Origin of the sequence: Pseudomonas sp. CFBP13508 (genome assembly GCF_005233515.1) — a bacterium.
GTDB lineage: Bacteria > Pseudomonadota > Gammaproteobacteria > Pseudomonadales > Pseudomonadaceae > Aquipseudomonas > Aquipseudomonas mercuritolerans.
Window position 1 is genome coordinate 1 of sequence record NZ_QFZZ01000012.1, and the last position, 56,399, is coordinate 56,399.

The 56,399-nt window shown below is 60.6% G+C and carries 50 protein-coding genes; 16 read left to right on the plus strand and 34 right to left on the minus strand.

The genetic code is table 11. From position 1 onward, the window contains the following. Positions 1–592: 592 nt before the first annotated feature. The 4 genes from PspCFBP13508_RS25180 (at position 593) to ycaC (ending at position 4,196) form a co-directional block, all read left to right on the plus strand. Entirely contained in the window at positions 593–1,006 is a 414-nt protein-coding gene (locus PspCFBP13508_RS25180; protein ID WP_024012430.1) for a DoxX family protein, read from the plus strand. Then, on the plus strand, positions 999–1,625 hold the full coding sequence (locus PspCFBP13508_RS25185; RefSeq protein WP_041478579.1) for an antibiotic biosynthesis monooxygenase: 627 nt from the start codon (positions 999–1,001) through the stop codon (positions 1,623–1,625). The genes PspCFBP13508_RS25180 and PspCFBP13508_RS25185 overlap by 8 nt, the downstream gene beginning before the upstream one ends. Before the next feature lie 40 nt (positions 1,626–1,665). Beyond that, positions 1,666–3,504 (plus strand): amidohydrolase, encoded by a 1,839-nt coding sequence (locus PspCFBP13508_RS25190; protein ID WP_042609477.1) that lies wholly within the window; start codon positions 1,666–1,668, stop codon positions 3,502–3,504. Positions 3,505–3,572: 68 nt separating this feature from the next. Continuing rightward, the gene (gene ycaC, locus PspCFBP13508_RS25195) at positions 3,573–4,196 is read left to right on the plus strand and encodes an isochorismate family cysteine hydrolase YcaC (protein ID WP_016774080.1); all 624 of its coding nucleotides are present in this window, start codon (positions 3,573–3,575) and stop codon (positions 4,194–4,196) included. Positions 4,197–4,404: 208 nt separating this feature from the next. Here ycaC and PspCFBP13508_RS25200 read toward each other — a convergent pair whose 3' ends face one another. Together PspCFBP13508_RS25200 and PspCFBP13508_RS25205 are read right to left on the minus strand one after the other, a co-directional pair. Then, complete coding sequence (locus PspCFBP13508_RS25200) at positions 4,405–5,832, minus strand: mechanosensitive ion channel family protein (RefSeq protein ID WP_137216064.1); 1,428 nt, start codon at positions 5,830–5,832, stop codon at positions 4,405–4,407. A gap of 108 nt (positions 5,833–5,940) precedes the next feature. Then, positions 5,941–6,960 (minus strand): alpha/beta hydrolase, encoded by a 1,020-nt coding sequence (locus tag PspCFBP13508_RS25205; RefSeq protein WP_137216066.1) that lies wholly within the window; start codon positions 6,958–6,960, stop codon positions 5,941–5,943. A 233-nt stretch (positions 6,961–7,193) separates the two neighbouring features. Between PspCFBP13508_RS25205 and PspCFBP13508_RS25210 the strand changes: the two genes are divergently transcribed. Continuing rightward, entirely contained in the window at positions 7,194–8,093 is a 900-nt protein-coding gene (locus PspCFBP13508_RS25210; RefSeq protein WP_024012435.1) for a LysR family transcriptional regulator, read from the plus strand. Positions 8,094–8,165: 72 nt separating this feature from the next. Here PspCFBP13508_RS25210 and PspCFBP13508_RS25215 read toward each other — a convergent pair whose 3' ends face one another. Next, positions 8,166–8,435, minus strand: a complete 270-nt coding sequence (locus PspCFBP13508_RS25215; protein ID WP_082228561.1) for a type II toxin-antitoxin system mRNA interferase toxin, RelE/StbE family — start codon at positions 8,433–8,435, stop codon at positions 8,166–8,168. Continuing rightward, on the minus strand, positions 8,425–8,616 hold the full coding sequence (locus tag PspCFBP13508_RS25220) for a hypothetical protein (RefSeq protein ID WP_038862015.1): 192 nt from the start codon (positions 8,614–8,616) through the stop codon (positions 8,425–8,427). Before PspCFBP13508_RS25220 ends, PspCFBP13508_RS25215 begins: the two co-directional genes overlap by 11 nt. A 308-nt stretch (positions 8,617–8,924) precedes the next feature. Between PspCFBP13508_RS25220 and PspCFBP13508_RS25225 the strand changes: the two genes are divergently transcribed. Continuing rightward, positions 8,925–9,722 carry a class I SAM-dependent methyltransferase gene (locus PspCFBP13508_RS25225; protein ID WP_137216068.1) on the plus strand — a complete coding sequence of 266 codons (798 nt, stop codon included), beginning with the start codon at positions 8,925–8,927 and terminating at the stop codon, positions 9,720–9,722. 116 nt (positions 9,723–9,838) lie between these two features. On the opposite strand, the gene PspCFBP13508_RS25230 is transcribed toward PspCFBP13508_RS25225, so the two are convergent. The 17 genes from PspCFBP13508_RS25230 to PspCFBP13508_RS25315 form a co-directional block, all read right to left on the minus strand. Continuing rightward, a complete protein-coding gene (locus PspCFBP13508_RS25230) occupies positions 9,839–10,147 on the minus strand; it encodes an addiction module antidote protein (RefSeq protein WP_137216070.1) in 309 nt (102 codons plus the stop codon). 304 nt (positions 10,148–10,451) lie between these two features. After that, positions 10,452–11,144, minus strand: a complete 693-nt coding sequence (locus PspCFBP13508_RS25240) for an N-acetyltransferase (RefSeq protein WP_137216073.1) — start codon at positions 11,142–11,144, stop codon at positions 10,452–10,454. Next, positions 11,141–12,331 carry a GNAT family N-acetyltransferase gene (locus tag PspCFBP13508_RS25245; RefSeq protein WP_137216074.1) on the minus strand — a complete coding sequence of 397 codons (1,191 nt, stop codon included), beginning with the start codon at positions 12,329–12,331 and terminating at the stop codon, positions 11,141–11,143. The genes PspCFBP13508_RS25240 and PspCFBP13508_RS25245 overlap by 4 nt, the downstream gene beginning before the upstream one ends. Before the next feature lie 4 nt (positions 12,332–12,335). Further along, positions 12,336–13,025, minus strand: coding sequence for an N-acetyltransferase (locus PspCFBP13508_RS25250; RefSeq protein WP_137216076.1), 690 nt, complete (start codon positions 13,023–13,025; stop codon positions 12,336–12,338). Between the two features lie 61 nt (positions 13,026–13,086). Continuing rightward, positions 13,087–15,006 (minus strand): hypothetical protein, encoded by a 1,920-nt coding sequence (locus tag PspCFBP13508_RS25255; RefSeq protein ID WP_137216077.1) that lies wholly within the window; start codon positions 15,004–15,006, stop codon positions 13,087–13,089. Further along, a complete protein-coding gene (locus PspCFBP13508_RS25260) occupies positions 15,003–16,310 on the minus strand; it encodes an oligosaccharide flippase family protein (RefSeq protein ID WP_137216079.1) in 1,308 nt (435 codons plus the stop codon). Before PspCFBP13508_RS25260 ends, PspCFBP13508_RS25255 begins: the two co-directional genes overlap by 4 nt. Then, positions 16,307–17,308: a polysaccharide deacetylase family protein gene (locus PspCFBP13508_RS25265; RefSeq protein ID WP_137216081.1), complete on the minus strand. Its 1,002-nt coding sequence runs from the start codon at positions 17,306–17,308 to the stop codon at positions 16,307–16,309. Before PspCFBP13508_RS25265 ends, PspCFBP13508_RS25260 begins: the two co-directional genes overlap by 4 nt. Before the next feature lie 13 nt (positions 17,309–17,321). Next, the gene (locus PspCFBP13508_RS25270; RefSeq protein WP_130909496.1) at positions 17,322–18,458 is read right to left on the minus strand and encodes a glycosyltransferase; all 1,137 of its coding nucleotides are present in this window, start codon (positions 18,456–18,458) and stop codon (positions 17,322–17,324) included. Further along, the gene (locus PspCFBP13508_RS25275) at positions 18,451–19,419 is read right to left on the minus strand and encodes a glycosyltransferase (RefSeq protein WP_137216083.1); all 969 of its coding nucleotides are present in this window, start codon (positions 19,417–19,419) and stop codon (positions 18,451–18,453) included. The genes PspCFBP13508_RS25270 and PspCFBP13508_RS25275 overlap by 8 nt, the downstream gene beginning before the upstream one ends. Then, positions 19,416–20,783: an O-antigen ligase family protein gene (locus PspCFBP13508_RS25280; RefSeq protein ID WP_137216085.1), complete on the minus strand. Its 1,368-nt coding sequence runs from the start codon at positions 20,781–20,783 to the stop codon at positions 19,416–19,418. The genes PspCFBP13508_RS25275 and PspCFBP13508_RS25280 overlap by 4 nt, the downstream gene beginning before the upstream one ends. Beyond that, positions 20,780–21,871 (minus strand): glycosyltransferase family 4 protein, encoded by a 1,092-nt coding sequence (locus PspCFBP13508_RS25285; RefSeq protein WP_130909493.1) that lies wholly within the window; start codon positions 21,869–21,871, stop codon positions 20,780–20,782. Before PspCFBP13508_RS25285 ends, PspCFBP13508_RS25280 begins: the two co-directional genes overlap by 4 nt. Continuing rightward, a complete protein-coding gene (locus tag PspCFBP13508_RS25290) occupies positions 21,868–23,460 on the minus strand; it encodes a Wzz/FepE/Etk N-terminal domain-containing protein (protein WP_137216086.1) in 1,593 nt (530 codons plus the stop codon). The genes PspCFBP13508_RS25285 and PspCFBP13508_RS25290 overlap by 4 nt, the downstream gene beginning before the upstream one ends. A 16-nt stretch (positions 23,461–23,476) precedes the next feature. Next, positions 23,477–24,499: a polysaccharide biosynthesis/export family protein gene (locus tag PspCFBP13508_RS25295; protein WP_130909491.1), complete on the minus strand. Its 1,023-nt coding sequence runs from the start codon at positions 24,497–24,499 to the stop codon at positions 23,477–23,479. A gap of 21 nt (positions 24,500–24,520) precedes the next feature. Then, complete coding sequence (locus tag PspCFBP13508_RS25300) at positions 24,521–25,168, minus strand: CpsD/CapB family tyrosine-protein kinase (protein ID WP_130909490.1); 648 nt, start codon at positions 25,166–25,168, stop codon at positions 24,521–24,523. After that, positions 25,168–25,914 (minus strand): sugar transferase, encoded by a 747-nt coding sequence (locus PspCFBP13508_RS25305; RefSeq protein ID WP_137216088.1) that lies wholly within the window; start codon positions 25,912–25,914, stop codon positions 25,168–25,170. Before PspCFBP13508_RS25305 ends, PspCFBP13508_RS25300 begins: the two co-directional genes overlap by 1 nt. A gap of 14 nt (positions 25,915–25,928) precedes the next feature. Next, the gene (locus tag PspCFBP13508_RS25310; protein WP_137216090.1) at positions 25,929–26,963 is read right to left on the minus strand and encodes an NAD-dependent epimerase; all 1,035 of its coding nucleotides are present in this window, start codon (positions 26,961–26,963) and stop codon (positions 25,929–25,931) included. Further along, positions 26,960–28,312, minus strand: coding sequence for a UDP-glucose/GDP-mannose dehydrogenase family protein (locus PspCFBP13508_RS25315; RefSeq protein WP_137216092.1), 1,353 nt, complete (start codon positions 28,310–28,312; stop codon positions 26,960–26,962). Before PspCFBP13508_RS25315 ends, PspCFBP13508_RS25310 begins: the two co-directional genes overlap by 4 nt. Before the next feature lie 388 nt (positions 28,313–28,700). Between PspCFBP13508_RS25315 and PspCFBP13508_RS25320 the strand changes: the two genes are divergently transcribed. Next, positions 28,701–30,398 carry a sulfatase-like hydrolase/transferase gene (locus PspCFBP13508_RS25320; RefSeq protein WP_137216093.1) on the plus strand — a complete coding sequence of 566 codons (1,698 nt, stop codon included), beginning with the start codon at positions 28,701–28,703 and terminating at the stop codon, positions 30,396–30,398. 114 nt (positions 30,399–30,512) lie between these two features. On the opposite strand, the gene PspCFBP13508_RS25325 is transcribed toward PspCFBP13508_RS25320, so the two are convergent. Further along, positions 30,513–31,532, minus strand: coding sequence for an AraC family transcriptional regulator (locus tag PspCFBP13508_RS25325; RefSeq protein ID WP_137216095.1), 1,020 nt, complete (start codon positions 31,530–31,532; stop codon positions 30,513–30,515). Further along, positions 31,529–32,473, minus strand: a complete 945-nt coding sequence (locus PspCFBP13508_RS25330; RefSeq protein ID WP_137216096.1) for a LysR family transcriptional regulator — start codon at positions 32,471–32,473, stop codon at positions 31,529–31,531. Before PspCFBP13508_RS25330 ends, PspCFBP13508_RS25325 begins: the two co-directional genes overlap by 4 nt. Before the next feature lie 97 nt (positions 32,474–32,570). Between PspCFBP13508_RS25330 and PspCFBP13508_RS25335 the strand changes: the two genes are divergently transcribed. Further along, entirely contained in the window at positions 32,571–33,422 is an 852-nt protein-coding gene (locus PspCFBP13508_RS25335) for an AraC family transcriptional regulator (protein WP_137216097.1), read from the plus strand. 349 nt (positions 33,423–33,771) lie between these two features. Here the strand turns inward: PspCFBP13508_RS25335 and PspCFBP13508_RS25340 are convergent, their stop codons facing one another. Continuing rightward, positions 33,772–35,745 (minus strand): alkyl sulfatase dimerization domain-containing protein, encoded by a 1,974-nt coding sequence (locus PspCFBP13508_RS25340; protein ID WP_137216098.1) that lies wholly within the window; start codon positions 35,743–35,745, stop codon positions 33,772–33,774. A gap of 138 nt (positions 35,746–35,883) precedes the next feature. Here PspCFBP13508_RS25340 and PspCFBP13508_RS25345 point away from each other — a divergent pair, with 138 nt between their 5' ends. The 6 genes from PspCFBP13508_RS25345 (at position 35,884) to PspCFBP13508_RS25370 (ending at position 41,835) form a co-directional block, all read left to right on the plus strand. Beyond that, complete coding sequence (locus PspCFBP13508_RS25345; RefSeq protein WP_016774109.1) at positions 35,884–36,537, plus strand: ABC transporter ATP-binding protein; 654 nt, start codon at positions 35,884–35,886, stop codon at positions 36,535–36,537. Then, positions 36,534–39,005, plus strand: a complete 2,472-nt coding sequence (locus PspCFBP13508_RS25350) for an ABC transporter permease (RefSeq protein ID WP_137216099.1) — start codon at positions 36,534–36,536, stop codon at positions 39,003–39,005. Before PspCFBP13508_RS25345 ends, PspCFBP13508_RS25350 begins: the two co-directional genes overlap by 4 nt. Further along, on the plus strand, positions 38,995–40,062 hold the full coding sequence (locus tag PspCFBP13508_RS25355) for a lipocalin-like domain-containing protein (RefSeq protein ID WP_137216100.1): 1,068 nt from the start codon (positions 38,995–38,997) through the stop codon (positions 40,060–40,062). The genes PspCFBP13508_RS25350 and PspCFBP13508_RS25355 overlap by 11 nt, the downstream gene beginning before the upstream one ends. Positions 40,063–40,709: 647 nt before the next feature. Then, complete coding sequence (locus PspCFBP13508_RS25360; protein ID WP_130909480.1) at positions 40,710–40,952, plus strand: hypothetical protein; 243 nt, start codon at positions 40,710–40,712, stop codon at positions 40,950–40,952. Positions 40,953–40,963: 11 nt separating this feature from the next. Further along, positions 40,964–41,164 carry a hypothetical protein gene (locus tag PspCFBP13508_RS25365; RefSeq protein ID WP_042609509.1) on the plus strand — a complete coding sequence of 67 codons (201 nt, stop codon included), beginning with the start codon at positions 40,964–40,966 and terminating at the stop codon, positions 41,162–41,164. A gap of 86 nt (positions 41,165–41,250) precedes the next feature. After that, positions 41,251–41,835, plus strand: a complete 585-nt coding sequence (locus tag PspCFBP13508_RS25370; protein WP_130909479.1) for a hypothetical protein — start codon at positions 41,251–41,253, stop codon at positions 41,833–41,835. 323 nt (positions 41,836–42,158) lie between these two features. On the opposite strand, the gene PspCFBP13508_RS25375 is transcribed toward PspCFBP13508_RS25370, so the two are convergent. The 10 genes from PspCFBP13508_RS25375 to PspCFBP13508_RS25420 all read right to left on the minus strand — a co-directional run bounded on the left by PspCFBP13508_RS25375 (position 42,159) and on the right by PspCFBP13508_RS25420 (position 53,303). Further along, positions 42,159–42,986 (minus strand): glycosyltransferase, encoded by an 828-nt coding sequence (locus PspCFBP13508_RS25375; protein ID WP_137216138.1) that lies wholly within the window; start codon positions 42,984–42,986, stop codon positions 42,159–42,161. 157 nt (positions 42,987–43,143) lie between these two features. Next, on the minus strand, positions 43,144–43,641 hold the full coding sequence (locus PspCFBP13508_RS25380) for a hypothetical protein (protein ID WP_130911649.1): 498 nt from the start codon (positions 43,639–43,641) through the stop codon (positions 43,144–43,146). 118 nt (positions 43,642–43,759) lie between these two features. Further along, positions 43,760–44,770, minus strand: a complete 1,011-nt coding sequence (locus PspCFBP13508_RS25385) for a DUF6708 domain-containing protein (protein WP_241669550.1) — start codon at positions 44,768–44,770, stop codon at positions 43,760–43,762. 175 nt (positions 44,771–44,945) lie between these two features. Continuing rightward, positions 44,946–45,488: a hypothetical protein gene (locus tag PspCFBP13508_RS25390; RefSeq protein ID WP_137216101.1), complete on the minus strand. Its 543-nt coding sequence runs from the start codon at positions 45,486–45,488 to the stop codon at positions 44,946–44,948. A gap of 176 nt (positions 45,489–45,664) precedes the next feature. After that, entirely contained in the window at positions 45,665–47,044 is a 1,380-nt protein-coding gene (locus PspCFBP13508_RS25395; RefSeq protein WP_137216102.1) for a VOC family protein, read from the minus strand. Between the two features lie 88 nt (positions 47,045–47,132). Beyond that, positions 47,133–48,353 carry a glycolate oxidase subunit GlcF gene (gene glcF / locus PspCFBP13508_RS25400; protein ID WP_137216103.1) on the minus strand — a complete coding sequence of 407 codons (1,221 nt, stop codon included), beginning with the start codon at positions 48,351–48,353 and terminating at the stop codon, positions 47,133–47,135. A 2-nt stretch (positions 48,354–48,355) separates the two neighbouring features. Continuing rightward, positions 48,356–49,405 (minus strand): glycolate oxidase subunit GlcE, encoded by a 1,050-nt coding sequence (gene glcE, locus PspCFBP13508_RS25405; protein WP_137216104.1) that lies wholly within the window; start codon positions 49,403–49,405, stop codon positions 48,356–48,358. Continuing rightward, a complete protein-coding gene (glcD, locus tag PspCFBP13508_RS25410) occupies positions 49,405–50,904 on the minus strand; it encodes a glycolate oxidase subunit GlcD (protein WP_137216105.1) in 1,500 nt (499 codons plus the stop codon). The genes glcE and glcD overlap by 1 nt, the downstream gene beginning before the upstream one ends. Continuing rightward, the gene (locus tag PspCFBP13508_RS25415; protein ID WP_137216106.1) at positions 50,901–51,827 is read right to left on the minus strand and encodes an alpha/beta fold hydrolase; all 927 of its coding nucleotides are present in this window, start codon (positions 51,825–51,827) and stop codon (positions 50,901–50,903) included. The genes glcD and PspCFBP13508_RS25415 overlap by 4 nt, the downstream gene beginning before the upstream one ends. Positions 51,828–51,848: 21 nt before the next feature. Continuing rightward, positions 51,849–53,303: an NAD(P)/FAD-dependent oxidoreductase gene (locus PspCFBP13508_RS25420; RefSeq protein WP_137216107.1), complete on the minus strand. Its 1,455-nt coding sequence runs from the start codon at positions 53,301–53,303 to the stop codon at positions 51,849–51,851. 190 nt (positions 53,304–53,493) lie between these two features. Here PspCFBP13508_RS25420 and PspCFBP13508_RS25425 point away from each other — a divergent pair, with 190 nt between their 5' ends. Then, positions 53,494–54,567, plus strand: coding sequence for a diguanylate cyclase (locus tag PspCFBP13508_RS25425; RefSeq protein WP_137216108.1), 1,074 nt, complete (start codon positions 53,494–53,496; stop codon positions 54,565–54,567). A 237-nt stretch (positions 54,568–54,804) separates the two neighbouring features. Further along, entirely contained in the window at positions 54,805–56,040 is a 1,236-nt protein-coding gene (locus PspCFBP13508_RS25430) for a M20/M25/M40 family metallo-hydrolase (RefSeq protein WP_130911643.1), read from the plus strand. The last annotated feature ends 359 nt before the right edge of the window (positions 56,041–56,399 follow it).

Below are 56,399 nucleotides of genomic sequence, written 5' to 3' on the forward strand. Positions count from 1 at the left end.
TGTGTCAGTTAGTGTGGATCTGACTGACCCGACGCCTTCGCGAGCAAGCTCGCTCCCACACTGTTTTTGTGGCGGTCTGCATATTGGGCGCACGCCGCCAAACCCTGTGGGAGCGAGCCTGCTCGCGAATGCGGTGTGTCAGTTAGTGTGGATCTGACTGACCCGACGCCTTCGCGAGCAAGCTCGCTCCCACACTGTTTTTGTGGCGGTCTGCATATTGAGCGCACGCCGCCAATCCCTGTGGGAGCGAGCCTGCTCGCGAATGCGGTGTGTCAGTCAACGTGGATGTGACTGACCCGACGCCTTCGCGAGCTGGCTCACTCCCACACTGTGTTTGTGGCGGTCTGCATATTGAGCGCACGCCGTCAATCCCTGTGGGAGCGAGCCTGCTCGCGAATACGGTGTGTCAGTGAGTGTGGATGTGAGTGTGGATGTGACTGGCCTGACGCCTTCGCGAGCAGGCTCACTCTCACATTGTTTGTGGCTGGCAGCAGAACGTCAGTGACCTGAAAAGCAACTAAGCACACCCATCCAATTTCTTCCGCCCCGGCCTTGGCATGATTCCCGTCAATGACATTCAAAGGGTCGGGTCATGATTGCTACGAGGGATGAACAGGCGCGCGACATCGGGTTGCTGTTCCTGCGGGTCAGCGGCGGGTTGTTTCTGTTGTGGGTGCACGGCTTGCCCAAGCTGCTGGACTTCACCGCGCAGCTGCAACTGATCGAAGACCCGTTCCACCTCGGCGCCCACCTGACGCTGATCCTGGCGATCTTCGCCGAAGTCCTCTGCCCGTTGCTGATCGTCGCCGGTGTGCTGGCGCGTTTGGCCTGCCTGCCTATTCTCTTTGTACTGCTCGTGGCGCTGCTGGTCGTGCACCCGCAATGGAGTGTGGCCGAAGGGCAGTTCGGCTGGTTGCTGTTGATTCTTTTCACCACCGTATTGATCGCCGGGCCCGGACGGCTGGCGATTCCTGTTCGTTTGCCCGGAGTGCTGCGTTATGCCTGAAGTCCTCAATTCACAAGCACCGGGGGCCGATGAGACCGTCACGTTGATCATCAAACACTCGGTCAAGGCCGGTTTCGAATCGGCGTATGAAGCATGGCTGCGCAACATCGTGCGCGTTGCCGGGCAGCGCGAAGGGCATCTGGGGGTGGACGTGGTGCGCGGCAAGCGCGGGCGTCTGGATTTTTACACGTGCGTATTGCGCTTCAGCTCCACCGAAGCGATGCAGGGCTGGCTGGAATCCTCCGAGCGTCAGGCGCTGGTGGCTGAAGCCGCACCGATGCTGGCTGACGGTGATCAGACCGAAGTCGCGCCGGTCAATGAATTCTGGTTCACACCGCTGGCCGAAGCCGGCTCGCCACCGCCGCGCTGGAAGCAGGCGGTCGTCACGCTGTTGGTGATTCTGCCGCACACCCTGCTGGTGCCGCTGATCTGGGGCCCGTTGCTGGCGCTGCATCCGCTTCTGTCCAACTACGTGGTCGCCACGTTCCTGATCACCCTGACCATCGTCCTTTCTGTGGTCTACGTGGTGATGCCACCGGTCACCCGTTTGTTCACCCCGTGGCTGGAAGCCAGTCAGGCCCATGAACACCTCGATTCCCAAGAGACCTCGCCGCGTTGAGCGGGGTTTGCTTCTTTTCACTTTTGCTTGAGGAACTGCGATGAGCGCCGATCTGATTTTATTCAATGGCCAATTTCATACCGTCGACCGGGAAAAACCACTGGCCAGTGCGGTGGCGATCAAGGACGGCCGCTTCGTTGCCGTCGGTAACGATGCCGAGGCCATGGCCCTCAAGGGCAGCGCCACACAAGTGGTCGACATGAAGGGCCGCTGCGTCATCCCTGGCCTCAACGACTCGCACTTGCACCTGATTCGTGGCGGTTTGAACTACAACCTCGAACTGCGCTGGGAGGGCGTGCCATCGCTCGCCGACGCGCTGCGCATGCTCAAGGATCAGGCCGATCGCACTCCAACCCCGCAGTGGGTGCGCGTGGTGGGTGGCTGGAACGAATTCCAGTTCGCCGAAAAACGCATGCCGACCCTGGAAGAAATCAACCAGGCCGCGCCGGATACTCCGGTGTTCATCCTGCACCTCTACGACCGTGCGCTGCTCAACCGCGCCGCCCTGCGCGTGGCCGGTTACACCCGCGACACGCCGAACCCGCCGGGCGGCGAGATCGTGCGCGACAGCAACGGCAACCCGACCGGCATGCTGGTCGCGCGGCCGAACGCGATGATTCTCTACTCGACCCTGGCCAAAGGGCCGAAGCTGCCGCTGGAATATCAGGTCAACTCGACCCGCCAGTTCATGCGCGAACTCAATCGCCTGGGCCTGACCAGTGCAATCGACGCCGGCGGTGGTTTCCAGAACTATCCGGACGATTACCAGGTGATCGAGCAACTGGCCAAAGACGACCAGTTGACCGTACGCATCGCCTACAACCTGTTCACCCAGAAGCCGAAAGAAGAACTGACCGATTTCCAGAACTGGACCGGCAGCGTCAAGCTGCATCAGGGCGACGATTACCTGCGCCACAACGGCGCCGGCGAAATGCTGGTGTTCTCCGCCGCCGACTTCGAAGACTTCCTCGAACCGCGTCCGGACCTGCCGCAGACCATGGAACAGGAGCTGGAACCGGTGGTGCGCCACCTCGTTGAGCAGCGCTGGCCGTTCCGTCTGCACGCCACGTACAACGAATCGATCAGCCGCATGCTCGACGTGTTCGAGAAGGTCAACCGCGACATTCCGTTCAACGGTCTGCCGTGGTTCTTCGACCACGCTGAAACCATCACCCCGCAAAACATCGAGCGTGTGAAAGCGCTGGGCGGCGGCATCGCGATTCAGGATCGCATGGCGTTCCAGGGTGAATACTTCGTCGATCGCTACGGCAAACAAGCTGCCGAAGCCACGCCACCGATCAAGCGCATGCTCGCTGAAGGCGTGCCGGTCGGCGCCGGCACCGATGCCACTCGCGTGTCCAGCTACAACCCGTGGACTTCGTTGTACTGGATGGTCAGCGGCCGCACCGTTGGCGGTCTGGCGTTGTACGAAGAAGGTTTGCCACGCAGCACTGCGCTGGAACTGTTCACCCACGGCAGCGCCTGGTTCTCTTCGGAGCAGGGCAAGAAGGGCCAGATCCGCGTCGGCCAACTGGCAGACCTCGCTGCACTGAGCGCGGATTTCTTCAGCGTTGAAGAAGAAGCGATCAAGTGGATCGAGTCGGTCATGACCGTGGTCGGCGGCAAGATTGTCTACGCCGCCGGCGACTTCGAAGACCTCGGCCCGCGCTCGATTCCGGTGCTGCCGGACTGGTCGCCGGTAGTCAAAGTCCCGGGCCACTGGCGCCCGAACTCGCCGTTGCAAGCGCAGGTTCACCAGTGCAGCGGGCCATGCGCCGTGCACACCCACAGCCATGAAAAAGCGCGGATGTCGAATGCGCCGGTCAGCGATTTCGCCGGTTTCTGGGGCGCGTTCGGCTGTTCCTGCTTCGCGTTCTGAGTTTGAAAAAAGCGCCGGTCATCAGGGCCGGCGCTTCCCGCAACAACCATCCATCCAGGAGTTTTGCCATGAGCGTTCCTTACAAGCGTCTGAACAAAGATGATGCCGTCGTCCTGCTGGTCGACCACCAGACCGGTCTGATCTCGCTGGTGCAGGATTTCTCGCCGAACGAGTTCAAGAACAACGTGCTGGCGCTGGGCGACATCGCCAAGTTCTTCAAGCTGCCGACCATTCTGACCACCAGCTTCGACGCAGGCCCCAACGGCCCGATCGTGCCGGAACTGCTCGAGCAATTCCCTGACGCGCCGTTCATTCAGCGTCCTGGCCAGATCAACGCCTGGGACAACGAAGACTTCGTTAAAGCGATCAAGGCCACCGGCCGCAAGCAACTGATCATCGCCGGTGTAGTGACCGACGTTTGCGTGGCATTCCCGACCCTGTCGGCGATTGCTGAAGGCTTTGAAGTGTTCGTCGTCACCGACTCGTCGGGCACCTTCAACACCACCGTGCAACAAGCGGCCTGGGCGCGGATGTCCGCCGCCGGTGCACACCTGATGAACTGGTTCGCAGTGGCCTGCGAGCTGCAGGGCGACTGGCGCAACGACATGGAAGGCCTGGCGCATCTGCTGTCCGAGCGTCTGCCTAACTATCGCAACCTGATCAACAGCTACACCAAGTTCACTGCCAAGTAATCTGGTCGAAAGTCAAAAGCCCCTCACCCTAGCCCTCTCCCGGAGGGAGAGGGGACTGAACCGAGGGGCTTGTTCGGGATACGCCGACCTGCAATACCGAGCCGAGCTTCGGTCTTGAAAGGCCCGGAGATCGGCTCCCTTTCCCCCTCGCCCCCTAGGGGGAGAGGGTTGGGGTGAGGGGAAGGCTTTTGATCTTGAATTTGGCGCTTCAACGCTTCTGCAACCACCCCAGAAATCCACCTTTTTTCACCGCCACCGGTTTGGCCATCAACGCGAGGCGACTGTTCTGTTGACGCACCGCCTGCAACTTGTTCAAGGCCTGGCCGACTTCGCTGCGCTTGTCCATGCACTCACGGGTCAACTGTTTGTCGAGACGATAGATGATGCTCGACGTCAGCGCCGTAAACGTCGCTTGCGACGGTGTATCGGCAAGAATGCTCTGCTCACCCATGACTTCGCTCGGCCCCATGCGCCCGGCCTCGGTCTGGCCATTGCCGTCCGGCACCGTCGCGCTGACCACGCCCGTGGCAATCACGAACAGGCTGTCCGGCACTTCCTCCAGATCCAGCACCACCTGACCGGCCGTGTACTGCTGCGCGACCATCGACTCAGCGAGGCGATCGCGTTCTTCACTGCTCAGCGAGCGGAAAATCTTCACTTCATCCAGCAACGCACGGGCACGGCTCGACGGTTCGATCACGCCGTCGGGATGCCGGGAAATACCCGCCGCTTCGAGATGGCGGTGGGCGAGGTCGAAAAGTTGATTGCGCACTTCGCTCTTCTTGCCCAGCTCAGCGATGAAACCGCTGGCGACATACTCGGACATGGTTTCGCCAGCCTCTTTGAGCACGGCTTTCGGCGCCGGGCTGAGCAACAGCGAGCTGCTGCCCTGCAAGGTGCGATCAAGGGCATCGAGTACCCGCCGCGGACGAATGTGATTGGGCACCTGGATGCTGATCGATACGCCGTGCATGTTGCTCGGCCGGCTGAGGTTGACGATCTTCGCCTTGGCCGCCACCGAGTTCGGCACCACAGCCATGGTGCCGGCGCTGGTCAGCAGGTGCGTGGCGCGCCAGTCGATATCGAACACCTTGCCTTCGACGCCGTCGATCATCACCAGATCGTCCACCTGATACGGCTTGGTAGTGTTGAGGACGATGCCGGAAAACACGTCGGCGAGGGTGCTTTGCAGCGCCAGACCGACCACGATGGCGACCACCCCGGAAGTGGCCAGCAGACCTTTGACCGGCAGCTCCAGCACGTAGCCGGCCGCCGCGACAATGGCGACCAGAAACACCAGCGCGCCGATGACGTCCTGCAGCAAGCGACCGCTGTGGCCGATGCGGCGCATCAGCGCCAGGCCGATCACTTCGGTCAGCACCCGTGCTGCGTACAACCACCAGAGAATCCCCAGCGCCGTCGCCCCCAGCTGCGCCACGCGATCATCGGCGAACAGCGGCGCCTGCAACGGGCTGACACCGGCGTTGATCACCAGCGCGCTGAATGCCAGAAACAGTGCCAGACGTACGCCGACTCGCGGTGCACGGTGGCTGAAGGGCGAGAAGTGCCAGAGTGCGGCGTCGAGCAGCAACAGCACAGTGCTCCAGGACAGCAGGTGGGCGTAGAAAAGAGTCATGACCGGTACTCCGCGACGCTGGTGAGAAAAAAGATCGCAGCCTGCGGCAGCTCCTACTTTGGAATGCGTTTTCCTGTAGGAGCCGCCGAAGGCTGCGATCTTTTGCGGTTAAGGCTGCAAATGAGTTTTCAGTTCTGCAGCCGCTTGACGCACCGCAGCTTTCACCTCGGGAATCTGGCTCAGCGGATTGAGCAGGCCGAAGTCATGAATCATCCCGTTGTAGCGCACCGAGGTCACCGGCACGCCAGCCGCATCCAAGTGCCGCGCATAACCTTCACCTTCATCACGCAGCACGTCGAACTCGGCGGTCTGCACCAGCGCAGCGGGCAGGCCCTTGAGCTGTTCGCTGCTGGCGTTGAGCGGCGAGGCATGGATCTGCGCACGCTCGGCCGGGTTGGTGGTGTAGTTGTCCCAGAACCACTGCATCATGCCCTTGGTGAGGAAATGGCCCTCGGCGAATTGCTGGTACGAACCGTCCTCGAACTGCGCATTGGTTACCGGCCACATCAACAGCTGGAAGCGCAGGGCAGGGGTTTTCTGCTGCTTGGCCATCAACGCCACGACCGCCGCCATGTTGCCGCCGACGCTGTTGCCGGCCACCGCCAGACGCTTGCCATCGACACCGATGTCCTTGCCGTGCTCGGCCACCCATTTCGTCGCAGCGTAAGCCTGATTGATCGCCGTCGGGTACTGCGCTTCCGGCGACGGCGTGTAATCGACATACACTGCAACGGCGCCCGAGCCGACTACCAGATCACGGATCAGGCGCTGGTGCGTCGGGAAGTCACCCAGCACCCAGCCGCCACCGTGGAAGAACATGAACACCGGCAACTCGCCCTTGACCTTGGCCGGGCGCACCACTTTCAGGTTGAGGGTCCGGCCATCGACCTTGATCGCCTTGTCGCTGACTTCCACACCGGACAGATCAACCTTCACAGAAGCTTGGGCACCGGTCAGCACCGCACGGGCGTCCTTCGGGCTCAGTTGCTCCAGCGGACGACCACCGCCAGCGGCGAGGGCATCGAGGAACGCTTGGGTGTTGTGTTCGACGCCAGGGCTGCCAGCGGCAAAAGCGCTGCTGACGGACAGGGCGAGGAGGGACGCGGCGAGGGTTTTCTTGATGCTCATGTTCAATTCCATTTTTGAGTATTTATACGTTCGTGTAGGAGCTGCCGAAGGCTGCGATCTTTTGATCCTGTTTTGCCATTTCCAGCGTCACTGCAGATCAAGATCAAAAGATCGCAGCCTGCGACAGCTCCTACCTGTTCAGGGTTGTTTTCAAACCGTGAGCACAGATTAATGGGCTGCTGAAAAGCGAAAAAGCGGCTATAAAGCGTTTAACTGTCCACCAGAGAGTGACAATGAACCCGTTCGAAGACATGCGTATTTTTTGCCAGGTCATGGACTCCGGCAGCTTTACCGCCGCGGCCGATCAGTTGGGCCTGTCCAAGCAGTTCGTCAGCCGCCGTTTGATGCAACTGGAAGAGCGCCTCGGTGTGCGCTTGTTGAATCGCTCGACCCGCCGCCTCGACGTCACGCCGCTGGGGCAGAGCTATTACGAATCGGCGTTGCGTTTGCTCGGCGAGGTAGAGCAGGTCGAGCAGGGCATCGCCGGCGAAACCGCCGAGCCGCGCGGCACGATTCGCCTCAGCGCGCCGCTGTCGTTCGCGGTGGCGCATCTGGGTTGTCTGTTGCCGTTATTCTTGCAGCGTTACCGCGAGGTCACCGTGGAGGTCGACTTGAGCGATCGCCCGGTCGACCTGCTCGGCGAGGGCTACGACCTGGCCCTGCGCATCGGCGTGCTGGAAGACTCGACACTGATCGCCCGGCGCATCGCCAGCATCGAACGGGTCTACTGCGCCAGCCCGGCCTACCTCGCCGAACGCGGCACACCACTCAAACCCGAAGACCTGCACAGCCATGACTGCCTGCCTTACGGCCACGGGCGCTCGGTGCAATGGCGCTTCAACGAAGCACCGGGCAAACCGCTGCTGATCAACGTCACCGGGCGCATGCGCGTCAACAACGGCGAACTGCTGCGAGACGCGGCGGTGCAGGGGATGGGGATCACCTATCTGCCGACCTTCATCGTCGGTGCGGCGTTGAAGGATGGGCGGCTGGTGCCGGTGCTGGATGATTTACGCCCGGAGCCACTGACCTTGTCGGCGGTGTATCCGCAGCATCGCCAGGCTTCGCGGCCGGTGCAGGCGCTGGTGGAGTTTTTGCGTGAGCGGCTTAACCAGAGTCATGTGAATCTTTGATAGTGGTGCCTACTGGGCAAACGGCGTGTTATCGATCGGGCGAACATCACACCGTTTTTTCCTGCGATGTCTTTATGGATATTCCTGTCGGGTATGCAAAACGCTAAGTATCTCGATTCGATCCGTCACCTCATAAATCACTACGTAGTTAGGATGTACAACGATTTCCCGGGTGCCGGGAGATCGACCTTTACGGTAGAGATGGGGATGAACGGAGAGTGAGGTTGTGGATTCTTCGATGGATTTCGAGAGACTCACTGCGGCTGCAAAGTTTCTCTCGCCAATGTATCTGAGGATGTTCGAAAGATCGGCCTTGGCTTCGGGCCGCCACTCAATCTGCATCAGCCTTTTTTCGCATGGATTCGATCAAGGCATGCATGTCCGCCATCACGTCCTCATGGGGGAGACTCGGATGGGGATCATCTCTGGACGCCTGCACCTTGGCTCGCAACCAGCGATCATGACTGGCAGCCTGCTCGTCGTTTTCAAACCCTGAATCGTCGGGAAAGATTTTGCCGTCCATTGTGCCTCCGGGATCAATGCCTGGCAGTCTATTCGGTACAGGGATTGCTGTCGTCGTTGTCTGGATGAACTGCATCTGGGTCGAGCTCCATGAGTACTTGTAGTTCGACAAATCCTAGACTGAGCGCTTCCGACGGCCAACCGACGGAAGATGTAGGAAAACGGTTGGGGTATCCCGAGTTCCTTCCTTTTTCTGTAGGACTCGCTGAAGAGGACTGCGCAGTGTGATTACAACATTGGAACAACCGCCACCCCGGGTCTGTTCTAGACTCACGCCGCTCAATCACGAGCCTCACCCGGAGTAGTGCCATGGAAGTGCCCAACCCCAAAACCGTTATCGAAAGCAATCGCCAAGCGTGGAACGATTCCGCTCGCCATCATCAGGATTCGCCGGACTGGCAGGCATTGCTCAGCGATGTCGCGCAGGCGGAGTTTTGCTGCCTTGATGACACCTTGCGGGGCTTGCTGGAAGTCGACGGCAAAGACGTGATTCAACTGGGCTGCAATAACGGTCGGGAGAGCCTCTCGCTGTTTGCGCTGGGTGCGCGCAGTGTCGTCGGCGTCGATCAATCCGCAGCGTTTCTTGAGCAGGCCCGCGAGCTCAACAGCCGCTCGCCGCATACTGCCGAATTCGTCGAGAGCGACATCCACCATCTGCCCGCATCGCTGCATAACCGCTTCGACGTAGCCCTGATTACCATTGGTGTACTTAACTGGATGCCTGACATCGGCGAATTCTTCCATCATGTCGCGCAGGTGCTGAAGCCGGGTGGCAAGCTGGTGATCTACGAAACCCATCCGTTTCTGGAAATGGTTGATCCGCAGGCTGAAAATCCCTACCGCCTCGCCAGCTCGTATTTCCGTGCCGAGCCGTTTGTGCAGCAAGAGCCGATCGTTTACGTAGGTAAAGTCGAGCAGCCGGCGGCAAAGTCGTACTGGTTCGTGCATACGCTGGGCGCGATCTTCAGCGGCGCCATTGGAGCGGGGCTGCGCATTGTGGATTTTCAGGAATATGCGCATTCGAACCGGGAAGAGGTGTATGACTGCTACCTGAACCAGCAGGCGCAGTTGCCGATGTGCTTTAGCCTGGTGGCGAGCAAGGCCTGAGATCCTTTATTGCGACGGCTGGCCTCTTCGCGAGCAGGCTCGCTCCCACAGGGAAACGCATTCCATTGTGGGAGCGAGCCTGCTCGCGATGGGCGGCATTGCGACCGCTACAAAATTCACGGAACGGCGTGATTGACTACGTGCCCCGGCTGCGCATAGAGATCAATGCCTAGTGCATGAATTACCTTCAACACTGTGTCAAATCGCGGCTTCGCTCCGGGAGCAAAAGCTTTGTACAAACTTTCACGACCCATGCCTGAATTCTTGGCGATCTGCGTCATTCCTCGCGCCCTTAACACGTAACCGATTGCGCGAAGGAATTCTTCGCTGTCTCCGTCTGCAAGCACCTGTGACAGGTACTCACTGATGGCTTCATCACTGTCGAGCAGCGCGACCATGTCGAAATTCGTCAAAGTCTGGCTCATGGTTAAACCTCCTTTGCCATTTTTTGTGCGCGTCGGATGTCTGCGCTTTGTGAGGATTTGTCGCCTCCGATGTCGTGCTCGACTGTATCCAAGTGGATACGGATAAACAGTCGGCCAAGTCTTTTCCGAATGTTGGAAGTGTCGTCACAGTTTGTAGGCAACCAGCCAATCGATTGTGAGAGCTGCGGTGCAGCTACTGACCTCTTCGCGAGCAGGCTCGCTCCCACAGGGAAACGCATTCCAGTGTGGGAGCGAGCCTGCTCGCGATGGCGGTATCAAAACCGCCGCAAATATTCAGCCTGAATCAAGCCTGCGCGGGCGTACTTACTACTGGTCTTTCCGGCTTGCGCAGCGCCTCCAGCCTTGACTCGCTGTAGCGCGTTTCGCGGAAGAAGCGCCAGTGGCCGAACAGGTCGTAAACATGGGTGATACGCCCTTGTTCCTTGTAGCCCAGACGCACATGCATCTTCAGGGCCTGGATATTGGCGTTGTCGCAGATATCCACCACTTTTTTGTACCCACCGGCGTCCATGACTTGCCAAAGTGCGGTCTGTGCGTCGACGGTCAAGGTGCTGCCGAAATAGGGCCGGGCAATTTCGGCACCGAACTGGAAGTACTCACCGGGCTGGATCGTGAACGTGTAGCGGTAGAAGTGCCGATCGTTATAGTCGCGGGTACTGGCCCAGACGAACCCGACGGTGTGACCTTCCTGGTCCAGGTACATGTGCCCCGTGTGCCCTTCAGCGGCCAATTCGGCCATGGTCTGCACACGGTCACCAAAGTACTTGCCGAAAGCCTTGGCGTTGTCCTCGGTGATGTCGACTCTATGTAAACCTTCACAGGGGCGCAGTTTGTTTGGCGCGATCGGCGTGACCAGATCGCGCTCCATCCACAGCAATTCACGGTGAGCGAAGACATAACGTTTGCCGAACGCGCCAAGGGTGCGGCGCAGGCCTTTTTGTTTGATGCGCAGAAGCAGTTTGTCGATGACGTTCATGATGCTCTCCGAGGCGCTAGCCCAGGTGTGGTGGATGAAGTTGCAGGTTGTGTTGCGGATGTATTTGCCGCTTTCGGTTTGCCGGCACGCTGTGCGCGCCATTTTTGCAGGGCCGGTTTGACGCAGTACCAAAGACGCAGCCCCAGGCCCAGCAGCAAGCCACTGGGGCGCCATGAGTAGAAGCTCCAGCGCCAGTGTTCCAGTTGCCCGGTCATGCGCTCGTGCAGTTGATGACTGGAGTTTTCCAGGCTGACCCGCGAGGCATCGATCCAGTGCCATTGCTCGTCCAGGCCCCAGCGAATCCATTCCTCCAGCAGCACCCGACCGCTGCCCAGATCGGCATGTTGCGGCAGGAACGCCAGGTTGTAGTCGTAGAGTCGGCCCTGCTCGAGCAGGCCCAGCCGATAACTGATGCAGCGGCCGTCCAGCTCCAGCGTCACCACTCGCACCAGCCCTTGAGCGGCGAGGGCGGTGAAGGCGTTCTGTATCCATTGACGACTGTGGTCAGTTGCGAAAATGCCGACGCCCTCGTCACCTTTCCAACTGACCGACTCGACTTCTTCCAACGCCTGTAAAACCGTAGGCATCGACAGCGCATCGGGGATGATGCGCCGCACTTGGGCGCCGCACGCGGTAATCCGTTTGCGCGCCCGGCGCAGTTTGTAGCGCGGGTCGCCGGAAACTTCCTGCTGGTCGGCGTCGCTGATCAGATGCACCGGCACCCGGCAACTCAGGCGCCGTTCAGCCGTGGAGCTACGCGCCATCCAATCGGTGAGGGCACTTTCTTCCCCAGCAGGTTCCGACAGTTCGTTGAGTTGCAGCAGCGCATGGGGCAGGCGCTGACGGATCAGCATCAGCGCATCGCGCATATCCTCTGCGCCGAGCAACGACAGCAGGGCCAACCGATCGGCCAGCGGATAACCCAAGTGGCGCAAGACGCGAAATGGCACGCCCGCGAAGCGTTCGCGGCTGGCCACCAGTGGCAGGCACAGGCGCAAAGCCTCTGCTTCCCAGCCGAGCAGAACGTGCAGGCACTGATTCTCTTCCAACGCCTGTTCTGCCGCGCACAACCAGCCGAGATTGTTGAACGGCGTGTGGTCGGTCACGCGCAGGCGCAATGCCTCGTAGGCCGTCGCCGGGAAGTCGGCAGCGCACAGCGATGTGCGCCATTCGAATCGCATCGCCATTGGGTCAGACCGCCGTTGCTGGGACAGGTGGACGGGAAGTTTTGCGCAACGCCGTCAGGCGCGAACCGCTGTAGCGGGTTTCGCGATAAAAGCGCCAGCGACCAAACAGCGTGTAGATATGGGTGATCCGCTGTTGTTCGGTATAGCCCATGCGCAGATGCAGCTTGAGCGCCGGAATGTTGCTGGAGTCACAAACATCGACCACTTTGCTGCAGCCTTTCACGGCCATGGCTTTCCACAGGCGCACTTGCACATCGACTGACAATTCGCTGCCCCAGTAGGCACGGGTCATTTCGCCACCGAATTCGAAGAACTCGCCAGGTTTCACCGGGAACCGGCAACCGTAGTAATGTCGATCAAAATAGTCGCGCGGCGTACCCCAGATAAACGCCACGGCATCGCCATGCTCGTCGACATGCATATGCCCGGTGTGACCTTCACTGGCGAGTTCGGCCATGACGCCGACACGGTCGCCGAAGTAGCGGGTGAAGGCGCTGGCGTTGTCTGCGGTGATCTTCATCACGCGCAGTGGCGGGTACGGTTTGAGGTTGTGCGGCGGCACGGGGCTGACCAGATCCCGTTCCATCCACAGCAGTTGCCGATGGGAAAAAATGTACATTCTGCGGATCTTCGCCAAGGTCGCTCGCAGGCCTTTACGACGGATATGTCCGCTGAGTTTTTTCAAGATATCCATGGTCTCTTCTCCTGATGAAGGTGCCGCGCGCAGCATGACGCTCGCAGGGCAGAAGGGCGGTTCATGAAGCGTTCCAGCTGAGGGCAAACAGGGTTTGCCCGGGTAATTCGAAACGCACGCGCCCGTTTTCGCAGGCGAACGGTGCGTCGCGGGCGCGATTGTCAGCGCCGAAGAAATGCAGGGCACCGTGGTCGAGCGGGCACTTGGCACCGCTCAGATCAACGCGTTGCAGGCGGGTGCCTTTGTTCACCCCGAGTAACGTGCGCTGCTCGTCGCCGGCCATCGCCAGCACATCCACTTCGAAAGCGTCGTTATCCAGTTGCAGCACGTGCGGCAGCCAATGCCGAGCGATGAATTGCTGGGCCAGGCCCACCGGTTTCAGCTCGAAGCGATCGCCACCCAGCACGCGCACCATGCCTTTGGCGTAGGGCGGTTCGTCGGCCGCCTGAAACCAGTTGAGCATGCTCAGCAAACCGTCCTGAGAAGCATTGATGACCACCGATGCCCACCACAGCGCGGCGTAATGAGTTTCCTGGTCGTACGGGCTCAGGCTCGAGCCACTGGACAGATTGGTCTGGTCGAGCAGCAAGGCCTTGCGCGGCTGACCGTGGCTATCGAGTCCCACAAGATCGGCGGCGCGGCGTACGCTGTCGCGGTAGACGCGAGTGGCGAGCAGGTCGCGGACCATCCATTCGTGCCAGGCCAACGCGTCGATCTGATCGGGCGCTTCACTGAGCAGACGCCGTGCCCAATCGATCCCGCGTTTGTCTGCGGCGTTATTGGCGAACGGGCCGTTGACCAAGCGCGAACTGGCCGGCATGGCGATGCGCACGCCGGCCCTGGCGTTGGCCGGATCGCTGCGCACCTGCCGGGCCATGCTGACAAAAATCGCCCGATAATCTTCGTAGCTTGAATAGTTGAGGTTCGGCTCGTCGGCGAAGCCGATGTAATGCGTGCCTTGCCCACCCAGTGTGCGCGTGCTGGCGAGCCAGGCATCGAGGCCGTTGCTGCTTTGTACATCGGCGCGCAGATTGGCCTGACGCCCGGTGCCGGCGAGCAGGGTGATGTCCTGGCGGATGCCGAAGCGCGTCTGATAGAGCTGACGAACCGGGTCTTCGAAGCGGGCATTTTTCGCGCTGACGTCAACGTAGCTGTAATAACTCGCCGCACCCGGCTTCAACGCATCCAGTGCGGCATGACTGCTCGTGGGCGGCATCAGATTGGGCAGCGCAATGCCCAGATCCGGAGTGCGCCCGAGCACCTTGCCATGCAGGGTCAGGCGTACCTCACCCGATTCTTCATGCACTGGCTGCAGCTGCTGCGGATTCTGCGCAAACAGGTTGGCCGTGCCATCGAGCCAGAACGCCGCTTTGCCGCTGCCCTGCAGGCGCAAGCGCCAGGCCTGAGGCCGGTCACTGACCGGCAAGGCCACTTGATCGAATTGCCAATAGGCGCGGTGGGGCTTGAGGGCCAGCGACAGCTGTTGTCCATCGTCTACACGCTGTGCTTGCAGCGCGTTGACGCCGCCATGGTATTTGCCGTTCAGCACTGCATGCTCTCCCGGTGCGACCTGGAAAAGCAGCTCAGTACCATTGCGGGTTTCGACGCTGAAATGCACCTTGGCCGGACTGAACAGCGCCACGGTCGTGGCGTCATGCTCGACGCGGTAACTGCGGAAGCTGTAGCCGGGAATCTCCAGACGATAAGCGGCAGCTCCCGGCACCAGCGGCCAGCTTTGCGAACCGCGAACCTCACTGGCCTTGATGAAGCGGTCACCCTGCAAGCGGCCATGGCCGTCAAGCAGGTAGATATGCTCTTCATTGGCCTCGGCCTGCCACGCCGGGACCCAGCGCACGGTGACTGTGTCCGGGCGGTCGGCTTGCAAATACAGGCTGCCGTCGCGAATGTCGCCCCACTGCATCGGCGCAGCGAAGGCGTTCAGCGTCATGCCGAGTCCGAGCAGCAGGGCCAGGCGCTTCATGCGGCTTTCCTGCGGTGCAGCATCAGCCACATCGGGCTGATGTCACCGGGCAGAATGAACAGCGTGTGCCAGAACGGCACGCCGCTCAGCCTGCAATAAAGCACCAGCATCGCCAGGGTCACTGCCAGATAGGCAATCGAGGACGCCGCCGCTGCGCCGACGATGCCGTAGCTCGGGATCAGCAGCAGATTCAGGCCCAGATTCAGCAACGCGCCCACCCCCATCATCAGCGAGACGGTGGCAGGGCGATTCTTGCCGATCAGGTCCAGGCGCAGAATGCTTGCGTAGCACAGGCCCAACAGCCCCGGCAGCAAAGCCAGCAGCGCCGGATACGCGGGTTGGTAGGCGACGCCGAACAGGATGATGATCAGCCATTCGCCGATCAGCGCCATCGTGACGCAGGCGCAGAGCATTACCGTCGCGGTCAGGCGCAGCGCCAGCGGCGTGACCTTGTCAATGCCCTTGTCCTGTTGCAGCAGGCGCTTCATCAGCGGTGTGGTGACCGCTTCGGGAACGATCAGCAACAGTTCGGCGGCGGCGCTGGCCATGGCGTAGTGGCCGAGCGCGCTGCTGCCGAGCAGGGCGCCGATGAACAGGTAATCGGAGCGCAGGATCACCTGTTGGAACAGCAGGTCCGGATGGCTGCGCGCACTGAATTTCAGCAACTCGTTCTGGCTCGCACGATCCCATTGCAGTTGCAGCGGCTGTGCGCGTTTGAGCCACATCCAGCCCACCAGCACCACCAGGCTGATACCGGCCAGCCAACTGATCAGCGCCGCTTCGAGTGCTGCCTCTTTCCACATCCAGAACAGCGCAACAAACAACAGCAGTGGTGCCAGCGATTCGATCAGGCGCAGGACATTGAAGGCGACCACGCCACCCGACGCGTTGTGCAAGGTCAGCAGGCCGCTTTTGAGCACGGTCAGCGGTACCGCCAGCAGCAACAGCCAGGCCAGCAGACCGAGCTGCATCGTGACATCGAGTTCGCTGCCAAATTCTCGCGCCAGCGCCACCACCAGCAACGTCAGCAGCCCGGCCAACAGACAACCGAACACCAGCACTTGAGCGAGCAACAGACCCATCGGCCGCTGGTTGGCCGCTTGATAACCGACCGCCGAATTCAAGCCGCCGCTGGTGGCCGCACTGATCAGATCCGGCAGGGTGCTGAGCAGGGCGAACAGGCCGCGTTCGCTCGGCCCGAGAATCCGCGCCAGCAACACATTGCGCAGCAGGCGCAAGGCAATCATCGCCAGTTTGGTGCCCATGCTCAGGGCCAGATGCCGGAGGTAGCTGCCGCGACTCATGGCCGTGCCCCGCGAAAGATCCGTAACGACAGCAGCTCCGGAGTGCGCGCGGTGCGCTGGCTGACGCCGAAGCGCGGCAGGTTGAGCGGGTCGCCGGCGCCGCGATAGAGTCCGGTGGACGTGCCAAGCGCAAACGGATAATCGTGATTGGCGACCTGCTCGCGCACGCGCTCATCGTTGTCGCCGTTGGGGTAGCAATACACCGGCAGTGGCCGATTGCAGCCGTTGTGCAGGGCGTCGCGGCTGCGGCTGATTTCTTCGTGCAGACGCATGTCATCCAGGCCAGTGAGGATCGCATGACTGGCGCCGTGGGGACCGAAGCGCACCAGACCGGACGCTTCCATGGCGCGCACCTGATGCCAGTCCAGCGCTTGCGGCAGAGAATCCGGCGGACACTCATTGGTCAGACGTTCGAGTTCCTGCGGATCGAGGCTCTTCAGCCCTTGCAGGTAATGCAGCAGTGCCAGGCTGCGCCGGTCGACATCGATATCGTCGAGCAACACCGGCAGCGGATGGCCGGTGATGCGCAGGTGCTCGATCAGGTGCATACGGGCCTTTTCGCCATGGCTGCCCCATAGCGTTTCACCGACGCTTTCCCACCAGAAGCGTTGCCGGCTGCCAATGAAATCGGTGGAAAGAAAAATGCTCGCCGGCACCTGATATTTTTGCAGCAGCGGATAGGCATTGACCGCGTTGTCACGCCAGCCGTCATCGAAGGTCAGCGCCACGCGCGGGCGCTCGGTGCGCAGGGCGTTGGGCTGCAACAACTCCATCAGCGGCACGCAATCGAAATGCTTGCGCAGCCATATCAGCAAGTGTTCGAACGCCTGCGGGCCGACACACAGTTCATTGCGGTGCGGCAGGTTGGCCGCACGGTCGTTGGCCAGCACTCGGTGGAGCATCAGGATGACCCCGGCCCCGTGCAACTGGCTGCGCCCCACGGACGAGTTGAGATAGAGCCAGCCGCTGGTGCGTTTTATCAATTGTTTGATAGCCATGGCATGCGCCCTCTCAACGATTCTGGTCAGGATTCCACTGTGCGTAACGTTGCCCGCGCAGGAACTGCCACAGGCCGACGCTCATGCCTGCCAGTGTCACCAGCAGGAATGCCGCGAGGCGGAACGGTTTCGGTAAACGGTGTTGCGAATCCAGCAGGCCGGCGATGGCAATCGAGTAACCGAGCAATTGCGCGATCAGGCTCAGGCGATAGAAACCGTGCTGGTTCCACAGCCAGAAATTGCTCAGCAGCAGCGGCAGCAACAGCACCGGCGCCAGTCGACGTATCAGTTTGTGGCTGATCAACGCGATCGAATACAGGCCGTGCTTGAAGGGATTGAGCAGTTCACGGCGTTGCGCCAGGCTCTGCAGGCCACCGACGGTGACTCGCTGGCGACGGCGCCATTGCTTGTCCGCTTCGTCGACGCCCTGGTCGATTACTTGGGCTTCGGGCACGTAGACGATGCGTTTATGCGCCACCGGAGCGCAGGTACTGATGAAGAAATCGTCGTTGACCTCCGCCGGCACGTTCTGGAATAGCTCGCGGCGCAAGGCGAGCAGGGCGCCGTCGGCGGAGACCATGCAGCCGGTGCGATTCTCGACCCGGCGCAACCAGCCTTCGTAATGCCGATACAGGCTGTCGCCGACGCTCAGGCCACCACCGGTGACCGGGATCACCATATGCCCGGCGCAGGCGCCGACCTGCGGATCGCTCAGCGGCGCGAGCAAGTGGCCGAGCGTGTCGCGCGACCATTGGTTGTCGGCATCTGTGAACACCAGAATGTCGCCGCTGCTCAGGGCCGCGCCGGCATTCAGCGTGGCGGCTTTGCCCTGACGCGGCAGGTCGAGCACGGTGATGCGCGGATCAATCACTTTGTGCGCGCAAGCCACGGTGTCATCGGTCGAACCATCGCTGGCCAGAATGATCTGCAACGCGGCCGGCTGATAGTCCTGAGCCAGCAGCGTGCGCAGCTTGTGCTCGATATGGCGTGCCTCGTTGTGCGCGGCAATCACGATGCTGACGTTCAGCGGCGGTGCGGGAGCATGTCGCCAGGCCGGAAACAGCGGCGCGAGCAAGGTCAGCAGCAGCGGATAGCCGATGTAGGCGTACGCTGGCAACAACAAGCACAGGCAAAAAATGAGTTCAGCCACGGGCAGGCCTCCTTGCATTCCAATGACACAGACCGAGAATCAATGCCGCGCTCGCCAGGTGCAGACGCACCCAGTGCAGGCCCCAGAGTTGCAAGGTCAGGCTGAGGTGATGCTGGCGAATGCTTTGCCGCAGGCTGAGCAGCAGACTGGGCAGCAGGCCCGCCATCAGCAGCAGCAACGCCTGCTGCGCGTGGCCGCCCAGCAATGCGACGATCGCCAGAGCATCGAGCAACCACACCAGCAATGACAGCAGCGGAAACCGCAGCAGGCGCAGGCTCATGCCGTGGGCACGGAGCAATTGCAGGTGACTGCCCTGACGCCACAGTTCCTTGCCGATCCATTCGCGCCAGGTCATTTCGTAGCCCCAGTGCAGGGCGACGCTGGTATTGACCGACAGCAGGCGAGCACCGTGCCTGTGCAGACGCAGGGTGTATTCCTTGTCCTCGCCGGTGCGCAGGGTTTCGTTGAATCCGCCGACCTTGTCGAACCACTGCTTGCGCATCAGCAGGTTGGCGCTGGGCAGCCATTGCACAGTGCGCGTGGCGCGGCTCGACGGCCGCAACGAGCGGCGTTGCCAGGCGGCGGCGAACCATGGCGCGGCGGCAGGGGTGTGCAGGTCGAGGCCGAAGACGTCGCCCTGGTCGTCCGTAGCCAAAGCAAACATCTGCTTCAGCCAGTCTTCGGGCATCTCGATATCGGCATCGATGAACGCCAGCCATTCACCGCTGGCAACCGTTGCGCCACGATTGCGCAATGCGCCGATCAGCAGGCCGGGCAGCAGCAGGACCTGCGCGCCGAATGCGCGGGCGATCTGCGGCCCCTCGTCGGTGGAGCCGTTGTCGACCACGATCAGTTCACAGTCGATGTCGGCAGCGTGCGCGGCCTTGCTGGCCGCCAGCAGGGTACGGCCGATGTGCCGCGCTTCGTTGTACATCGGAATGACAATGCTGATCCGGCTCATGCTTTGGCCTCCGGCAGCGCTGGCTGCTCGGCTTTCAGGCGCAGCACCCAGGTCAGCGCCAGCATGATCCACAGGTATTTCAGGTTCGGCGCACTAAGGAACATCAGGAACAACGTCAACGACAGAAAGCTCATGCCCAGATGGGTAACCATGCCTGCGTGCTGCCACTCGCGCCGTTGCAGCCACGTGCGTCGTGCGCGGATCAGGTTGTAGAAACCCTGTACCAGCATGCCGACAAACAGCAGGCCGGCGGGAATCCCCAGTTCGCTGAAGATCTCCAGATAAGTGTTATGCGCCCGGCGATACAGGTCGCCGATCTTGCGGTTGGCCGAGAACGCCTTGGCATAACCGGTGGTCGCGTAGTGCAGCGGGAAGGTGCCAGGGCCGGAGCCGAGCAGCGGATGCTCGCGAATGATCTGGCTGCCAACGACAATGTAGGAGGCGCGACGGCCGAGGGATTCGTCCTGGGCCTTGGCCCCGGCGCTGAGGATGCTCAGTGACTGGATGCGTGCCAGATAACCGGCCGGCATCGCGTAAATCGCCAGCGGAAGGATGATCGCAGCACCGAGCATGGCGAAGCCGAAATGCCGCGAACGAATGCGGGTCAACTGCTGGCGGTAGTGCCAGACTCCGATTGCCAGACTCAACGCCAGTACCACCAGCCCCGAGCGCGACTCGGTTTTGGTCATGCCGCCGAGCAACAACAGGCAGCAACCAGCCCAGAACAAACGGTGCAGCAGGTTCTGGCTGCGAATCACCAGCAGCAGGCCCAGCGGCACGGCGAAAGCGATCAGCAGGGCAAAGGCATTCGGGTCTTCGAGCAGGCCGGCGGCGCGGCCCTTGTCCTGGAATCGGCTGGAAAACATCGCCATCGCGCAGGTCGCGCTGACACTGAGCGTGACCAGTCGGGCGAACAGATCCAGATTCAACTCACGGCCAATCAACAGGGTGATCACGAACAGGACCAGACCCACGCTCAGTTCACGCAGATGAGTTTGCGACATGCCCAGATTGTCGCTGGCGAACAGGCTCAGCAGGTACAGCGCCATGAAACCGATCAGGTAGCGCCACAGATTGCTGCGCAGGCGTTGCGACGGAATCTGGTGCAGCGCCAGTTGCAGCATCACGATCACTGCCAGCGAGGCGCCGAGCAACTTGCTGCCCGACACCGAGCTGTCCTTGAAGAACCCTTCGAACGGTACCAGCGCGGCAATGCCGAGCAGGCCCCAGGTCGGCTTGCGGTAGAGGACGGTGAAACCGACCAGGCCAATCACCGCCCCCGGTGCCAGATACGGCCAGGGACTGGCCAGCAGACCGAGGCTGACCAGGGCGAACAGACTGACGATCGAGAGCGGGAAAATCATGCGCGTGTCTCCCGTGCCGTTTGGATGTACAGCTGCGACCAGCGTTCGGCCAGAGCCTTGAGGTCGTAGTGTTCCTGTTGGGTGCGTCTGGCGTTGTCGCGCAGCTGCGCGGCCAGCTTCGGTTCGGCCAGCAGTGTGTCGAGCTGGCGGGCAAGGGCGACGGTATCCGTCGGCGCTGCGAGCAGGCCGTTGTGGCGGTCCTGCAACACATCGGGAATACCGCCGACCGCGAACGCCACCACCGGCACCCCGGCCTGCATCGCTTCGAGCAGAATCATCGGCGTGCCCTCGGTGCGCGAGCTGATCACCAGCGCATCGAGTTGCTGCCACCAGCCTTGCATCGCCGTCTGGTAGCCCGGCAGGCGAATCCGCTGCTGCAAACCGGCAGCGTCGATGCGCGCCAGCAAGGCTTCGCGTTCCGGGCCGTCGCCGAGCATCACCGCGTCCAGTTGCGGATGCTGGTGACACAGGCCGATCAGCGCATCGAGAAACAGGTCCGGGCCTTTTTCGCTGCTCAAGCGACCGACGTAACCGGCCAGCCAGCGTTGCCGCTCTGCCACCGGCGGCATCGCTGGCGCCGCTGGCAGACCGTTGGGAATCACCTGCAACTTCTCCGCACGCACGCTGGCCTCAAGGTGCAGCGTGGCGATGCTGTGCGCCACGCAGACCACCCGTTTCACCGACGCCGTGCGGCACAGTTGCAGGCTCAGCCAGGTGTAGAACTTCTGCTTGCGACTGCGCGGCGTGAAGCCGTGCTGGGTGATCACCAGCGGCAGGCGCAACAGCGAGGCGCCGACCCAGCCGAACAGCAGCCCTTTGAAGTTGTGGGTGTTGAGCAACGGCTTGTCGCCACGGCGCTGACGCAAGTGCCGCAGCAATTCGCCGAGCCCGGCACAAGCGCGAGCGTCCACCCCGGCCTCGCGAAAGCGCGTGATCAATTCTGGCGGCGCGTCGAGGAACAGCACCTGGTGCTGCCCCGGCGTGGCCAGGCAATGATCCAGCAACATCCGCTCGGCGCCGTAGAAGCCGCCGCTGCTGAGCAAGTGAATGATCGGCAGGGCGACGATTGGGGTGGACACCGCGTTCAATTGCGCACCCAGTGAACCAGGCTTGGCATGGTCCAGTTCTTGTGCGGATTGCCCGGCTGCGACGTTTCTTCGTTGAGCACCAACAACACTGGCACGCCCAGTTCATGGCTGATTTGCGCCGGATGCTTGAAGCGATGGTCGAAGAACTCACGCACGTAGACGAACGCTATTGCCAGCAGAAGCCCGGTGAACAGCCCGAATGGAATGATCAGCATCGGCTTGGGAAAGGCCGCCTCGGTCGGTTCATACGGTGGACTCAACACCCGGGCATTGGACAAGTCATTGTCCAAAGCGCGTGTCGTGCTGCTTTCGGCAAAGCGTTGCGCATAGGTGGAAAACGCTGCGTGCAACGCGCCGATCTCGGTGTCCATCTGACGCAGCTTGCTTTGGGTCTGCTGCAACTGATGGATGCGATTCTTGAACTCGGCAATGCGCGCGGTTTTCTGTTCGATGACCTGGCTCACCACCGACAGGTCGATCGTGCGTTCCTGGATGCGGTTGTTGACCACTTTGAGGAACTGCTGGCGGGTGCGGGCAATTTGCTCGCGGGCCAGCAACATCGGTTCGCTACCGGGCTGAAATACCGCCAGGTCATTCATATAGCGGCTGACCTGAGTGGTCAGCGCCTCGCCCATCTGCCTGATCTCGCGGTCTTCGAACGCAATGTTGTCCACCGTCGTGGTGAAGGTGAACGGGAAGGTGTAGTCGTTGAGTTTGTTGGAGTTGGCCGCCGCCAGGCTGGTTTTCAGGTAATCGAGCCAGCGTTGGCTCTGCAGCAAGCGATCGCGATACAGGTTGAGTGCCTGCTCTTCGGTGTTGATCGCGTTGAGGCGAAAGGTGATTTCCTCTTTCGGGTCGGAAGAACCGACGCTTTCCAGCAGGCTCAGCCGCGCGCCTTCAAGACCATCGAGACGCACCTGATACTGATGCTTCTTGGTTTCGTAGAACGAGTGCGGCAGCTCGATCGACTGCAGCGCCTGACGATCGACCAGGTAGTTCTGCAGCAACGCGGCAACAAACGTTGTGCCCTGGGCCGGATCGGGGAAGCTGTAGACGATCGAGATCACGTTGGAACCCGGCAAGGTTTCGATCTTCAGATTGTCGATGGCCTCCTGGGTCAAGCCGTCCAGTACCGTGTCGCGCACCGGATCGGTTTGCATGCCCAGCGCATCACGCAGCGGATTGACCACGTATTCGCGCAGTGGCGTGCTGACGTAACGCTTGAACGGCTCGCCAGCCAGTTTGCTGAGCACCCCCGGCGGCGGGTTGTACTGACCCTTGTCGCGCAGTTCGCTGATGGTCTGACGGATCAGCGCCGGCGAACGGAGGATGTTGCTCTCGGTTTCCATGTCCGCCAGCGATGGCGGAATGAAGGTGGCGTTGTCCTGGGTCAGCGAGGTGGTCGCGTCGCCCTGAGAGAGTTTTTTCGACTGCACGATGACCTGCGCGGTGATATCGAAGCTCTGTTTGAGCAGCAACGGCAGGAGCAGGGCGATCACTGCAAAGGTCAGGAAAATGCGCTTCACCGTTTGCTTGTTGGCGAAGAAAATCCTGAAGAACTCGTGCAGGTAATTTTCTTTTGGGTTCATGTCGGTCACCTGAGAGTCAGTTGTCACTGCCTTTGTTGTCGACGCGGTAGCCGAAGCTGAAACCGACGCCCTGGAACAGCACCACATCAGCCAGTTGGCGGGCGAGTTCGCCGGCGCTGGCCAGTTTGGTTTTTGGCACGTAGAGCATGTCATCCGGCTGCAGATAGGCGATTTGTGGCGCGTCCCCGGACAGTGCCTTCTCGACGTCGTAGTTCATCGCCTGCACCTGATTGCCGTTGCGCCGCATGATCACCACCGAATCCAGCCGCGCCTTGACGTTGGTGCCGCGCGCCAGGGTCAGCGCCTCGAGCACAGACACTGGCCGGCGGATCGGGTAGGAGCCTGGCTGAGCGACTTCGCCGAGCACGTAGATCTCGTTGCCGGCGGTGGACTTGAGCAGCACATCCACGGTCATTCGCCCCGGCAGTTGCGCGTATCTCTGGTTGAGGAAGGTTTCCAGCTGATTGACGGTCATGCCTTGCAGCGGCACCGCGCCGATTTCCGGAAAACTCGCGTAGCCATCGGTGCCGACGGTGATCTCGCGGCTCATGCCGGTGGCCGGATGATTCAACGCGCTTTTGAGGTTCTGCTCGTTGCTCAGCGGGCTGAGAATCTGTACCGAGAGCTGATTGCGGTTGGGCTGGAACAGTTGCTTGCGCTCATACGCACGCTGGATTTCCTGACGGGCTTCTTCGCTGGTCAGCCCGGCGATTTTCACTGAGGTGTTGGCGCCCGGCAGTTCGATGGTGCCGTCGGGCAGCACCAGTTGCGTGCCGTTGAGCTGGCTGGCGGCGGTGAAATTCAGGCCGATCTGGTCACCTGATTGCACGCGGTAAGCGTCCGAACCGCTGGTGCTGATGTGAAAGATCACATCCAGCACGTCTTTCGGGCGCAAAGTCTGTTCGACCCGCGGCATGTCGGTGGCCTGGGCGTTGGCCGGCGTGGCGGTGAGGATATTCACCGGCATGTTGCGGGTCTCGGAAGTGCTGGTGCAGCCCGCAAGCGGCAGCAACAGCAGGACAAGCATTCTGGCGTTCATGGCGTCATCCTTTGCGTTCGCTTACAGGTTTTTGTAAAGCCATTTGGGCATGTAGTACTTGCGCCGGTTGAACACGCTGCCGACCACTTTCGCCCCGGCCTGAGTCAGGCGTTGCACAGCGGCCTGGGCAACTTCCCAGCGGGTGTCTTCGGCGCGCACGACAAACACCACGCCGTCGACCTGAGTGCTGATGACCAGCGTGTCGGCGGCCGAATACACCGCGTCGCCATCGATCACCACGAAGCGGTACTGGCGGCCCAGCTGCTCGAGCAACGGGCTCAGGCGCTCGGGGGTCAGGTGCTCCAGCGTGCGGATCGGCCGGCCATTGGGCAGCACATGAAAGGGCAGGCTCGAGACCTGCACCACGCAGTCCTGCAACAGCGGCGGGTTGTCCGGGTTGAACAGCAGGTCGCGCAGGCCGCGCTCCTTGCCGAGGTTCATCTGCTGGGTGAGGTTGTTTGCCGACTGGCTGGCGTCGACCAGCAGTACCTGGCCGCTGCTCATCTGCGCCAGTTGACTGGCCAGCGCCAGCGCGCTGGTGGTGGTGCCGGCGCCGGGATTGGCGGCGGTCAGGAACAGGCTGCGCAGATCGAGATCCAGCACGGTCGAGGTCAGATTCGATTCGCTGGGGCTGGCGATGCTCAGGCTTTTATTGGTTGAACCGTCCATTAGCTTGCTCCGTGGCCGCTGAATACTTTGAAGGGGGTTTTCAACAGAATCTTCAGATCAAGCAGAAGGCTCTGCTCGGCGATGTAGCTGAGGTCCAACTCAACGCGCTGGTCGAAGTCGATGTTGCTGCGTCCGGAGATCTGCCACAGACCGGTCATGCCGGGGTAGATCGCCAGACGCGCGAGGTGATTGTCCTTGTAGCGGTAAGCGTTGAACGAGGTCGGGCGAGGGCCGACCAGGCGCATGTCGCCGGTCACCACGTTGATCAGGTTGGGCAGCTCATCGAGGCTGGTGCGCCGCAGAAAACTGCCGATGCCGGTGACGCGCGGGTCCTTGTCGATCTTGAAGTCGATGGCGTCGGCCCCGTGTTTGTTCAGGTGGCGCAGCGACTCCTTGAGTTCTTCGGCGTTGCTGACCATGGTGCGGAACTTGAACATGCCGAACTTGCGCCCGCGATAACCGGTGCGTTTCTGCACGAACAGCACCGGCCCCGGGCTGGTCAACTTGATCGTCAGTGCCAGGCCCAACAGCACGGGCGAGAACAGCAGCAGAATCGTCAGCGCACCGAGGCAGGCGACCACCCGGTTGGTCCGCGACAGCTGCCATGGGCGGCCGCCATCGCGGCCGCTGAGCCAGCCGCGACCCTGACGGTGGATCGCTGCGTCGAGGCGCATGCGATGTTCCGGGTCGACGCGCTTGTCAGGGCGCATCTGTGCAATCGACACACTTCTTTCATGTCCAGTCATGGCGTCCTCCGCATTCAATCAGCCGCAAGCGGCGCACGGGCAGTGGGGTAGTAGTCGCGGAACCAGGCGATGAAGCGGCCCAGTCCTTCATCCAGTTCTATCCGGGGCTGGAATCCGGTGGCCTCGGCCAGATCGCTGGCTTCGGCGCAGGTGTTGAGCACGTCGCCCGGTTGCAGCGGCAGCAGCTCGACAATGGCTTTGCGATCGAGGTGTTTTTCCATCAGCGCGAGGTAGGTTTTCAGCGCGACGGGTTGCTGCCCGCCGATGTTGAACAGGCGCCACGGCGCCATGCTGCTGGCCGGATCGGGCTGTTCGCGATCCCACTGCGGATTGGCTTGCGGTGGCTGATCGATCAGGCGCGCGATGCTTTCGATGATGTCGTCGATGTAGGTGAAGTCGCGCTGGTGCTCGCCGTAATTGAACAGCTTCAGCGGCTCGCCTTCGCTGATCGCCCGGGCGAACTGGATCGGCGACATGTCCGGCCGGCCCCAAGGTCCGTACACGGTGAAAAAACGCAGGCCGGTGCAGGGAATGCCGAACAGATGGCTGTAGCTGTGCGCCATCAGCTCGTTGGCTTTCTTGGTTGCGGCGTACAGCGACAGCGGATGGTTGACGCCATCCTTGACTGAGTAAGGCGTGTGCTGATTGGCGCCGTAAACCGAACTCGACGAGGCGTAGATCAAATGCTCGACCGGGTGATGCCGGCAGCTCTCGAGAATGTTCAGGAAACCGTTGAGGTTGCTGTCCAGATACGCCCGTGGATTGTCCAGTGAATAACGCACCCCGGCCTGCGCGGCCAGATGAATCACCACTTGCGGCTGCTCGCGGGCAAACAATGCGTCGATCGCCGAAGCGTGGGCCAGATCCACCGTGGCCAGCGGAAAATCGCCGACCTGCTCGCGCACCCACTGCACGCGATCGTGCTTGAGCTGCGGGTCGTAGTAGTGATTGAAATTGTCCAGGCCGACCACCGAATGCCCGTCGCGCAGCAAGCGCAGGACGCAATGGGCACCAATGAAACCGGCGGCACCGGTCACCAGAATCTTCATGGCCGCAGCCCCTCAGGGGCGATGTGGCGCAGACCGATACCGCTGTAGTGCAGGCCGGCGGCGGCAACCTGTTCCGGGTTGTACAGGTTGCGGCCATCGATGATCACCTTCGACCGCAGCTTCTCGGCGAGCAGTTCGAAATCGACCACGCGGAAGTTTTTCCACTCGGTGCAGATCACCAGCGCGTCGGCGTCTTCGAGGGTGTCGTCGCGGGTGGCGCACAGGTGCAGGTCGTTGCGGTAGCCGTAAATGCGCCGGCACTCGGACATGGCTTCCGGATCGTAGGCCTGCACGCTGGCGCCTTCGGCCCACAATGCATCCATCAGATAACGGCTGGGGGCTTCGCGCATGTCGTCGGTGTTCGGTTTGAACGCCAAGCCCCAGACCGCAATGGATTTGCCGGCCAGGCCCTGGGGAAACTGCGCGCGCAATTTGCTGAACAGGATGTGTCGCTGGCTGTCGTTGACGTCGGTGACGCTGCGCAGCAGTTTCAACGGCATGCCGTTGTGTTCGGCGGTGTGCAGCAAGGCACGCAGATCCTTGGGAAAGCACGAGCCACCGAAGCCGCAGCCCGGATAAATGAAGTGGTAGCCGATGCGCGGGTCGGAGCCGATGCCTTTGCGCACCGCTTCGATGTCGGCGCCGAGCAGTTCGGTGAGGTTGGCCAGTTCGTTCATGAAACTGATGCGGGTGGCGAGCATTGCGTTGGCCGCGTACTTGGTCAGCTCGGCGCTGCGATTGTCCATGAACATCAGTTTTTCGTGGTTGCGACAGAACGGCGCGTACAGCTCGCTCATCTGCTCGCGGGCAGCGTCGTCGCGGGTGCCGATGATGATCCGGTCCGGGCGCATGCAGTCGGCGAGGGCGCTGCCTTCCTTGAGAAATTCCGGATTGGATACCACGCGCACCTGCAACTCGGTTTTGCCGCGCAACAGCAATTCGCTGGTGGCCGTGGCCAGAACCTGGTCGGCGGTCCCGACCGGCACCGTGGATTTGATGATCAACGTGCGATCAGCCTCCATCAGGCCGGCAATCTGCCGGGCGACGTTGAGCACATGGCTGAGGTCGGCGGAGCCATCCTCGTCCGCCGGGGTGCCGACGGCGATGAAAATCAGCTCGGCGTGGGTTACCGCATCGCTGGCCTGGGTACTGAACGATAGACGCCCGGCCTTGATGTTTTCTTCAAGTGTCGCGGACAGGCCTGGCTCACTGATTGGCGGCACCGCTTGTTGCAGTTGTTTGATCTTGTTCGGGTCAATATCAATGCATAAAACCCGATGGCCGACATCGGCAAGTGCAGCGGCTTGTATAAGTCCGACATAGCCAGTGCCAAATACGCTCACGTCCATCTACGCACCTCAATAAAACCAGAAAAGTTAACTACGGAATGAGATTGTTAAAGGGGTATAGCGCAGGGTTGGAAAAGCGTGTCAGCAAAATGACATGTTGCGCAGGTATAACACTTGAGACGTTTTTGGCGATTGGCTATCAAGTCATTGCTGCGATTGAAATTGTTGTTTTTTTACAGATTTGTTCAGATTTAAAGTAAGCGACAAGCGGTCGAAAGTATTGGTTTTAAAGGCTTTTAGCGATTTGGTGTGTCAGATTTGAGGCACCGTTTTTTTGACGCTTAATCCGGCTATCAGTCAATTCTTGCGCTTTTGAGGCCGAGTGCTAGTGTCAGGTTCTGACCGACAAAGCTTTGACATCCCGCCCTTTCGCACGCCCGGTATCGCCATGTTCCGATATGCCAAAGAACTGCTCTTAGTTGCCTTTTTGCTGTTGTATTCCGACTATTACCTGGAGCGGTTAAATGCTATCGGGTGGGGTTTCAATGCACTTGTTTTTGGCGCGATGTTTTTGGCGCTTACTTTAGCGCTATATCTGGCTGCCTATATAAGGCAGGCTCTTGTTCGACATGCATTCGCATTAACGCTGTTTGCTGCTGCGGTTTTTTTTGATGTCTACACCCGGGTCACCGCGGATTACTTGAGGTATAGCGATTTTGTCTCGCTGGTGTATTCGGGTGGGTTCATTCAGGAAGCGGCGTATCAATACCGCGACGCGATTTTGCGCGCGGTGCTCAATAGCTTGCTGCTGTTGTTTGGCATCGGGCTCAAGCCGCGTCATGCGCTGGTCATACCGAACGCGTTGCGGGTCGCGGCACCCATCGCCGGCGTGTTGATGCTCAGCGCTCTACTGTTTTTACGCGCGGGAGAGGGCGCCCGGGGCCTGCCGATCATGTACACGCCTTTGGCCTACCTGAACCTTTTTGCCTATGAAGCGCTGCATGACACCGTAGGCCCGCGTGAACCAGTGACGCTCGCACGTGCCGCGCCTGCCGTCGGCCACGACATTGTGCTGATCATCGACGAAAGCATTTCCGGCAATTACCTCGACATCAACGCGCCGTTCGGCGTGCACAGCAACCTCAAACAAGCGCCGGCCGGGGTCGATGTCTTCAACTTTGGCTACGCCGCGTCCATTGCCAATTGCAGCGCCGACACCAACGTCACCTTGCGCTATGGCGGCACCCGCGCCGACTACAGACGCATCAACAGCACGCAACCGTCGATCTGGCAGTACGCAAAAAAGGCCGGGCTCGGCACGGTGTACATCGACGCCCAGCGCACCGCCGGCAACCTGCAGAACCTGATGACCGCCGCCGAGAAAAACGACATCGACAGTTTCGTGCAATTCGACCAGACCAGCGTGCGCGACCGCGACATGGCGGCAGCGGCGAAGCTGATCGAACTGCTCAACGACCATCACGCCGAGCTGATCGTGATCAACAAGGTCGGCGCGCATTTTCCGGTGCATGACAAATACCCCGATGCGTTCATGGCTTACCGGCCAACACTGCCACGCGGGCAATTCACGGAAGTCGCCGACACTGGCGAACGCGCCGGTTTCAATGGCCAGCCGGATGACTGGGTGCTGTATCGCAACGCCTACAAGAACACGCTGTTGTGGAACGTCGGCGAGTTCTTCGCCAGGGTGTTTGCCCAGGCCAACCTGAACAACGCGCTGCTGATCTACACCTCCGATCATGGCCAGGATCTGCACGAGCGCGGCAACCCGGGCTTGAATACCCATTGCGGTGGCGACCCGGTGGAAGAGGAGGGGCTGGTGCCGTTGGTGGTGATCCAGGGCCGTGGATTGCAGACGCCGGACTGGGCGGCGAATCTGCCGGTAAACAAGGACCGCTCCAGCCACTACAACATCTTCCCGACTCTGTTGCAGGTGATGGGTTATGACCTGGCGGGGATTGAAGCGGTATATGGCAAACCGCTGAGCGTGCCGACGGCGGATGAGTTCACCTTCAACTACCGCTTCAATGCACGGTTGGGGGCCAAGCCTGAGTGGAAGCATATCGATCTGGGCAGCATCGTTACGCCTGAGCGGGCGCCGGCGAGTGTGGCTGCGGGGCAGTGAGTTTCGGGTTGCTCGGGCGAGCCTCTTCGCGAGCAGGCTCGCTCCCACAGGGGATTGCATTCCAGGGTGGGAGCGAGCCTGCTCGCGAACAAGTCGGGTCAGGCTGCGACAGTCTCAACCCTTGTTGAACCGCGCCCGATACTCCCCAGGCGCGCAGCCCAGCCAGCGCGCGAAAGCCCGATTGAATCCCTGCACATCGCTGTAACCCAACCGATCCGCCACTTCGACCAGCTCCAGCGCCCCGGACTGCAACAGGTCCTCGGCCCGATAGCGCCGATGCTCATCGAGCAGTTCGCTGAAAGTCCAGCCCAACGCCTTCAAACGCCTTGCCGCCGTGCGCTCGAGCACATGCTGCGCGGCGCAGAATTGTGGCCAGTCCGCCGTCGCCAGATCTTCGATCAGATAATCGCTGAGCTGTCCGAGCAGAGTCGACTCGCTGTGACGGCGAGTCTGTTCCAGCAGATCGACAAGCGTTGTTTCCAATGCCGGATTGCCCGGTGTCAACGGCATCACGAACAGCTGCGGATCCAGATAAATCGCCGCCCATGACCGCTCTGCGCTCACCGGGGTGCGCAATGCCGATTGATGCTGCTCGCGGCTTGCCGATGCCAGTGCCACACCCAGCACCGGATCACCGGGCACGCCGCTGGCGAGCAACTTGCGTCGCACCAGGCTGCACAGGCTGACGAGGATGTAATCGGTCAGCGCCGCCGGAGCATCAAGACTCCCGGCTTCGACCAGACGCAGTGTTACGCCGTCATCTTGACGCAGGATTTGCACATGGAAATGTCCGTTGAAAAACGCAAAGTACTCGGCGAAAAACTCACAGGCACGTTCCAGCGACACGGCGACATCGAACAGATAGGTCAGTCCATTGGTGGCCGTCGAAACGAAGCGTTCACCCGCCGCCAGACCGATCGACGGGTCTGCGCTCTGCTCTACGGCAAAAGCCCAGAAGCGCCGCGACATCAGCAGCGGCATGCGCGTGAACGGCGTGCGCAGATCGAACAGGCTGCGGCGCAGTTGTGCTTCGATTGCGCCTTGGCTGATGCCGCGCGCGAGCAATTCTTCAATGGCCGGCAGCAAGGTCGGCGCGTAAAAAGCGTTGACGGATTGCGGATGGGTTTTGCTCATGTTGTGTGCGCGTCTCCCGTCGCTCCGTTAGCCGCCAGCAACCGCTGATCGACGCTGAGGATCGCTTCGATCATCGCCCGCGCGGCCGGCGTCAGGGTATAGCCGGCGCGGCTGACGATGCCGTAACCCAGTTGCAGAGCCGGCTCGTCGTGGGGAACGTCGATAAAGTCGAGCAACTCGATCAGGCCTGCGTCGAGCTGCTCACGCAAGGCCTCCAGCGTCGCCAGCCCCACCGCGTCTGAGCGCAGCACCACACGCTGGATCGCGTCAAATTGCGCGCACTCGACGCTCGGGGTGAAGTCGGATTCCCCGAGGATATCGGCGAGCACCTTGCGAATCATCGGTGGAATGCGTGTGCCGACGATCGGGTAGTCGAGCAGGGCGCGCAAGCGCAGGTCTCGTTGCGCGAGGAGCGGATGGCCGGCGCGACAGAAAAACCGTCCCGGCCGCGTGCGCAGCAGGTGCACCTGATACTGTGGATCGCTGACAAAGTGCCGCGCGTCCGCGACGAAAAACTCGATCTGCTGCTCGCGCAACCACAACGTCAATTGCTGCCAGTCGCCCTGATGAAACCGCGTGCGAATTGCCGGGTGCGCCTGAATGAAATCGGCCAGCGCTTCCGGCACCAGCACCTGTGCCGGATACGGACCGCAACCGAATTGCAGTTCGCCGCCGGTGAGGCCGTTGTATTGCGTCAATTCGTTGTGCAGCGCCTGACTGCCAGCGAGCAGGCGCCGCGCATGTTGCAGCACCAGTTGGCCTTGCCCGGTCAGGCGAAATTCACGGCTGCTGCGCTCGACCAGCTCACAGTCAAGGTCGCGCTCAAGCGTCTGGATGCTGCGGCTGAACGCCGGTTGGCTCAAATTGATCGCCTCGGCGGCGCGACCGAAGTTGCGGTAATCAGCGAGGGCGACCAAGTGGCGAAGCTGGCGAAGATCCATCATGCGTCTCCTGCATTTTGCGGATACTTTTAATGCATTGGATCGATAGCACGTCCGCTGGCATAAGTACACGCCTGTTCTTCGATGGCGCGCCTTCATGTCTCAGTCTCTGTTCGCCTCCAGCGCGTTTACCCGCACGATTCTCGCGCATGCTCGCCAGTCCGGACTGTGCCCGCAACGCTTGATGGCGCGGGTGGGGATCTGCCCGTCAGTGCTCGCCGGGCAGCATCAATTGATCGCCGCACAAGCGGTTGAACAGTTGTGGCGTGAGTGTGAATGGTCAGGGGTAGCGCCGACGTTTGGCTGTGAACTGGCCGACGGGATGGCGACCGATTGCCTGCAAGGGCTGAATATCCTGCTCGACTCGGCGGCGACCTTGCGCGCCAGCCTGCAGTGCTTCATCGACTGCTTGCCGCAGGTGATCAACTACGTCGCGGTGGAGTTGGTCGAGGCGGGCGAATTGGCTCATATACACCTGCGTTCGCCGCAGGGGCAGCTGCATCATTTCGCTCTGGACGCGGCGGCGATAACGCTGGTGCGCAATATTGCCCGTCGATTGGGCAGGGCGCCCGGAGACCTCTTCGTGAGTGTGAGTCTGCGCCCGGCGCAAATGGCCGGTGGCTGGCTGCGTGAAGTGGGCATTGCGGTGGAGCGGGGCGAGCAGCTGTGCCTGACCTTGCCGCGATATAGCCTCGATCAGGCCTTGCTGGGCGCCAACCCGTTTCTGCACCAGAGCATGCTGCGTCACTGGCACGCTGAAACCTGCATACCAGCACGCCAGGATAATCTGACAATGGCGCGGCACTGGCTGACGGCGGGCGACCAACCGATCGAGCGGATCGCCGAGCGGCTGGGGTATCGCCAGCCGAGCAACTTTATCCGCGCGTTTCGTAAACAGTTCGGGATTACGCCGAAGCAGTTTCGGCTCAGTTCGGGGCAGGTTTGTTGATCATGTCTGGATTGAGGTGATTGGTCGTTGTTTGTTGTGTCAGCGAGATTCCCCCCTCACCCCAGCCCTCTCCCCCCAAGGGGGGCGAGGGGGAAAGGGAGCGGATCTGCGTGTTGTTCAATATCTGCATTCACCCCCAGTATCCCAAGTCTGCGTATATCCCACATCCACCACGGTCAGTCCCCTCTCCCTCCAGGGTTAGGGTGAGGGGCTTTTGAATCAAAAGAGCCGATCTGCATGTTGTTCAAATTTGCATTCAACTCGTTATCCCACGTCGGCGTATCTCGTACATGCAACTCGGTCGGTCCCCTCTCCCTCCGGGAGAGGGCTAGGGTGAGGGGCTTTTGACTTACGGCGTGACGATATTGAACTGCGGCCCGAACGTATCCAGGCTGCCCATCAATAATCCGAATTTCTGACCATTGCCCTGCAACTTCACCAGTCCTTTTTGCATCGCTGTCGGGAAGTCCAATTGCTTCAGGCTGATCTTCTCCAGCGTATCGCGGCTCAGGCTGACCCTCGCATCCGCCGCCGGATTCAAGCCGGCGCGGTGAGTCAGCACGCCGTTGCGCAAGGTCAGGGTGAAATCCTTTTGCACATCGTCGAACGTCCAGTTCAGCGTCAGGTCATGGGCCACGGCTTTGTCGCTGTCCAGGCGTACCGCGAGGTAGTCGAAGAACATTTCCGGACTCATCGCCCGGACCATATCCACCGACACGGTATTGGCTGACTGCGGCGGCACGCCGTTGCGCAGTTCCATCGCACCGGTCAGGTACATGTTGCGCCAGGTGGCGTTCTCGCTTTGATAACCCAGTTGTTCCAGCGTCTCGGCCTGCGCCTTGCGTGCGTCGGCGTTGTCCGGATCGGCGAACAGCAACTGATTGCCCAACTGCGCGGCCCAGCGGTAGTCCGCGCTGGCCATCGCGCTGCGCATTTTCTCCAGCACCGACGCGGCACCGCCCATGGCCTCGACCGAGCGTTTCGCCGCATCCACCGGGGGCAGCGGATTGAGGTTGGCCGGGTTGCCGTCGTAGAAACCCATGTAGCGCTGATACACCGCGCGCGTATTGAAACTCAGCGAGCCGTAATAGCCGCGGGTGTACCACTTCTGATCGAGCGAGCCGGGCAGTTTCTTGATTGCTTCGGCAATTTCCAGCGGCGTCAGGCCCTGGTTGAGCAAATGCAAGGTGCGGTCGTTGATGAAGGCGTACATGTCGCGCTGATCGGCGAGCAGAGTACGAATGCGCTCGCCGCCCCAGGTCGGCCAGTTGTGTTGGGCGAACAGCACGTCCGCCTTGTCGCCGTAGCGGGCCAGGCTGTCATCGAGATATTGCGACCAGGCCTTGGCATCACGCACCTGCGCACCGCGCGGGGTGAGGATGTTGTGCATCATCTGTGTGGCGTTTTCGGCCATGCACAAGGCTTTCAATTCGGGCAGATAGAGGTTCATTTCCGCTGGCGCTTCGGTGCCCGGGGTCAGCTGGAATTCGACTTGCAGGCCAGCAATGGTGCGAGTTTCCAACGGCTCGGCGATCAGGTCGGTAGGCGCGATCAGCGTGACCGTGCCACCGCTGGGCGCACTCTTGCCGAGGCCAGCGTCGACCTGACCTTTTTCACTGCGCGGCAACAGGCTGCCGAATTGGTACTGCGCGCGGCGGCTCATGGCGTTGCCGGCCATGACGTTCTCGCTCATCACGTGTTCCATGAAGCCGACCGGCGCGTAGACCTTGACCTTGCCGGACTTGACATCGGCCTCGTCGATCACCCCGCGCACGCCGCCGAAATGATCGACATGGGTGTGGCTGTAGATCACCGCGACGACCGGTTTGCGCGGGCGATGGGCGTAGTACAGATCCAGCGCAGTCCTGGCGGTTTCGGCCATGGTCAGCGGATCGATAATGATCAGCCCGTCGTCACCTTCGATGATGGTCATGTTGGCCAGGTCGAGACCGCGTACCTGATAGAGCTTGGGGCTGACCTCGAACAGACCGGCGTGGGCATTGAGCTGTGCCAGTCGCCACAGGCTTGGATTGACCGATTCTGGCGCCTTGTCTTTGGCGAGGAAATCATAGGCATTGACGTTCCAGATGACTTTGCCGGCAGCGTCCTTGATCTGACCCTTGAACGGTGCGATCAGGCCTTTGCTGACGGATTCGAAATCGGTGCGGTCGCTGAACGGCAGGGTTTGCAGGACGGCTGCGTTGCTTGCGGTGGTTTGCATGCTCGGCGCCACCGCACCGTCAGCAGCGAGCAACGGTTGGCTCAGGCAAGCGGTGATCAGGCAGGTCAGCAGGCCGCGCGGGCTCAGGATGAAACGGGGCATGGGTGTCTCCGGTTTTTTATCGTTATGGCCGAACAGCCAGCAGCGTAGGGCGCGTCCCGGCGTTGGCGATGATCATCAGCGGACAAAAACCATTCAGGGCCGCTATCCTAGGCCCAGGTTCACTGATCGGGTTTGCCCATGCTTGAGGTTCGCGACGTTTTCAAAAGCTATGCCACGCCACAGGGATTGTTGCCGGTGCTGCAAGGCGTTGACCTGACGCTGGAGGCCGGTGGCAGCCTGGCGCTGATGGGCGAATCGGGCAGTGGCAAAAGCACGCTGCTGCACCTGGTGGCGGGGCTGGACAAGGTCGACAGCGGCAGCATCCGCAGCGGCGAACATCGCCTGGAAGCCATGAGCGAAGCGCAACTGGCCAACTGGCGGCGTACGGAAATCGGTCTGGTGTTTCAGCAGTTCAACCTGATCGGCAGCCTGCGCGTGGAAGACAATCTGGCCTTTCAGGCGCGCCTCGCCGGGCGCCATGAGCCGCGCTGGCAAGCGCATCTGGTGCAGCGCCTGGGTCTGGGCGATCTGCTCTCGCGGTATCCCGAGCAACTCTCTGGCGGCCAGCAGCAGCGGGTCGCATTGGGCCGAGCATTGGCCTCGCAGCCGAAACTGCTGTTGGCCGATGAACCCACCGGCAGCCTCGATGAAGCGACCAGCGATGAAGTGCTGCGGCTGTTGCTCGAATTGCTCGATGACACGCCGACGACTTTGTTGATGGTCACTCACAGTCAGCGCGTTGCGGCGCGTTTGGCCCAGCGTGTGGTGTTGTCGAACGGGCGGGTTGCCTGATGATCTGGCGGCAAACCCTGCGCGCGCTGCTCAGCCACTGGCGGCGCCATCCCGTGCAGTTTTTCAGTATGCTGACCGGGCTGTGGCTGGCCACTAGTCTGCTCACTGGCGTCGAGGCGCTGAACAGTCAGGCGCGCGACAGCTACGCGCGGGCCAGCCAGATGATCGGCGGCGAACCACAGGCCAGCCTGAGCACGCCGAATGGGGCACTGTTTCCCCAGCGCTGGTTTATCGAGCTGCGCCGTCAGGGCTGGCCGGTGTCACCGGTGTTGCAGGGCCGGCTGACGCTCAAGGGCCACGAAGACCAGCGGATTCAGGTGATGGGCATCGAGCCGGTGTCGCTGCCGTCGGATTCCGCGGTAGCCGGGCAGGCGATGCCGATCGAGCGCATCGTCGAATTTTTCAGCCCGCCGGGCAGCACCTGGATTTCTCCGGACACCCTGCAAATTCTCGGCTTGCGCGAAGGTGATACAGCGCAAACCGTAAACGGCCAGACCCTGCCGCCGCTGCTCGCGCAGAAGGACATGGCACCGGGGTTGTTGCTGGTCGACATCGGCGTAGCGCAACGCCTGCTCGAACAACCTGAGCAACTGTCGCGACTGCTGCTGCCCAAGGACTTTCATCAAGAATTACCAGCGAGTTTCACCGATCGCTTGCAGCTCAAAAGCAGCGGCGAAGAAAACAATCTCGCGCGGCTGACCGAGAGCTTTCATCTCAATCTCGATGCTTTGGGATTTCTCTCGTTTCTGGTCGGCCTGTTCATCGTCCACGCTGCCATCGGTCTTGCTCTGGAACAGCGCCGAGGTTTGCTGCGCACGTTGCGTGCCTGTGGCGTCAGTGCACGAATGCTGATCGCGTGTCTGGTGGTTGAACTGGGTGTGCTGGCGCTGATCGGTGGATTGTTCGGTGTGATCAGCGGCTATTGGCTGGCCAGCGTGCTGCTGCCGGACGTCGCCGCGAGTCTGCGCGGTCTGTATGGCGCGGAAGTGGCGGGGCAGTTGCGCCTGAGCCCCTGGTGGTGGTTCAGCGGCATCGGTCTGAGCCTGCTTGGCGCCTTGCTGGCCGGGGCCAACAGTCTGCTGCGGGCGGCGCGCCTGCCGTTGCTGGCGGTGGCTGATCCGCAGGCGTGGCATCAACAGTATTCGCGGTGGTTGCGCCGACAGGGTTGGCTGGCGACGGCACTGCTTGCGATTGCGCTGGCGGCGCTGATCTGGGGCGACAGCCTGAGCAGCGGCTTCGTGCTCATGGCCGGGTTGTTGCTCGGTGCCGCGCTGGCCTTGCCGGTGCTGCTCAGCGCGTTGTTGAACCCGTTGCTCGGGCGCAGTCGTTCGGTGCTTGGCCAATGGTTTCTCGCTGATTGCCGCCAGCAACTGCCGGCCCTGAGTCTGGCGCTGATGGCGCTGTTGTTGGCGCTCGCCGCCAATATCGGCGCCGGCAGCATGACCGCCGGTTTTCGCCAGACCTTCAACGACTGGCTCGAACAACGCTTGAGCGCCGAGCTGTACATCAACCCGGCCAATCCGGCGCAGGCCCGCGAGATGCACAGTTGGCTCAAGCAGCAGCCCAACGTGACCGCTGTGCTGCCCAACTGGCAAGTCTCGGTGACGCTGCAAGGCTGGCCGGCCGACGTCTACGGCATCATCGATCACTCGTACTATCGCCAGCACTGGCCGTTGCTCGACAGCAGTGGCAGCGATCCGTGGGCCAAACTGGCCACGGATGATGCGGTGATGCTCAGCGAACAACTGGCGCGTCGCCTGAAAGTGAAGCCGGGCGAGCATCTGAACATTCCCACGCCAAACGGCACGTGGTCGCCGCGCATCGTCGGCATCTACGCCGACTACGGCAATCCGAAAGGGCATGTGCTGATCAGCAGTGAGCACCTGTTGCGCGGCTGGCCGCAACTGACGCCGAACCGATTCAATCTGCGCATCGATCCGCCACAGATTCCGGCGCTGCTCAACGCGTTGCAGGCGCGCTTTGAGCTGGACGACAGCCGCATCGTCGATCAGGCGCGGCTCAAGGGCTGGTCGGTGCAAGTGTTCGAACGCACCTTTGCCGCGACGGCGGCGTTGAACAGCCTGACCTTGGCCGTGGCTGGCGTGGCGCTGTTCATCAGCCTGCTGACCCAGAGCCAGAGCCGCCTCAGTCAACTCGCACCGCTGTGGGCGCTGGGCGTGACGCGCAAACAATTGATGCTGCTCAACCTCGGCCAGACCTGGCTGCTCGCCGTATTGACGTTGCTGTTGGCGCTGCCGCTGGGCATTGCTTTGGCATGGTGCCTGGATGCGGTGATCAATGTGCAGGCATTCGGCTGGCGCTTGCCGTTGCGGGTGTTTCCGTTGCAGTTGTTGCAACTGATGGGCTTGGCCTTGCTGGCGACTCTGTTGGCCTCGGCATGGCCCCTGTATTCGTTGTACCGCACGCAACCAGCGGATCTGCTGAGGACGTTTGCCCATGAGGACTAAATGGGTCGTGCTGATGATTGCGCTGCTGCTCGGTGGCTGCGATCAGCCTGCACCCGAGGAGAAGGGTTTTGCCGGCATGGGCGATCAGGCGCAATCCTTCACCCCGGTGGTGCCCGGTCGGGTATTCAGCTTCCCGGCCGATCATGGCGCGCATGATGGTTTTCGCATCGAGTGGTGGTACGTCACCGCCAACCTCAAGGATCAGCAGGACAATGATTTCGGTGTGCAATGGACGCTGTTCCGCAGCGCCCTGAAACCGCTCGCCGAGCAGGCCGGCTGGGGCAATCAGACGATCTGGCTGGGCCACGCGGCGGTCACTTCGCCCTCGGTGCACCACGCCGCCGAGCGCTACGCCCGGGGCGGAGTAGGCCAGGCCGGCGTGCGCCTGGCGCCGTTCGAAGCGTGGATCGATGACTGGATGTTTGCCAGTCAGGCGCAGGATCCGTTGCGCGATATGCAACTCAGTGCTCGTGACAAGAATTTCGCTTATCAACTGCGCCTCACCTCCAGCCGCCCGCTGGTGCTGCAGGGCGACCAGGGTTTCAGCCAGAAATCCGAAGAAGGCCAGGCTTCGTATTACTACAGTCAGCCGTTCTTCCAGGCCAGCGGTACGCTGCAGATCGACGGTCAGACCTATACCGTCAGCGGCCCGGCGTGGCTCGATCGCGAGTGGAGCAGTCAGCCACTCACCGCCAATCAGACGGGCTGGGACTGGTTCTCGCTGCATCTGGACAGCGGCGAACATGTGATGCTTTACCGCATGCGGCAGAAGGACGGCGCGCCTTATCTGACCGGCACCTGGATCGCCGCTGACGGGAAGATTCAGACATTGCACAGCGAGCAGATCAGCCTCGTTCCTCAGGATACGGCCAAGGTGGCTGATCGACCGATGCCGGTGAAATGGTCGATCCGCATTCCCGACAAGAAACTCGATATCAGCGTTGATGCGCTCAATCGCAATGCGTGGATGGATTTGCGTATTCCTTACTGGGAAGGTCCGGTGAAGATTGATGGCAGCCATCCTGGCCAGGGCTATCTGGAAATGACCGGGTATTAACTGCGGCACCGCTTTCTTCCCTGTGGGAGCGAGCCTGCTCGCGAAGGCTTTTTGTCAGGCGATGATTTGTTCTGGTTGGCCGGGTACATATCCGTTGCTGCGGTAACGGCGGCTTAGGGTTTCGCCCTTACGGCGACTTACTTTTTTACAAGCGCCAAAAAAAGTAAGCAAAAAACGCTAGCTCCTGCGTTCGGCCCTCGCAGGCTCGGGTTCCTTCGCTCCGGGACTGATCCGGGCGCAGCGGCTCCGGTTTGCTTCGCTGCACCTCCTTCCGCTGTGTCTGGCTGCGCCAGACGGTCGCTGCGCTCCCACGCCCGGCTCAATCCCTCCGCTCAGCCTTCCGACGTCGCCGGTGGATCTAGATCAAAAGCAGGCGAGCTGAAACTCGACCCAAGGGCGAATGCTCATCGTGTAGGAGCTGCCGAAGGCTGCGATCTTTTGATCTTGATCTTGATCTTGATCTTGTAGGAGTGAGCCTGCTCGCGATGGCTATCTCAAAAAAAACGATGAATAGCAGGTTTACCCGATCCCTGTGGGAGCTGGCTTGCCAGCGATGGCGTCAGCAAGGTCGCCACTAATCAAACCGCTCGGAACTCTCCCTTCGCCAATACGCTCTACCCAGAAACCCGCCATTTTCGGACTCACCCATGAGCGACGACGTGCAACTCCCAGACCTCAACACCTGGCAACGCCTGTTCGACGATCAGACCCTTTGGCAGCAATCGCCCGACGCTCACTATTTCGATCTGCAGCGCATCGCCGACGACCTGCTCGGCCAAGGCGCGATCGATCTTGAGCAATGGCAGTTGCTACGCGCCAAGGCCGACGATTTGCACAAGCAAACGCCTGAGGTCAACGTCGCCCGCGAACTTGACGATCCCGAAGCCTGAGGACTACCGCCGTGAATACAACCGTCAATCAGAACGACAACCCCGACGAACCGCGCCCGGCCGGCGAAACCGAGCGCGACAACGACGCCCTGCGCCCGACCGATCCCAAGCAGCGGCAGGACAGCGGCAAAGGCACCGCAAGCGGCGAATCCACCGCCCAGGAAACCGCCAAGCCACATACCCGCGGCCCACAAACCCAAGTCAAGCCCTGAACAGCGTCTATGCTCACTGGCACGCCCGCTGCTGTAGTTGCTTCGGCGGCGGGCGTCGCCATTTCATCACAGGGAAAGTAATGCATATGAAGCTCGACGCTCTGGCCAAGGCCATCACTCTCGCTACGCTGCTTTCTGCCGCCAGTTTCGGCGCTTTGGCTGCCGATATTCCGTTATCCGCCGCCGTTGAGGCCGATTCCGTTACCACCAAAGTGCTCGCCGTCGATCCGGCCAATCACCAGGTCGTGCTGGAAGGCCCCGAGGGTCGTCAGGTCCACGTTCAGCTCAGCGACAAAGCGAAAAACCTCGCCAATCTCAAGGTGGGCGATTTGGTAAAGATTGAGGTACAGCGGTCTGTCGCCGCTTATCTCGACACCGATGTGGATAAAGGTCTGCCAGGCACCACCGAACGCACCGGCGAACTGCGCAAGGCGCCGGGCAGCGACAACCCGGGCGGTGAGGCCTATCGGCAGGTTCAGGTGCAACTGAAAATCACCAAAATTGATTTGAAGACCAATCAGGTAACCCTCGAAAACCCGTCCGGACAATCGAAGACGCTCGATGTGAAGAAGCCGGAGATTCAAGCCAAATTGAAAGATTTGAAAGTAGGGCAGAGCGTTATTGTCACTTACACCGATATCCTGAAAGTGACTAGTCAGCACGATAGTTGAGTAATCGCTCTACAAGTTGATTGTTCTTGTACAACTTTAGGTATGAGAACAATCATATAAATGTTTTTTGTCGGACAATTCTCGGGGAAAATCGATAAACACAGTTTTTAACTTTTCAGTTCAAAAATTTCATCTTTCTACCTGACGACATATGCATTGGATTGAATTAAAATCCTCCGCGTTCGCCCAGTGTCAGGGCTCTTTACCGGTGCAAGGATTGCCAGGCCGTAACACTGGGCGAACTCCACCACCGTGACAGATGTATGCAAAATCAAAATACAAAAAAGGGCGACTTTGAAGTCGCTCTTTTTTATTGTTTTCGATCATGTCGCAGCTGGCATCCCGGCTTTGGCCTGCTGCCCTTGCAAGCGCTTCAGAGTCTGCTGATACATTTTCGTACGGCGGTGATCCTTGCCGTACGTGCCTGCCGCCGCTACGGTGCCGGCCTGGATGTGATCCAGATAGCGGAAGATTTTCCGCGGCGAGAGAAACCTGACGCCATAGCCCAACCCGACCATTCGATCCTGCAGGGTGTAACCAGGTACCTCCTCATCCATGCAGAAGTGCAAACCCAGCGACTTCATCAGCCGCGCATTCCACAGCGTGCAGAAACTTTTCAGATGCGTTTCCTTATACGGGCGTGGCGGTTTCGAATGCAGCCCGAAATGAACTTTGAGCCGACGAACATGATGTTTGCAGAATCGCGAAGTTAACCGCCAGGTATCTCGCAGCCACCCACGATCAAGTTGCTCAACACAACCCACCGCCGCCATGTCCGCATTTTTCGTGCATTCGCGCATCATCATCGCGAACACTTCCATGTCGTAGACAAAGGTGTCGGTGTGCAGCAGAAACAAGTAATCGGTCTCAACTTGCGCCAAGGCCAGATCCAACGCCTTGCCATGGGCAATATGCCCCATTTCCTTACCCGGCGACGGCCGCTCGATCAGATTGATCCAGTCCAGCGAACGCAGGTAATCAAGGCTGGCATCTGCCGAATCGTTGTCCACCACCCACACTGGAATGCCCTGCGCCTGAACATGCTCGCGCAACAGCTCCAGACACATGCGGGTAATGTCCGGGGTTTTGTAATTTACCAGGACGAGGCTGAAGTTGGATTGCGGCTGGGAGGGTAAATCGAAGGCTTTCATGTCGGAGGGACTCATCCACGGCTCAAGACGACAGGTTGATGAGCCGGGATGCTAGCGGGGGAAGCTTAGGTGAAGCTTAATTTGGCAGGGTCGGACACTGGAGAAATGTGAGGACGTAAAACGGTTGGGATGCGTACCGGATGTAGCCATGCGTTCATCAGGTTGCGAAGTAAAGCTCATCCAGTTGGCGCTTGCGGATTGCCAAGTATTCCTCCCACAAATTGGGAAAGTCCTCATCTCTGGTTAGCGGAAAGGTCAGATAGATGTGTTTTCCGACAACACTGATGTACTGGCGCGCACGTTTGAAAGCGGGCTGCTCGTACAGCGCAAGGGTCTCGTCGTAAGCGTCGTGATGGTGGCGAATCGTTACTCGATGAGGGGCAATCATCCCTCGCGCAAAATCGATCACCCAGTCGCCGTCTATGGCCGTACGCAAATAGCCGTAAACACCATCGACCGACAGCAGGATGCAGGTGTTGGCTTGGTGGCCGTCCTCATCGTTCGCTAGAACAATCTGGTCTGCGAAGTATTTGATCGTCTGGTTATCCGGACCCTGTAGAAGCAAGCTCCAGCCCTCGACGCCCATGCGAAACTCGCCGATGTTTTGAAAGGTTGCGGTCCATCGATTGGCAAGCGTTATCTGACGGGTATTCATGGGGGGTTCAGACTCGAAATTTCCGACTTATGGCGTCGCATAAACCGAAACAAATCGGCTTTACGTTTTAACAGATGTTAAGAATTCAAATAAATAGACGAACGTGGTTGCTCCCATTTCATCCATGTAACCCCGCCGCTTTGCACGCTTCGACGAACGTGGCGCCTTTTTTGTCCATGGCAGTCTTGACCATTTGATTGGCTTTCACCAATGCAGCGCTGGGCTTGGCCCATTGTTCTGGTGGCAACGCCTCAGACCACGTTTGCACTTGCTCCGGAAGGGTAGGCCGCCCTTTGCGATGCGCCCATTCGGCTAGCATGTAAGGCATCTTCCAGAAGCTCAGCACGCGCCACATGTACCAGCGGCGCAATGGCCAGTAGGATTTTTTCGAGTAACCGTAATGCTCGCGCTGCTCGGGCGTCAGTTCGTCGCCACCCTCGTCCAGCGACCCCATCGCGCGTGCGTCTTCGCGTTCGATTTCAAAAGTGTGTAGGCCTTCGTACGGTTTGAGCCGATCACCGGATGGAGTCAAACCCAGTGCCTTGAGCATCGGGTTTGGAGCATCTACCAACTGACCGTCTTCCATGTAATTACGAATTGACGTCCACATCCCTAAAGCATGTGCATCGCTGGGTTGTGGTAGCAGTAGGAATTGCACTTTGTCCTGCTCCTCATCCTCCAGACCCATGCCGAACGTGTACTGGCGAGTAGCGCCATAACTGGTGACGCCCTGAGTGTTGGAGACCCAGGCGACGACGCTTTCCCAAGGTACGATGAGGACGCGGCGGGTTTTGCTGTCGACGTAGCAGACTTCGCGGCGTTGGCGGTTGAAGCGGACGGGGTAGGTTTTTGCTGCTTTAAAGACGCCGGAGAGCATTCCGTATAAGTACGCACCAAGAGGGAGAATAAACAGTAGAGAGCCACTAGCAAAAACCAGTAACGAGTCACCAATTAGGTCGACGAACCTTCGATCTATTCCGTGAGGGCTGAAAAGTACGAGCCAAGCACAGATAAGCACCGGAGCAATGAATGCTGTCGTCAATGCCATCCAAATTCCAGCGGCAAGTATTTTTCCGTGTTCAACCATTCCCCAATTACTTCCACCGAGTTCCAGGAATACTTCGTTCATCCCTGAAAAATTCCGGCGAGAGGATTGAGTTTGTCCTGTATAGACCGGTAATGGCGATAGAAACAAAGTTTCATTCATTCCACGGACGCGGACTTCTCCAGCCCTTGGCCTCTCGCTACGGATGTCCGCTGCGGCTTCAGAAGTAGTGAATTTAGCGCCGCGCTTGAAAAGGCTTTTAAGCATCGATGGTCCCCAAATCTTCTTTTTTAAAAAATATGAATTGGGATTTACTTATGCCAATCGGCAACGAGTCAGCAGAATCAAGCTTAAAGACACCGCGCGTTGGATCGCGCCTATAAGGTGAGCTAACAATATGTAGGTCACGCAGCACAAAGCAGGTTTCGTGCATTACGTCACGTTCAGCTTCCAATTGATAAGCGATGGTCAATGCCAAGGAAAAATCTGTGGTCTGCAATGAGTCACTGATCGGCAAATGAATTGTCAACGCTTCGCTGCCTTTACTGGCTACGACTAATCGACTAATCCAGGTTGTCGTGCACTCCCGCCATCTCAAGGGACAAGGGCCGGGCGCGTAACCCCCTTTCTTTGGAACATCGCGATATTGCTGGTACGCTTTCAATTGCAATTTTCGAGTATCCATTTCCTGCGTGCTAACGCCTGGAATTATAAGCTTCAGATAGGTCTGCTTGGCATCACGAATCATTTCACAAGTAGGTTTTTGCACGACCTTTGCCAGTTCGTTCCATTCGTCCTGCATGCTGCGATTCTTAGTTTTGTTCCCCCAGACGCTGGACTCCATCCATTTTTGCAAGTCGTCCAGAGGCAAAGATTGCCTCATAGCTTCAGATCAAAAGATCGCAGCCTGCGGCAGCTCCTACATTTGGAATGCATTTCCCCTGTAGGAGCTGCCGTAGGCTGCGATCTTTTGATGTTTTAACGCGCGAGTCGGGTCAAACACTCCTCAATCGACCGCCGTTGCGTCTCGGCGTACAACCCCAACTCATCAATGGTCGAACGCCCCAGCGCCTGTTCGAAAGCCTGTCGATTGGAGTGTTCGGCGTAATGCGCCTGTGCGGCATCCCCCAGGTTCGACTGAAAAATCCCCGCTGCGCTCACCGGCAGGAAATCTTCGTACACCAGCGGCTCCGCTTTCACGTAGCCATCGCGCAGCAAGTCCTCCAGGGACGACTCACCAAGTCCTTCAGCGGCCAAACCCTTTTCCGTAGCGAAATAACGAAAGTACGCCAGCCCCTGTTCGCGCATGCCCTCAATGCTGTCAGGAAATTCGGCAAAGTGCTGAGTCATCAGCGCGTTGTAGCGTGCGGCATTGGCTTCGTTGGGGAAGCCGCCCAGTTCATCGCGAGCGGCATTCAACAAGCGGTCATACAGCGCGCGACCCTTGGGTGTCAGAGCTGCGCCGCGTTGTTCGATTTCGCCGAAACGCGCGCTGTGGCTGCCACGGGTTTCGGGTTGATCGGTGAATGCGATCGGCTCGTCCAGCGCCTTGAAACTGGTCTGGCGCAGCAGGATCGGGCAGTTGCGGCGCGGTGGGCCTTCGATTACCGCTTTTGGTGTGATGCCATGGGCAGGCATCTGTTGCTGCACGGTGTCGATGTCCAGCGTACGTGGCGTCAGGTGGTTGATGTGCGGGCCTTTGAATGCGACGACGTCGGCGACCAAGCGGTGCTGAGCGCTGAGTTTCTGGTATTGCGCAGCGCTGACGGTAGCGCTGTGGTGCCAGCGAAAAGTCTCCAGTGCCTGTCGGACGAATTCTGCGGCTTCAGTTTCATTCAAGCCGCCCGCCGTTTCCGCCTGTTCAATCAGGCGCAACGCGGCGTCGGTGAAGATCGCACGACGGGCCAACACCGACTCGGCAAACGAACGCAGTTCAGGATCTTCAATCAGCTCCAGACGCAGCAACGAGGTGAACACACGAAACGGGCTGACCTGTAGCGCCTCTTCATGCACCGCGCGGAACGCTGTCGAATGCACCGGCACACCCGCCGGGGTCAGGTCGTAATAACCCACCGGTTGCATGCCCATCACCGCGAACAAGCGGGCGAGGGTGGCCAGTTCGCTCGCGGTCCCGACGCGGATGGCGCCGTGGCGCTCCATGTCCAGCCGTTCGATTTCGCCGGTGCGCTTGAGCTGTCCGGCAATGTCAGGCTGACGTGCCAGCACTTCGCGGTTGGTTTTCTCCACCAGTTCCATCAGCGCGCCGTACAGCGGCACCTCTTCGCGGTACATGTCGGACATCGCTCGGGAGAAGCGTTGGCGGATCAGGTCGGGGCTGACGAACGGCTGCACGGTCATGAAAAAAATTCCTGCCACGGTCACGGAATGGATGCTGGAAAAGATCGCAGCCTTCGTCCACGTGGGCAAACGAAGAATCCTACGAACTTCATTCTGCCAACGACTGATCCACCAGCTCGATCCAATGCTTGATCGGCGTGCGCCCGGCGCTGGCCAGATGGCTTTGACAGCCCACATTCGAGGTGACGATCAATTCAGGCCGGCCGCTTTCCAGTGCGTTGAGGCGTTGGTCGCGCAGTTGCCGCGCCAGCACCGGTTGCGTCAGCGAGTAGGTGCCCGCCGAGCCGCAGCACAAATGGCCATCCGGTACCGGCGTTAGGTTGAAGCCGAGTCGGGTCAGCACTGCTTCCACGGCGCCGCCGAGTTTCAGCGCGTGCTGCAAAGTGCACGGGCAATGCACGGCGATGCGTCTTTCGCTGGCGGCGCAGACCTGTTCCAGCGGTTCCTGCGCGATGATTTGCACCAGATCCCGAGTCATTTCGCTTATCCGCCGGGCTTTCGACGCGTAGATCGGATCGCCCGCGAGCAAATGCCCGTAATCCTTGATGAATGCGCCACAACCGCTGGCTGTTTGCACGATGGCTTCGGCACCGTTCTGCAGATGCGGCCACCAGGCGTCGATGTTCTGCCGAGCGCGGTCGAGACCTTTGGCCTGCGCGTCGAGGTGATAGTCGAGCGCGCCGCAACACCCGGCCTCGCTTACCGGAGTAACGCTGATGCCCAGGCGATCGAGCACCCGCGCGGTCGCGTCATTGGTGTTCGGCGACAGGCCCGGTTGCACGCAACCTTCGAGCAACAACACCCGGCGCGCATGCCGAGGAGCAGGGCGCAACCCCATGACACCCAAGCGCTGCGGCAATTTGCTTTCCAGCAGGCGCGGCAGCAGCGGTCGAAAGGTCGCGCCCATGCGCAGCAAGCCTCTGAACAGCCCCGGATTCGGCGCCAGCGCGCGCAAGCCTTCGCGCAGCAAGCGCTGGGCGGCCGGGCGCGGCACCGCGCTGTCGACTACCGCGCGGCCGATGTCGAGCAGGTTGTGATAATCGACGCCGGACGGGCAGGTGGTTTCGCAGTTGCGGCACGACAGGCAACGATCCAGATGCAGTTGCGTCTGCTCGGTGGCCGGTGCGCCTTCCAGCACTTGCTTGATCAGATAAATGCGCCCGCGCGGGCCATCGAGTTCATCGCCGAGCAATTGATAGGTCGGGCACGTCGCGTTGCAGAAGCCGCAATGCACGCAGGTGCGCAGGATCTTTTCCGCTTCGCCAGCCCGAGGCAATTTTCGCGATTGCTCGCTGAGGGTGGTTTGCATGGCTAGACCTCCGCGTACATTCGCCCGGGGTTGAACAGCCCTTGCGGGTCGAGTTGCGCCTTGAGTTGCCGGTGGTAACGCAGCAGGGTCGGCGCCAAGGGTTGAAACGGCGAACCCGTGGCGCCGTGGGTGAAGCATGTCGCGTGGCCGCCGAACGACTGGGCGAGGGCATGAATCTCAGTGCTCTCGGATTTCACCCAGCGTTGCGCGCCGGCCCAGTCGATCAGTTGCTCGCCGGGCAGCTCGAGCGGGCCGAGATTGTTCGGCAATGACAGACGCCACAGCGGCAAGCCTTCGTCGAAAAAACTCAGGCGCTGTTCGTTGAGGTCGCGCCAGAAAACCGAGTCCAGCGGCTCGCCGCCGAGGCGTTGATGCGCCGCCGTCACCGAACCTTCGCCACCTTCCAGACGCAGGTACAGGCTCTGGCCATCGTGGCACGCAGCACTAATCGGCAGCGGTTGCTGGCCCCATTCGGCAAGTTTGCTCAAGGCCCGGACGCAGTCGATATCGAGGCGAATGCTCAGGCACTGGCGCGGTTTCGGCAGGACTTTCAGCGACACTTCGGTTAGCACGCCGAGGCAACCGAAACTGCCGGCCATCAGCCGCGACAGGTCATAGCCGGCGACGTTTTTCATCACTTCGCCACCGAAGCGCAGATGTTGACCGAGGCCGGTGATCACCCGCGTGCCGAGAACGAAGTCGCGTACCGAGCCGGACCACGGCCGGCGTGGCCCGGACAACCCTGCGGCGATCATGCCGCCGACCGTGGCGCTGTCGGCAAAGGATGGCGGTTCGCAGGGCAACATTTGCCCGGCGTCATCCAGCGCCGCGAGCAGCTCGGACAACGGCGTGCCGGCGCGCACCGTGACCACCAGTTCGGTCGGGTCGTACTGAACGATGCCGCGATGAGCACGGGTGTCGAGCACTTCGCCGGCCACCTCGCGACCGAGAAACGCCTTGCTGTTGCCGCCCTGAATCTTCAGCGGCGTGGCATTGGCCCGCGCGGCGTCGACCTGATCGAGCAGGGCGTTGGCGGCATCGAAATCAGCCATCAGAATCGCTCCAGCTCGGGGAAGGGCAGTTGCCCGGCGTGAATGTGCATCGCGCCGAATTCGGCGCAGCGATGCAGGGTCGGAATGTTCTTGCCGGGATTGAGCAGGCCCTGCGGATCGAACGCGGCTTTCACCGCATGAAACAGCAGTAACTCGTCGCTGTTGAACTGCGCGCACATCTGATTGATTTTTTCGCGGCCGACGCCGTGCTCGCCGGTGATGCTGCCGCCGACTTTCACGCACAGTTCGAGGATCTTGCCTCCCAGTGCCTCGGCGCGATGCAGCTCCCCCGGCTGGTTGGCGTCGAACAGAATCAGCGGATGCATGTTGCCGTCGCCGGCATGGAACACGTTGGCCACGCGCAAGCCATATTCCTCGCCCAGGCGCGAGATGCCTTGCAGCACCGCGGGCAATTCGCGGCGCGGGATGGTGCCGTCCATGCAGTAATAATCCGGCGACAACCGGCCGATCGCCGGAAACGCGTTTTTGCGCCCGGCCCAGAAACGCACACGCTCGGCCTCGTCCTGGGCCTGGCGCACTTCAGTGGCGCCGGCCGCTGTCATGACTTCCCGTACGCGCTGGCAATCGTCGTGCACGTCGGCTTCGACGCCGTCGAGTTCGCACAACAGAATCGCCTCGGCGTCGACCGGGTAACCGGCGTGGATAAAGTCTTCGGCGGCGCGAATGGCCAGGTTGTCCATCATTTCCAGACCACCCGGAATGATCCCGGCAGCGATGATTGCGGCAACCGCGCGGCCGGCCTTTTCCACTGAATCGAAACCGCCGAGCAGGACCTTGGCGACTTGCGGCTTGGGCAACAACTTCACCGTGACTTCGGTGATGATCCCCAGCAGGCCTTCGGAGCCGGTGAACAAGGCGAGCAGGTCGAAACCGGCTGAATCGAGCGCCTCGGAGCCCAGCGTCAGACGTTCGCCCTCGATGGTCAGCACTTCGATTTTCAGCACGTTATGCACGGTCAGGCCGTACTTGAGGCAATGCACGCCGCCAGCGTTTTCCGCGACGTTACCGCCGATCGAACAGGCGATCTGCGATGACGGATCCGGCGCGTAATACAGGCCGAATGGGGCCGCCGCCTGGGAGATAGCAAGATTGCGCACCCCCGGCTGAACCCGCGCGATACGTGCAGCGGGGTCGATGTGCAGGATGCTGTTGAACCGCGCCATCACCAGCAACAGGCCCTTTTCCAGTGGCAGCGCGCCGCCGGACAATCCCGTACCGGCACCCCGCGCGACCACGGGCACGTTGTTCTGATGGCAGAGTTTCAGCAGGGTTTGCACTTGCTCCAGACGCCGGGGCAGGGCCACCAGCATCGGCGTGGTGCGGTAGGCGGAGAGGCCGTCGCATTCGTAGGGTTTGAGTTCATCCTCGCGCCAGAGGATGTCCAGGTCCGGCAGGGCGTGTTGCAGAGCCTTGAGCAATTCGCCCTTGTTCACCTCGGGCAACGGACCGTCGAGGCGTTCGTCGTAAAGGATGTTCATCTCTGTCGTTCCAGAAATTCCCCGTACAGCCGCGCGGTATTTCCCGGCTGTTCGACCATCGGCATGTGCCCGACGTGATCCCACACATCCACTTCGAGATTGGCGATGCCTTTGCTCCACACCGGCACGCTGCTGACGTCGATCAGGCGATCCTTGCGCCCCCACAGCAACAGCGCCGGGCATTTGATCTCGGCCAGTTTCGGCTCCATCGGCGGGCTGGAGTGGAAGTCGCGGAAGATTTCTTCGAGTTCATCGCGCTGTTGCTCATAGCGCTGGGCGACGGCGTCCAGCACCAGCTTCGGCACCCACGGCGGCGACTCCATGGTCATTGCATAAAAGCGCTGAAACTCTTCGCGCGAGTTGATCAGGAACGGATTGTGCCCGCGCGCCAGATGGCGCTCCATGTCGCTCGGCTCCGGTGCGGTGACGCCGGCCGGGTCGATCAAGGCCAGCGAGGCGATCCGCTCGGGATAGGTCGCCGCCAGCCACGCAGCGATATAGCCGCCCATGGAGTTGCCGATCACATGGACTTTCTCCACGCCGCAGACGTCGAGCAGTTGAATCATGCGTTTGGCCTGAACCGCGATGTCATAACCGCCGCCAGCCTTGAAGCCAGTCTCACCGTGGCCGGCCAGATCCGGAATGATCACCCGATACTGGCGCACGAAGTGCCGGGCGCAGCGCAGCCAGAGGTTTTTGTCGGCGCTGAAGCCGTGCAGCATCAGGATCGCGCTGGACGCCTCGTACGGCCCGCCTTGCCAGGTCGACACGGTCATCTCGGCGATCGGCACTTCGATCTTGTGCAATTTGTACAACCTGGCCTCGCTGGCCATGGCCAGGTCGTACAGCCAATGGCCAACCGCCGGATAACTCAGCCAGCTCCAGGCCACGAAAACCGCGAGTGCGACAAACAGCAAAAGCATCGACGTCTTCCTTTTACGTATTCAGGACAAAATATGGTCGGCCGGTTTCAGCGCCCGGGTCAGCAGGTGATAGCTGAAACTGAAGCCGGGAAACATGGCGATCACATGACCGCTCTTGCTCTGGTACCAACTGTGGCAACCACCGGACTTCCACACCGTGCGCTGCATTTCCCGGTGGATCATTGCAGTGTAGGTACGTTCTGCGTCACGGCGCACTTCGATGCTGCGCAGGCCTTTGGCCCGTACGGTGCGGATGCAGTCGAGGATGTAGTTCATCTGCGATTCGATGATGAACAGCGCCGAAGTGTGGCCAATGCCGGTGTTCGGCCCGGTGACGATAAACAGGTTGGGGAAATCCGGCAGGCTGGTGCCAAGGTAGGCGCGCGGGTATTCGGCCCAGACATCTCTGAGTTGCACCGCGTTTTTGCCGCTGACCGGGTAGGAAATTACCCCGTCGGTGGCGTCGTAACCGGTGGACCAGACGATCAGATCAACTTCGAGATGCTCGCCGCCCACGGTATTGATCCCGCTTTCGTCGATCGAAGCGATGCCGTGCTCGCGACTGTGCAACGTGACGTTGGCGCGGCTCAGCGCCGGGTAGTACGTGCTGGACACCAAAACGCGTTTGCAGCCGATGGTGAAGTCCGGGGTGAGTTTCTGCCGCAGCAGCGGGTCTGGAACCTGACGCTTGAGGAACCGCAGCGCATGTCGCTGGACCAGATGAATCGCCGGTTTCGAGTATTTGAAAGCGATCACCCGGGTTTCGAATTGCCAGTAGATCAGCCAGCGCAGCAGTTTGTATGCCGGTTTCAGGCCAAGCAGCCAGCGCTGGAAATGGCCGAATTTGCGATCGGCACGCGGCAGCACCCAATGCGGCGTGCGTTGGAACACATGCAGCTGTTCGACTTGTGGCGCAATCGCCGGGATCACCTGCGCGGCGCTGGCACCACTGCCGACGATCGCCACGCGTTTACCGCGATAGTCGTAGCTGTGATCCCAGTTATTTGTATGAAAAGTCTTGCCTTGAAAGCGATCCATCCCGGGAAAGTGCGGGATGACCGGCTGACTCAACGGCCCGGAAGCGTTGATCAAAAACTGCGTGTGAAAGATGGCTTTGGCGCGGGTGTGCACCGTCCAGTATTTTTCCGCTTCGTCCCATTCGACGCGCTCGACATCGGCCCCCAGTTCCACGCGCTCGCGCAAACCGAACTGCTCGATTACCTGTTCGGTGTAGCGCTGCAGTTCTGCCTGTTCGGCAAACATCTGCGACCAGCGGTAGGGCGCGAATGACAGCGAATACAGCGGCGACGGCACGTCTACCGCTGCGCCGGGGTAGGTGTTCTGGCACCAGGTGCCGCCGAAGAAGTCGCGTCTTTCCAGAATGCGAAAATCGTCGATCCCGGCCTTGAGCAGGTTGACCGCCGCGCACTGGCCGCCGAAACCGCTGCCGATGATCAACACAGCGTAGGTATGCATGTGCCCCCTTTTTTATAGTTGTTTTTCCATTTCCCCTGTTTCATTTATAGCCAACTCCTGGCCATGTGTGCGGCGCTGATGGCGCTCTATTCAGGCCGCTGGCCGGTGATGGCTATTTAACCGTGCCCTGATAGACTCCGAACACATCCGTGTCGGGGTGTAACCATCGCATCGCGCGGTCGAGGCCCTTATGGGAAATACGCGGGGAAAGGGACTTTCACTGGCCAGGAGGCTGTACAGGTCGCGGGTGTTCGGGCTGCTGCTCGGGCTGATGTGTGTCAGCGTGGCGATGCATGCGCTCGATCCGCCGCTGTGGGTGTGGGGTTTGATGCTGTTCAACGGCCTGGTCTGGCCGCATCTGGCCTTTCAATGGGCGCGCCGTGCGAGCGTGCCGTTTCGCGCCGAACACCGCAACTTGCTGATCGATGCGTTCATGGGCGGCTTCTGGGTCGCTGCCATGCAGTTCAATCCGCTGCCCAGCGCAACCACGATTTCGATGATGGCAATGAACAACGTCGCCATTGGCGGTGGGCGTTTTTTGCTCGCCGGGTCGGCGGCGCAGCTATTGGGCATCGGCGTGGGGCTGGTGGTGTTTGCGCCGGCGTTCATTCCGCCAACAACGCCGCTGCAGCTGTACGCCTGTTTGCCGTTGCTGTTGCTGTATCCGCTGGCGCTGGGCTGGATCTGCTTTCGTCAGGCCTCGACCCTCGGTCGGCACAAGCGCGAGCTGTTGGCGCTGAGTCGCACCGACAGCCTGACCGGCCTGCTCAATCACGGCGCATGGAAGGATCAACTGAACCTCGCGTTCCAGCGCTGCAAACGCCAGCAGCAGGGCGCGGCGATTGCCTTGATCGATATCGACCATTTCAAAGCGATCAATGACACCTATGGCCACGTCGCTGGCGATATCGTCCTGCGCCAGTTGAGCAAACTGCTCAAACACAATCTGCTCGCTACGGACGTGGCCGGGCGCTATGGCGGGGATGAGTTCTGCGTGATCCTGCCGGAACTGCCGCTGTTCAACGCAGCTCAGGCGATGGAGGCCTTGCGCGAGCGTTTCGCCGTGATGGGCTATGAGCAGAACCCTGCGCTGAAGGTCAGTCTGAGCATTGGCCTGGCCGCCTACGACCCGAGCCATGCCGATGCCACGCGTTGGCTGGATGAAGCCGACCAGGCGTTGTACGAAGCCAAGGCGAGTGGGCGCAACCGGGTGATCTGCAACAGCGACAACAAACCGAGGCAGGCGCTGCTGGATTCGGTTTGACGAGTGATCGGAGATCCCATGTAGGAGCTGCCGAAGGCTGCGATCTTTTGGGACGCTCTGCGTCCCGGCCTGCATTCCTTTGCTGCGCGTGGGAACGATCAAAATCAAAAGATCGCAGCCTTCGGCAGCTCCTACAGTTTGTTCGGTGTCAGTCGGGCAAGTGTCGCATCCGCTATAGAGCCTCGCGCCGATGTCGGTTACGGTTGAAGTCCCCCGACACGAAACAAGGACTGCTTCATGACGTTCTCATTTCCCCGCTCACTGCTGGCTGCCAGCCTCGGTCTGTCCCTCGCATTCTCGGCCGCAAACGCCGCCGAACCACATAAACAAGTGCTCGCCGATGCCGAGCAGTATCAGCCCGAAGCCCTGAAGTTACTGGAACGGCTGGTCAATATCGACTCCGGTTCCGGTTATGAACCGGGCCTGAAACAGGTCAGCGAGATCGCCATCGATGAGCTGAAAAAACTCGGCGCAACTATCGAACTGGTGCCGAACACCCCGGAAAAATCCAACCACGTGCTGGCCACGCTCAAAGGCACCGGCAAGGCGAAGATCCTGCTGATGGCGCACATGGACACGGTGTTCAAGGAAGGCTCGGCGGCCGAACGGCCATTCCATATCAAGGACGGCCGTGCCTACGGGCCGGGGGTGATGGACGACAAGGGCGGCATCGTCGCCGGCATCTACGCGCTTAAAGTGCTGAAGAACCTCGACTTCAAAGACTACGCGCAGATCACTTTCCTGCTCGACGCCAGCGAAGAAACCGGCTCGGATGTCGCCACCGACCTGATCAAGAAAACCGCCAAACAGCACGACGTCACCCTCAACCTCGAACCGGGCCGTCCGGCCGATGGTCTGGTAGTGTGGCGCAAGGGCAGTGCGACGGCGCTGGTTGAAGTCAAAGGCAAAGCCGCCCACGCTGGCGTTGCGCCGGAATTGGGCCGCAATGCAGCGATGGAAGCGGCGCACCAGATTCTCCAGCTGGGCAAACTCGGCGATGAGGCGAAGAAAACCACCATCAACTTCACCGTGCTCAAGGCCGGCGATCGCACCAACGTGATTCCGGATCAGGCCACGGCCAAGGCGGATGTGCGTGCGGCAGTGCCGGAGGAATTTGATCGCATCGAGAAGGATCTGGCGCGGGTCTCGCAGGACAAGTTGATTGCCGATACCGAAGTGAAAACGTCCTTGCAGCGCGGTTTACCGCCGATGCCACAAACGGCCGAGTCGGATCGGCTGATGGCCATGGCCCAGGGAATTTACGGCGAAATTGGCCGCAAGCTGACCGAGGAGGGCAGTGGTGGCGCGGCGGATGCCAGTCTGTCCGCAGGCGTTGGCACGCCGACGCTGGATGGCTTCGGGATCGTCGGCGGCAATATTCACACGCCTGAGGAATACGCCGAAGTGGCGAGCGTGGCGCCGCGGATCTATTTGTTGTCGCGGATGATAATGGAGTTGGCGAAGCCGCGGTGATGGGGTTTGCGGTGTGACGAGGCCGGGCGGAGTGCCAGAGAAATCGGCCCCTCACCCTAACCCTCTCCCGGAGGGAGAGGGGACTGACCGCGTTGTTTGTGGTCCATGTGGCAACCGCCAGATCAAGTTGAATTCAAATTCGCATTCAACGCGATCTCTCACGTCGGCGTAGATCCAGAGCATCCCCCAATCAGTCCCCTCTCCCTCTGGGAGAGGGCTAGGGTGAGGGGCTTTTGTGGGAAGTGTGGAAGTCGAGGACGGCGCACAAAAAATACCGAAAAGTCCGACAGAAGCTCTGGTTGCGGCCGTTGGGCGCGACTTTTATAGTCTCCGTTCGCAGATAACTCTGCGACGATCTT

Bases quoted from the DNA above. Each gene is read 5' to 3' on its own strand.
- PspCFBP13508_RS25180 (WP_024012430.1), top strand. From the start codon at position 593: ATGATTGCTACGAGGGATGAACAGGCGCGCGACATCGGGTTGCTGTTC.
- PspCFBP13508_RS25185 (WP_041478579.1), top strand. From the start codon at position 999: ATGCCTGAAGTCCTCAATTCACAAGCACCGGGGGCCGATGAGACCGTC.
- PspCFBP13508_RS25190 (WP_042609477.1), top strand. From the start codon at position 1,666: ATGAGCGCCGATCTGATTTTATTCAATGGCCAATTTCATACCGTCGAC.
- ycaC (WP_016774080.1), top strand. From the start codon at position 3,573: ATGAGCGTTCCTTACAAGCGTCTGAACAAAGATGATGCCGTCGTCCTG.
- PspCFBP13508_RS25200 (WP_137216064.1), bottom strand. From the start codon at position 5,832: ATGACTCTTTTCTACGCCCACCTGCTGTCCTGGAGCACTGTGCTGTTG.
- PspCFBP13508_RS25205 (WP_137216066.1), bottom strand. From the start codon at position 6,960: ATGAGCATCAAGAAAACCCTCGCCGCGTCCCTCCTCGCCCTGTCCGTC.
- PspCFBP13508_RS25210 (WP_024012435.1), top strand. From the start codon at position 7,194: ATGAACCCGTTCGAAGACATGCGTATTTTTTGCCAGGTCATGGACTCC.
- PspCFBP13508_RS25215 (WP_082228561.1), bottom strand. From the start codon at position 8,435: ATGCAGATTGAGTGGCGGCCCGAAGCCAAGGCCGATCTTTCGAACATC.
- PspCFBP13508_RS25220 (WP_038862015.1), bottom strand. From the start codon at position 8,616: ATGGACGGCAAAATCTTTCCCGACGATTCAGGGTTTGAAAACGACGAG.
- PspCFBP13508_RS25225 (WP_137216068.1), top strand. From the start codon at position 8,925: ATGGAAGTGCCCAACCCCAAAACCGTTATCGAAAGCAATCGCCAAGCG.
- PspCFBP13508_RS25230 (WP_137216070.1), bottom strand. From the start codon at position 10,147: ATGAGCCAGACTTTGACGAATTTCGACATGGTCGCGCTGCTCGACAGT.
- PspCFBP13508_RS25240 (WP_137216073.1), bottom strand. From the start codon at position 11,144: ATGAACGTCATCGACAAACTGCTTCTGCGCATCAAACAAAAAGGCCTG.
- PspCFBP13508_RS25245 (WP_137216074.1), bottom strand. From the start codon at position 12,331: ATGGCGATGCGATTCGAATGGCGCACATCGCTGTGCGCTGCCGACTTC.
- PspCFBP13508_RS25250 (WP_137216076.1), bottom strand. From the start codon at position 13,025: ATGGATATCTTGAAAAAACTCAGCGGACATATCCGTCGTAAAGGCCTG.
- PspCFBP13508_RS25255 (WP_137216077.1), bottom strand. From the start codon at position 15,006: ATGAAGCGCCTGGCCCTGCTGCTCGGACTCGGCATGACGCTGAACGCC.
- PspCFBP13508_RS25260 (WP_137216079.1), bottom strand. From the start codon at position 16,310: ATGAGTCGCGGCAGCTACCTCCGGCATCTGGCCCTGAGCATGGGCACC.
- PspCFBP13508_RS25265 (WP_137216081.1), bottom strand. From the start codon at position 17,308: ATGGCTATCAAACAATTGATAAAACGCACCAGCGGCTGGCTCTATCTC.
- PspCFBP13508_RS25275 (WP_137216083.1), bottom strand. From the start codon at position 19,419: ATGAGCCGGATCAGCATTGTCATTCCGATGTACAACGAAGCGCGGCAC.
- PspCFBP13508_RS25280 (WP_137216085.1), bottom strand. From the start codon at position 20,783: ATGATTTTCCCGCTCTCGATCGTCAGTCTGTTCGCCCTGGTCAGCCTC.
- PspCFBP13508_RS25290 (WP_137216086.1), bottom strand. From the start codon at position 23,460: ATGAACCCAAAAGAAAATTACCTGCACGAGTTCTTCAGGATTTTCTTC.
- PspCFBP13508_RS25295 (WP_130909491.1), bottom strand. From the start codon at position 24,499: ATGAACGCCAGAATGCTTGTCCTGCTGTTGCTGCCGCTTGCGGGCTGC.
- PspCFBP13508_RS25300 (WP_130909490.1), bottom strand. From the start codon at position 25,168: ATGGACGGTTCAACCAATAAAAGCCTGAGCATCGCCAGCCCCAGCGAA.
- PspCFBP13508_RS25305 (WP_137216088.1), bottom strand. From the start codon at position 25,914: ATGACTGGACATGAAAGAAGTGTGTCGATTGCACAGATGCGCCCTGAC.
- PspCFBP13508_RS25310 (WP_137216090.1), bottom strand. From the start codon at position 26,963: ATGAAGATTCTGGTGACCGGTGCCGCCGGTTTCATTGGTGCCCATTGC.
- PspCFBP13508_RS25315 (WP_137216092.1), bottom strand. From the start codon at position 28,312: ATGGACGTGAGCGTATTTGGCACTGGCTATGTCGGACTTATACAAGCC.
- PspCFBP13508_RS25320 (WP_137216093.1), top strand. From the start codon at position 28,701: ATGTTCCGATATGCCAAAGAACTGCTCTTAGTTGCCTTTTTGCTGTTG.
- PspCFBP13508_RS25325 (WP_137216095.1), bottom strand. From the start codon at position 31,532: ATGAGCAAAACCCATCCGCAATCCGTCAACGCTTTTTACGCGCCGACC.
- PspCFBP13508_RS25330 (WP_137216096.1), bottom strand. From the start codon at position 32,473: ATGGATCTTCGCCAGCTTCGCCACTTGGTCGCCCTCGCTGATTACCGC.
- PspCFBP13508_RS25335 (WP_137216097.1), top strand. From the start codon at position 32,571: ATGTCTCAGTCTCTGTTCGCCTCCAGCGCGTTTACCCGCACGATTCTC.
- PspCFBP13508_RS25340 (WP_137216098.1), bottom strand. From the start codon at position 35,745: ATGCCCCGTTTCATCCTGAGCCCGCGCGGCCTGCTGACCTGCCTGATC.
- PspCFBP13508_RS25345 (WP_016774109.1), top strand. From the start codon at position 35,884: ATGCTTGAGGTTCGCGACGTTTTCAAAAGCTATGCCACGCCACAGGGA.
- PspCFBP13508_RS25355 (WP_137216100.1), top strand. From the start codon at position 38,995: ATGAGGACTAAATGGGTCGTGCTGATGATTGCGCTGCTGCTCGGTGGC.
- PspCFBP13508_RS25360 (WP_130909480.1), top strand. From the start codon at position 40,710: ATGAGCGACGACGTGCAACTCCCAGACCTCAACACCTGGCAACGCCTG.
- PspCFBP13508_RS25370 (WP_130909479.1), top strand. From the start codon at position 41,251: ATGAAGCTCGACGCTCTGGCCAAGGCCATCACTCTCGCTACGCTGCTT.
- PspCFBP13508_RS25375 (WP_137216138.1), bottom strand. From the start codon at position 42,986: ATGAAAGCCTTCGATTTACCCTCCCAGCCGCAATCCAACTTCAGCCTC.
- PspCFBP13508_RS25380 (WP_130911649.1), bottom strand. From the start codon at position 43,641: ATGAATACCCGTCAGATAACGCTTGCCAATCGATGGACCGCAACCTTT.
- PspCFBP13508_RS25385 (WP_241669550.1), bottom strand. From the start codon at position 44,770: ATGAACGAAGTATTCCTGGAACTCGGTGGAAGTAATTGGGGAATGGTT.
- PspCFBP13508_RS25390 (WP_137216101.1), bottom strand. From the start codon at position 45,488: ATGCAGGACGAATGGAACGAACTGGCAAAGGTCGTGCAAAAACCTACT.
- PspCFBP13508_RS25395 (WP_137216102.1), bottom strand. From the start codon at position 47,044: ATGACCGTGCAGCCGTTCGTCAGCCCCGACCTGATCCGCCAACGCTTC.
- glcF (WP_137216103.1), bottom strand. From the start codon at position 48,353: ATGCAAACCACCCTCAGCGAGCAATCGCGAAAATTGCCTCGGGCTGGC.
- glcE (WP_137216104.1), bottom strand. From the start codon at position 49,405: ATGGCTGATTTCGATGCCGCCAACGCCCTGCTCGATCAGGTCGACGCC.
- glcD (WP_137216105.1), bottom strand. From the start codon at position 50,904: ATGAACATCCTTTACGACGAACGCCTCGACGGTCCGTTGCCCGAGGTG.
- PspCFBP13508_RS25415 (WP_137216106.1), bottom strand. From the start codon at position 51,827: ATGCTTTTGCTGTTTGTCGCACTCGCGGTTTTCGTGGCCTGGAGCTGG.
- PspCFBP13508_RS25420 (WP_137216107.1), bottom strand. From the start codon at position 53,303: ATGCATACCTACGCTGTGTTGATCATCGGCAGCGGTTTCGGCGGCCAG.
- PspCFBP13508_RS25425 (WP_137216108.1), top strand. From the start codon at position 53,494: ATGGGAAATACGCGGGGAAAGGGACTTTCACTGGCCAGGAGGCTGTAC.
- PspCFBP13508_RS25430 (WP_130911643.1), top strand. From the start codon at position 54,805: ATGACGTTCTCATTTCCCCGCTCACTGCTGGCTGCCAGCCTCGGTCTG.